Annotated in this window: 54 protein-coding genes and 1 pseudogene (1 of these 55 running past the window's edge); 24 read left to right on the top strand and 31 right to left on the bottom strand. The window is 56.9% G+C overall.

The genetic code is table 11. The features are described 5' to 3' along the window. A pseudogene (locus tag FHC51_RS06015) lies at positions 1–36 on the top strand (IS1 family transposase) (its annotated part extends 63 nt beyond the left edge of the window); the annotation flags it as partial. Positions 37–109: 73 nt separating this feature from the next. Here the strand turns inward: FHC51_RS06015 and FHC51_RS06020 are convergent. Further along, the gene (locus FHC51_RS06020; protein ID WP_220435103.1) at positions 110–973 is read right to left on the bottom strand and encodes a YicC/YloC family endoribonuclease; all 864 of its coding nucleotides are present in this window, start codon (positions 971–973) and stop codon (positions 110–112) included. Positions 974–1,098: 125 nt separating this feature from the next. Between FHC51_RS06020 and rph the strand changes: the two genes are divergently transcribed. Both rph and pyrE read left to right on the top strand, forming a co-directional pair. Further along, complete coding sequence (rph, locus tag FHC51_RS06025) at positions 1,099–1,815, top strand: ribonuclease PH (RefSeq protein WP_103177714.1); 717 nt, start codon at positions 1,099–1,101, stop codon at positions 1,813–1,815. A 67-nt stretch (positions 1,816–1,882) separates the two neighbouring features. Further along, positions 1,883–2,524: an orotate phosphoribosyltransferase gene (pyrE, locus tag FHC51_RS06030; RefSeq protein ID WP_103824306.1), complete on the top strand. Its 642-nt coding sequence runs from the start codon at positions 1,883–1,885 to the stop codon at positions 2,522–2,524. Positions 2,525–2,594: 70 nt separating this feature from the next. Here pyrE and slmA read toward each other — a convergent pair whose 3' ends face one another. From slmA to coaBC, 3 genes are all read right to left on the bottom strand, one after another. After that, complete coding sequence (gene slmA, locus FHC51_RS06035) at positions 2,595–3,191, bottom strand: nucleoid occlusion factor SlmA (protein WP_103824307.1); 597 nt, start codon at positions 3,189–3,191, stop codon at positions 2,595–2,597. A gap of 116 nt (positions 3,192–3,307) precedes the next feature. Then, positions 3,308–3,766, bottom strand: a complete 459-nt coding sequence (dut, locus tag FHC51_RS06040) for a dUTP diphosphatase (RefSeq protein ID WP_168191994.1) — start codon at positions 3,764–3,766, stop codon at positions 3,308–3,310. After that, the gene (gene coaBC / locus FHC51_RS06045; RefSeq protein ID WP_220436656.1) at positions 3,744–4,955 is read right to left on the bottom strand and encodes a bifunctional phosphopantothenoylcysteine decarboxylase/phosphopantothenate--cysteine ligase CoaBC; all 1,212 of its coding nucleotides are present in this window, start codon (positions 4,953–4,955) and stop codon (positions 3,744–3,746) included. The genes dut and coaBC overlap by 23 nt, the downstream gene beginning before the upstream one ends. A gap of 174 nt (positions 4,956–5,129) precedes the next feature. Here coaBC and radC point away from each other — a divergent pair, with 174 nt between their 5' ends. From radC to mutM, 4 genes are all read left to right on the top strand, one after another. Next, positions 5,130–5,795: a DNA repair protein RadC gene (gene radC / locus FHC51_RS06050; RefSeq protein WP_220435104.1), complete on the top strand. Its 666-nt coding sequence runs from the start codon at positions 5,130–5,132 to the stop codon at positions 5,793–5,795. Between the two features lie 216 nt (positions 5,796–6,011). Then, a complete protein-coding gene (gene rpmB / locus FHC51_RS06055) occupies positions 6,012–6,248 on the top strand; it encodes a 50S ribosomal protein L28 (protein WP_002436699.1) in 237 nt (78 codons plus the stop codon). Positions 6,249–6,270: 22 nt separating this feature from the next. Then, complete coding sequence (gene rpmG / locus FHC51_RS06060) at positions 6,271–6,438, top strand: 50S ribosomal protein L33 (RefSeq protein WP_013094893.1); 168 nt, start codon at positions 6,271–6,273, stop codon at positions 6,436–6,438. A 72-nt stretch (positions 6,439–6,510) separates the two neighbouring features. Beyond that, on the top strand, positions 6,511–7,320 hold the full coding sequence (mutM, locus tag FHC51_RS06065) for a bifunctional DNA-formamidopyrimidine glycosylase/DNA-(apurinic or apyrimidinic site) lyase (protein ID WP_103824310.1): 810 nt from the start codon (positions 6,511–6,513) through the stop codon (positions 7,318–7,320). Positions 7,321–7,360: 40 nt separating this feature from the next. Here mutM and coaD read toward each other — a convergent pair whose 3' ends face one another. The 7 genes from coaD to FHC51_RS06100 all read right to left on the bottom strand — a co-directional run bounded on the left by coaD (position 7,361) and on the right by FHC51_RS06100 (position 15,155). Then, positions 7,361–7,840 carry a pantetheine-phosphate adenylyltransferase gene (coaD, locus tag FHC51_RS06070; protein WP_114316234.1) on the bottom strand — a complete coding sequence of 160 codons (480 nt, stop codon included), beginning with the start codon at positions 7,838–7,840 and terminating at the stop codon, positions 7,361–7,363. A 3-nt stretch (positions 7,841–7,843) separates the two neighbouring features. Beyond that, positions 7,844–8,614 (bottom strand): glycosyltransferase family 2 protein, encoded by a 771-nt coding sequence (locus FHC51_RS06075; RefSeq protein ID WP_103824312.1) that lies wholly within the window; start codon positions 8,612–8,614, stop codon positions 7,844–7,846. After that, a complete protein-coding gene (gene waaA, locus FHC51_RS06080; protein WP_220435105.1) occupies positions 8,614–9,888 on the bottom strand; it encodes a lipid IV(A) 3-deoxy-D-manno-octulosonic acid transferase in 1,275 nt (424 codons plus the stop codon). The genes FHC51_RS06075 and waaA overlap by 1 nt, the downstream gene beginning before the upstream one ends. 154 nt (positions 9,889–10,042) lie before the next feature. Then, positions 10,043–11,677 carry a sulfatase-like hydrolase/transferase gene (locus FHC51_RS06085; RefSeq protein WP_220435106.1) on the bottom strand — a complete coding sequence of 545 codons (1,635 nt, stop codon included), beginning with the start codon at positions 11,675–11,677 and terminating at the stop codon, positions 10,043–10,045. Positions 11,678–11,695: 18 nt separating this feature from the next. Beyond that, entirely contained in the window at positions 11,696–12,667 is a 972-nt protein-coding gene (locus FHC51_RS06090) for a glycosyltransferase (RefSeq protein WP_114316231.1), read from the bottom strand. A gap of 8 nt (positions 12,668–12,675) precedes the next feature. Then, positions 12,676–13,659 (bottom strand): glycosyltransferase, encoded by a 984-nt coding sequence (locus FHC51_RS06095; RefSeq protein ID WP_220435107.1) that lies wholly within the window; start codon positions 13,657–13,659, stop codon positions 12,676–12,678. A 125-nt stretch (positions 13,660–13,784) separates the two neighbouring features. Next, positions 13,785–15,155, bottom strand: coding sequence for an O-antigen ligase (locus FHC51_RS06100; protein ID WP_220436657.1), 1,371 nt, complete (start codon positions 15,153–15,155; stop codon positions 13,785–13,787). Between the two features lie 255 nt (positions 15,156–15,410). On the opposite strand from FHC51_RS06100, the gene FHC51_RS06105 reads away from it, so the two are divergent. After that, the gene (locus FHC51_RS06105) at positions 15,411–16,514 is read left to right on the top strand and encodes a glycosyltransferase family 4 protein (RefSeq protein WP_220435108.1); all 1,104 of its coding nucleotides are present in this window, start codon (positions 15,411–15,413) and stop codon (positions 16,512–16,514) included. On the opposite strand, the gene FHC51_RS06110 is transcribed toward FHC51_RS06105, so the two are convergent. Genes FHC51_RS06110 through rfaD form a run of 5 tightly spaced genes read right to left on the bottom strand, consistent with a single transcriptional unit; the run spans position 16,493 to position 21,663 of the window. Next, positions 16,493–17,602: a glycosyltransferase family 4 protein gene (locus tag FHC51_RS06110; protein WP_220435109.1), complete on the bottom strand. Its 1,110-nt coding sequence runs from the start codon at positions 17,600–17,602 to the stop codon at positions 16,493–16,495. The genes FHC51_RS06105 and FHC51_RS06110 overlap by 22 nt on opposite strands. Next, on the bottom strand, positions 17,599–18,702 hold the full coding sequence (gene rfaQ, locus FHC51_RS06115; RefSeq protein WP_220435110.1) for a putative lipopolysaccharide heptosyltransferase III: 1,104 nt from the start codon (positions 18,700–18,702) through the stop codon (positions 17,599–17,601). The genes FHC51_RS06110 and rfaQ overlap by 4 nt, the downstream gene beginning before the upstream one ends. Then, on the bottom strand, positions 18,695–19,678 hold the full coding sequence (rfaC, locus tag FHC51_RS06120; RefSeq protein WP_220435111.1) for a lipopolysaccharide heptosyltransferase RfaC: 984 nt from the start codon (positions 19,676–19,678) through the stop codon (positions 18,695–18,697). Before rfaC ends, rfaQ begins: the two co-directional genes overlap by 8 nt. 3 nt (positions 19,679–19,681) lie before the next feature. Then, positions 19,682–20,728, bottom strand: a complete 1,047-nt coding sequence (rfaF, locus tag FHC51_RS06125; protein WP_103824318.1) for an ADP-heptose--LPS heptosyltransferase RfaF — start codon at positions 20,726–20,728, stop codon at positions 19,682–19,684. A 2-nt stretch (positions 20,729–20,730) separates the two neighbouring features. After that, positions 20,731–21,663 (bottom strand): ADP-glyceromanno-heptose 6-epimerase, encoded by a 933-nt coding sequence (gene rfaD, locus FHC51_RS06130; protein ID WP_103824319.1) that lies wholly within the window; start codon positions 21,661–21,663, stop codon positions 20,731–20,733. Between the two features lie 341 nt (positions 21,664–22,004). Here rfaD and kbl point away from each other — a divergent pair, with 341 nt between their 5' ends. The 3 genes from kbl to FHC51_RS06145 all read left to right on the top strand — a co-directional run bounded on the left by kbl (position 22,005) and on the right by FHC51_RS06145 (position 25,179). Continuing rightward, positions 22,005–23,201, top strand: coding sequence for a glycine C-acetyltransferase (gene kbl, locus FHC51_RS06135; RefSeq protein ID WP_103824320.1), 1,197 nt, complete (start codon positions 22,005–22,007; stop codon positions 23,199–23,201). 9 nt (positions 23,202–23,210) lie between these two features. Further along, positions 23,211–24,236 carry an L-threonine 3-dehydrogenase gene (gene tdh / locus FHC51_RS06140; protein ID WP_220435112.1) on the top strand — a complete coding sequence of 342 codons (1,026 nt, stop codon included), beginning with the start codon at positions 23,211–23,213 and terminating at the stop codon, positions 24,234–24,236. Positions 24,237–24,375: 139 nt separating this feature from the next. After that, positions 24,376–25,179, top strand: coding sequence for a glycosyltransferase family 2 protein (locus FHC51_RS06145; protein ID WP_220435113.1), 804 nt, complete (start codon positions 24,376–24,378; stop codon positions 25,177–25,179). Between the two features lie 21 nt (positions 25,180–25,200). Here the strand turns inward: FHC51_RS06145 and FHC51_RS06150 are convergent, their stop codons facing one another. The 3 genes from FHC51_RS06150 to gpmM are packed head-to-tail and all read right to left on the bottom strand — an operon-like array spanning position 25,201 to position 28,989. Continuing rightward, positions 25,201–26,145: a divergent polysaccharide deacetylase family protein gene (locus FHC51_RS06150; RefSeq protein ID WP_220435114.1), complete on the bottom strand. Its 945-nt coding sequence runs from the start codon at positions 26,143–26,145 to the stop codon at positions 25,201–25,203. A gap of 3 nt (positions 26,146–26,148) precedes the next feature. Beyond that, positions 26,149–27,432, bottom strand: coding sequence for a murein hydrolase activator EnvC (envC, locus tag FHC51_RS06155; protein WP_103177735.1), 1,284 nt, complete (start codon positions 27,430–27,432; stop codon positions 26,149–26,151). A 9-nt stretch (positions 27,433–27,441) separates the two neighbouring features. Next, complete coding sequence (gene gpmM, locus FHC51_RS06160) at positions 27,442–28,989, bottom strand: 2,3-bisphosphoglycerate-independent phosphoglycerate mutase (RefSeq protein ID WP_220435115.1); 1,548 nt, start codon at positions 28,987–28,989, stop codon at positions 27,442–27,444. Between the two features lie 248 nt (positions 28,990–29,237). Here gpmM and FHC51_RS06165 point away from each other — a divergent pair, with 248 nt between their 5' ends. From FHC51_RS06165 to cysE, 5 genes are all read left to right on the top strand, one after another. Next, the gene (locus tag FHC51_RS06165; RefSeq protein ID WP_220435116.1) at positions 29,238–29,669 is read left to right on the top strand and encodes a rhodanese-like domain-containing protein; all 432 of its coding nucleotides are present in this window, start codon (positions 29,238–29,240) and stop codon (positions 29,667–29,669) included. A gap of 14 nt (positions 29,670–29,683) precedes the next feature. Then, on the top strand, positions 29,684–29,935 hold the full coding sequence (gene grxC, locus FHC51_RS06170) for a glutaredoxin 3 (protein ID WP_103177738.1): 252 nt from the start codon (positions 29,684–29,686) through the stop codon (positions 29,933–29,935). A gap of 32 nt (positions 29,936–29,967) precedes the next feature. Continuing rightward, positions 29,968–30,435 (top strand): protein-export chaperone SecB, encoded by a 468-nt coding sequence (gene secB, locus FHC51_RS06175; protein WP_032615746.1) that lies wholly within the window; start codon positions 29,968–29,970, stop codon positions 30,433–30,435. Beyond that, a complete protein-coding gene (gene gpsA, locus FHC51_RS06180; RefSeq protein WP_156237466.1) occupies positions 30,435–31,454 on the top strand; it encodes an NAD(P)H-dependent glycerol-3-phosphate dehydrogenase in 1,020 nt (339 codons plus the stop codon). The genes secB and gpsA overlap by 1 nt, the downstream gene beginning before the upstream one ends. Before the next feature lie 79 nt (positions 31,455–31,533). Continuing rightward, a complete protein-coding gene (cysE, locus tag FHC51_RS06185; RefSeq protein WP_103177740.1) occupies positions 31,534–32,355 on the top strand; it encodes a serine O-acetyltransferase in 822 nt (273 codons plus the stop codon). Between the two features lie 58 nt (positions 32,356–32,413). Here the strand turns inward: cysE and trmL are convergent, their stop codons facing one another. The 8 genes from trmL to FHC51_RS06225 all read right to left on the bottom strand — a co-directional run bounded on the left by trmL (position 32,414) and on the right by FHC51_RS06225 (position 41,036). Further along, positions 32,414–32,893, bottom strand: a complete 480-nt coding sequence (gene trmL / locus FHC51_RS06190) for a tRNA (uridine(34)/cytosine(34)/5-carboxymethylaminomethyluridine(34)-2'-O)-methyltransferase TrmL (protein ID WP_220435117.1) — start codon at positions 32,891–32,893, stop codon at positions 32,414–32,416. 87 nt (positions 32,894–32,980) lie between these two features. After that, positions 32,981–34,168, bottom strand: a complete 1,188-nt coding sequence (lldD, locus tag FHC51_RS06195; protein ID WP_220435118.1) for an FMN-dependent L-lactate dehydrogenase LldD — start codon at positions 34,166–34,168, stop codon at positions 32,981–32,983. Beyond that, complete coding sequence (gene lldR, locus FHC51_RS06200; protein ID WP_114316219.1) at positions 34,168–34,938, bottom strand: transcriptional regulator LldR; 771 nt, start codon at positions 34,936–34,938, stop codon at positions 34,168–34,170. The genes lldD and lldR overlap by 1 nt, the downstream gene beginning before the upstream one ends. Further along, a complete protein-coding gene (gene lldP, locus FHC51_RS06205; protein ID WP_220435119.1) occupies positions 34,935–36,590 on the bottom strand; it encodes an L-lactate permease in 1,656 nt (551 codons plus the stop codon). Before lldP ends, lldR begins: the two co-directional genes overlap by 4 nt. Before the next feature lie 270 nt (positions 36,591–36,860). Further along, on the bottom strand, positions 36,861–37,223 hold the full coding sequence (locus tag FHC51_RS06210) for a YibL family ribosome-associated protein (protein WP_103177745.1): 363 nt from the start codon (positions 37,221–37,223) through the stop codon (positions 36,861–36,863). Positions 37,224–37,282: 59 nt separating this feature from the next. Further along, complete coding sequence (gene mtlR / locus FHC51_RS06215; protein ID WP_114316217.1) at positions 37,283–37,873, bottom strand: mannitol operon repressor MtlR; 591 nt, start codon at positions 37,871–37,873, stop codon at positions 37,283–37,285. Next, entirely contained in the window at positions 37,870–39,018 is a 1,149-nt protein-coding gene (gene mtlD, locus FHC51_RS06220; RefSeq protein WP_220435120.1) for a mannitol-1-phosphate 5-dehydrogenase, read from the bottom strand. Before mtlD ends, mtlR begins: the two co-directional genes overlap by 4 nt. A gap of 110 nt (positions 39,019–39,128) precedes the next feature. Next, positions 39,129–41,036, bottom strand: a complete 1,908-nt coding sequence (locus FHC51_RS06225; protein ID WP_114316215.1) for a PTS mannitol transporter subunit IICBA — start codon at positions 41,034–41,036, stop codon at positions 39,129–39,131. 659 nt (positions 41,037–41,695) lie between these two features. Between FHC51_RS06225 and FHC51_RS06230 the strand changes: the two genes are divergently transcribed. The 5 genes from FHC51_RS06230 (at position 41,696) to selB (ending at position 47,235) form a co-directional block, all read left to right on the top strand. Further along, positions 41,696–42,052 (top strand): DUF3302 domain-containing protein, encoded by a 357-nt coding sequence (locus FHC51_RS06230; protein ID WP_114316214.1) that lies wholly within the window; start codon positions 41,696–41,698, stop codon positions 42,050–42,052. Positions 42,053–42,054: 2 nt separating this feature from the next. Continuing rightward, entirely contained in the window at positions 42,055–43,191 is a 1,137-nt protein-coding gene (locus FHC51_RS06235) for an HlyD family secretion protein (protein ID WP_114316213.1), read from the top strand. 93 nt (positions 43,192–43,284) lie between these two features. Further along, positions 43,285–43,893 carry a glutathione S-transferase gene (locus tag FHC51_RS06240; RefSeq protein ID WP_220435121.1) on the top strand — a complete coding sequence of 203 codons (609 nt, stop codon included), beginning with the start codon at positions 43,285–43,287 and terminating at the stop codon, positions 43,891–43,893. 103 nt (positions 43,894–43,996) lie between these two features. Continuing rightward, complete coding sequence (gene selA / locus FHC51_RS06245) at positions 43,997–45,382, top strand: L-seryl-tRNA(Sec) selenium transferase (protein WP_220435122.1); 1,386 nt, start codon at positions 43,997–43,999, stop codon at positions 45,380–45,382. Next, positions 45,379–47,235 (top strand): selenocysteine-specific translation elongation factor, encoded by a 1,857-nt coding sequence (gene selB, locus FHC51_RS06250; protein ID WP_220435123.1) that lies wholly within the window; start codon positions 45,379–45,381, stop codon positions 47,233–47,235. The genes selA and selB overlap by 4 nt, the downstream gene beginning before the upstream one ends. On the opposite strand, the gene FHC51_RS06255 is transcribed toward selB, so the two are convergent. Further along, positions 47,232–48,119: an ROK family protein gene (locus FHC51_RS06255; RefSeq protein ID WP_220435124.1), complete on the bottom strand. Its 888-nt coding sequence runs from the start codon at positions 48,117–48,119 to the stop codon at positions 47,232–47,234. The genes selB and FHC51_RS06255 overlap by 4 nt on opposite strands. Before the next feature lie 166 nt (positions 48,120–48,285). Here FHC51_RS06255 and aldB point away from each other — a divergent pair, with 166 nt between their 5' ends. Then, positions 48,286–49,824 carry an aldehyde dehydrogenase AldB gene (gene aldB, locus FHC51_RS06260; RefSeq protein WP_103177755.1) on the top strand — a complete coding sequence of 513 codons (1,539 nt, stop codon included), beginning with the start codon at positions 48,286–48,288 and terminating at the stop codon, positions 49,822–49,824. Here the strand turns inward: aldB and FHC51_RS06265 are convergent. Then, positions 49,821–50,783, bottom strand: coding sequence for a LysR family transcriptional regulator (locus FHC51_RS06265; RefSeq protein WP_220435125.1), 963 nt, complete (start codon positions 50,781–50,783; stop codon positions 49,821–49,823). The genes aldB and FHC51_RS06265 overlap by 4 nt on opposite strands. Positions 50,784–50,902: 119 nt before the next feature. Here FHC51_RS06265 and FHC51_RS06270 point away from each other — a divergent pair, with 119 nt between their 5' ends. Beyond that, positions 50,903–51,643, top strand: a complete 741-nt coding sequence (locus FHC51_RS06270) for a MipA/OmpV family protein (protein ID WP_220435126.1) — start codon at positions 50,903–50,905, stop codon at positions 51,641–51,643. Between the two features lie 50 nt (positions 51,644–51,693). On the opposite strand, the gene FHC51_RS06275 is transcribed toward FHC51_RS06270, so the two are convergent. Next, on the bottom strand, positions 51,694–53,661 hold the full coding sequence (locus FHC51_RS06275; RefSeq protein ID WP_220435127.1) for a glycoside hydrolase family 127 protein: 1,968 nt from the start codon (positions 53,659–53,661) through the stop codon (positions 51,694–51,696). 10 nt (positions 53,662–53,671) lie between these two features. Further along, positions 53,672–55,072, bottom strand: coding sequence for an MFS transporter (locus FHC51_RS06280; RefSeq protein WP_220435128.1), 1,401 nt, complete (start codon positions 55,070–55,072; stop codon positions 53,672–53,674). Positions 55,073–55,298: 226 nt separating this feature from the next. On the opposite strand from FHC51_RS06280, the gene FHC51_RS06285 reads away from it, so the two are divergent. Further along, a complete protein-coding gene (locus FHC51_RS06285) occupies positions 55,299–56,117 on the top strand; it encodes a helix-turn-helix domain-containing protein (protein WP_220435129.1) in 819 nt (272 codons plus the stop codon). Positions 56,118–56,222: the final 105 nt, after the last annotated feature.

A 56,222-nucleotide genomic window follows, 5' to 3' on the forward strand; every position in this document is an offset into this window, starting at 1 on the left:
ATCGGGCATTATCTGAACATAAAACACTATCAGTAAGTTGGAGTCATTACCGTTAATTGACAATGGTCCCTTAGCGGGACCATTAATAGTGAAAAACGCGCGCTAATGTTTATTCAATATTCTGAATCTGTTCGCGCATCTGCTCAATAAGCACCTTCAGTTCAATCGCAGAGTTAGTGACTTCGGCGTTGATAGACTTGGATGCCAGCGTGTTCGACTCGCGGTTGAATTCCTGCATCATAAAGTCGAGACGACGGCCCACGGCCTCTTTTTTCTTCAGGATGTTGTAGGTCTCTTTAACGTGCGCTTCCAGACGATCCAGTTCTTCCGCCACGTCAATACGCTGGGCCATTAGCACCAGTTCCTGTTCGAGACGGTTGTTTTCCAGCTGGACTTCGGCATCTTCCAGTTTGGCGACCAGACGCTCACGCTGCCACTGCAGGATCTCTGGCATATGGGTGCGGACTTTCGACACTTCGCCGCTTACGCCTTCCAGGCGTTGCTCGATCAGCGCTTTCAACGCCTGACCTTCGGTTTCACGGGCTAAAATGAAGTCGTCCAGCGTGCTGTCCAGCGCGGTAAGGATCTCAGCGGTAATGGCGTCCAGATCCTGTTCGCCTGCCGCCATCACGCCAGGCCAGCGCAGAATATCCACCGGGTTAATTTCGCCTTCGTCGCTCTGCATTTTGACCCAGTTAGCGGCGTTCACTAGCTGTTTAGCCAGTTTCTCGTTCAGAATCAGCTCACCTTGCGCGCTCGCATCGGGCTCAAAACGCAGGTTGCATTCAATCTTTCCGCGGGTCAGGCGAGCGCGGATACGCTCGCGCACGACAGGCTCAAGGCTGCGGAACTGTTCTGGCATACGGAAATAGGTTTCAAGATAGCGTTGGTTTACCGAGCGCATTTCCCAGGTAGCGCTGCCCCAGCTACCCTTGATTTCACGGCGGGCGTAGGCGGTCATACTGCGGATCATAGACTTTTCCGTTTTCAGAGGAGAGATGGGGGGATTATAGCTTTCGGGGCTTTCTCAGGATAGGAATAAGCGCGTTTAATCCGTATAATGCGCAGCCACATTCGTTTCAAGCCGGAGATATCATCATGCGTCCATCAGGTCGTAGCGCCAACCAGGTGCGCCCCGTCACCCTGACCCGTAACTATACAAAACACGCTGAAGGTTCCGTGCTTGTTGAATTTGGTGACACCAAAGTCCTGTGCACCGCCTCCATTGAAGAGGGCGTACCGCGCTTTCTGAAAGGCCAGGGACAGGGCTGGATCACTGCCGAATATGGCATGCTGCCACGCTCCACCCACACCCGTAACGCCCGCGAAGCGGCGAAGGGCAAGCAGGGCGGTCGCACCATGGAGATCCAGCGTCTGATCGCCCGTGCGCTGCGCGCCGCGGTTGATCTGAAAACCCTGGGCGAGTTCACCATCACCCTGGACTGCGACGTGATCCAGGCGGACGGCGGCACCCGTACTGCCTCTATTACCGGAGCCTGTGTGGCGCTGGCCGATGCCCTGAACAAACTGGTTGCGGCCGGTAAACTGAAAGCGAACCCGCTGAAAGGCATGGTGGCGGCGGTATCAGTAGGTATCGTCAATGGCGAAGCGCTGTGCGATCTGGAGTACGTTGAAGACTCCGCGGCAGAGACCGACATGAACGTGGTGATGACCGAAGACGGTCGCATCATCGAGGTGCAGGGCACGGCAGAAGGCGAGCCGTTTACCCACGAAGAGTTGCTCTCTCTGCTGGCGTTGGCCCGAGAGGGGATCGAATCTATCGTAACGACGCAGAAGGCGGCGTTAGAAAATTGATTTTAAAGGCGACTGATGAGTCGCCTTTTTTTTGCCTGTAAGACAGAAAAGAGAAAGGAGCGAATCCATGAAACCGTATCAGCGCCAGTTTATTGAGTTTGCGCTTAGCAAGCAGGTACTTAAGTTTGGCGAATTTACGCTGAAATCCGGGCGCAAGAGCCCCTATTTCTTTAACGCCGGGCTGTTTAATACCGGGCGCGATCTGGCACTGTTAGGCCGCTTCTATGCTGAAGCGCTGGTGGATTCCGGGATCGAATTCGACCTGCTGTTTGGCCCGGCGTACAAAGGTATTCCGATTGCCACCACCACCGCCGTGGCGCTGGCGGAGCATCACGATCGCGACGTGCCGTACTGCTTTAACCGCAAAGAGGCCAAAACCCATGGCGAAGGCGGTAACCTGGTCGGTAGCGCGTTGCAGGGCCGGGTGATGCTGGTGGACGATGTGATCACCGCAGGCACCGCCATCCGTGAATCGATGGAGATTATCCAGGCGAATAATGCCACGCTTGCGGGCGTGCTGATCTCGCTGGACCGCCAGGAGCGTGGACGTGGCGATATCTCGGCCATTCAGGAAGTGGAGCGTGACTACAACTGCAAAGTGACCTCAATCATCACCCTGAAAGATCTGATTGCCTATCTGGAAGAGAAGCCGGAGATGGCAGAGAGCCTGGCGGCGGTGCGCGCCTATCGCGAAGCGTACGGCGTTTAATGTAAAAGCCCGGTGGCGCTTTGCTTACCGGGCCTACGTAAACCGTAGGCCGGATAAGGCGGCAACAGGGTTACTGCAACTGCGCGGCCACGAGCGGCCAGCGGGCATCAAAATCGTCCGTCGGACGATATTTGAATTCACTGCGCACAAAGCGGGAGAGCATCCCTTCACAGAAAGCCAGAACTTGCCCGGCAAGCAGCGATTCATCCATGGTGAAGCCTTCGCCTTCACGCATTTTCTTTTCGCGTAATACCTGGCGCAGCTGCGCCTCAATACGTTCGAAAAGCTGGTTAATACGCCCCTGCAATCTGTCCTGTTCAAACATCAGCGCGTGGCCGGTCAGGATACGGGTTAACCCCGGATTGCGCTCGCCGAAACCGAGGATCAGCAGGACAATCAGACGCAGCCGTGCGGTGGTGTCTTTTTCATCCTTCAGAATCAGGTTGATACGCGTGATCAGGCTATCTTCGATAAACTCGATCAGGCTGTCGAACATCCGCGTTTTGCTGGGAAAATGACGGTACAGCGCCGCTTCCGACACGCCCACAGAGGCGGCCAGTTTTGCGGTGGTGATGCGTTGACTGCCATCGCTGGATTCAAGCATCAGAGCCAGAGATTGAAGTATTTCTTCGCGACGATTCCTTTTCGCTGTTTGTTTTTCTGCCATGTTACAAAATACCCCTGAAAATAATCACTTGTCAGGCTGACGTCCACACAACGACCGCAAACGGATGTTTGCGGTTTGTTATTACGTTATGCGTTGTGGGATGCGTATAGCCGGGTTTATTTACGCCCGGAATGGCCGAAGCCGCCTTCGCCGCGATCGGTCGCGTCGAAATCTTCTACCAGATTAAATTCAGCCTGTACCACCGGGACGAACACCATCTGGGCGACACGCTCGCCGGGTTGAATGGTGAAGCTCTCCTGGCCACGGTTCCAGACAGAAACCATCAGTTGACCCTGATAGTCAGAATCGATAAGACCCACCAGATTGCCCAGCACAATACCATGCTTATGGCCCAGGCCGGAACGCGGCAGGATCACCGCCGCCAGAGAGGCGTCGGCAATGTGGATCGCAAGGCCGGTCGGCAGCAGCGTGGTAGCGCCGGGTGCCAGTTCTACGGCGTCGTCGAGGCAGGCACGCAGGTCAAGACCGGCAGAGCCGGAAGTGGCATAGGTCGGCAGTGGAAATTGCTGACCAACACGCGGGTCCAGAATCTTAACGTCGATTTTTTTCATCATAACGGGTAACGATCTCGTCCAGTAATTGTTGGCCCAGGAGTTCCTTGCGCTCAAGCGGTAAGACTTTATCTCCATCCTGCCAGAAAAGGTGCAATGCGTTGCTGTCGCTGTTGAATCCTTGTGAGGCCAGCGATACGTCGTTCGCGCAAATCAAATCGAGGTTTTTGCGGGTACGTTTTTGCCGGGCATATTCTTCCACATTATTCGTTTCAGCGGCAAACCCAACGACGTAAGGGCGGCGATCTTTTAATGCCGCGACCCCGGCTACGATATCGGGGTTTTTCACCATTTTTATCGTGATTTCATCGCCTTGCTTTTTGATTTTCTCATCGGCTATGGCTGCAGCACGGTAGTCCGCCACGGCAGCACAGCCGATAAAAATCTGCTGCTGCTGCGCATGGTTCTGAACCGCGGCGTCCATTTCCAGCGCGGTAGTGACGTCGATGCGCTGCACCCCAGGAGGCGTTGGCAGCGAAACCGGGCCGCTCACCAGCGTCACCTTTGCCCCGCGCGACGCGGCGGCGGCGGCAATCGCAAAGCCCATCTTGCCGGAGCTTTGGTTGGTGATATAGCGCACCGGATCCAGCGGTTCACGCGTCGGACCCGCGGTAATCATGATGTTGAGATGTTGCAGATCGTTGACAGGTGAAAAATGGCTCGCGGCCAGATCCACAATCGCCAGCGGATCCAGCATACGGCCCGGACCCACATCGCCACAGGCCTGGCTGCCGCTGTCCGGCCCCCAAATTAACAGCCCGCGAGAGGCGAGGGTCGTCAGGTTATGCTGCGTTGCCGCGTTGCGGTACATCTGCTGGTTCATGGCCGGGACCACGGCGACGGGCGCTGGCGTGGCAAGGCAGATAGTGGTAACCAGGTCGTTAGCCATGCCGGCGGCCACGCGGGCGATGAGATCGGCGGTGGCGGGGGCGAGGATGACTAAATCGGCCCATTTACCCAGCTCGATATGGCCCATTGCGGCTTCTGCCGCCGGATCGAGCAGGCTGTCTGACACCGGGTAGCCTGAAACGGCCTGCAGGCTCAGCGGCGTAATGAACGCTTTGCCCCCTTCGGTTATTGCCACCCGCACGTCCGCTCCGCGCTCGCGTAAACGGCGCACCAGTTCCGGCGTTTTATAGGCTGCAATGCCGCCGCTCACGCCAAGAACGATTTTTTTACCGGCCAGGCTCATCATGATTCTTTCCTGTTGGGTTCAGCTGAAAGGCGGGCATTTTATCACAATCCGAAAAGCATCGTGCTGTTGTCCATCCGCCACTTTGCGAGGCGTTACGCAATACGAAAAACAGAGCCTCGTGAGGCGTCAGGCGCTGTGGCAGCATAGCGGGGTGATGGAGAAGGAGAGGGTATGGAGACACTATCCCCGCTGCTGCCGCGGGAGAAAATGCTACGGGATGGCGCGACGTTACTGACGGACGAAGAGCTGTTGGCGCTGTTCCTGCGTACCGGGACGCGGAGTAAAAACGTGTTCGTGCTTGCCAGAGATCTGTTGCAGCATTTCGGCTCGCTGCATGGTTTGTTATCCGCAGAGATGAAGGATTTCAGGCAGGTCGAGGGAATTGGCCTGGCGACATTCGCCCAGCTGAAAGGGATTGCTGAGCTCGCCCGCCGCTACTACTGCTCGGGGATTCAGGGCATCAACCCGCTGAAAGATCCGCAGATGACCCAAGAGTTTGTGCGTAGCCAGCTGGCGGAGGAGGAGCGCGAGATCTTTATGGTCATCTTCCTCGATAACCAAAACCGGGTGCTGAGCCACAGCCGGTTATTTTCGGGAACCCTGCGCCACGTTGAGGTGCATCCCCGGGAAATTGTGCGCGAAGCGATAAAAGTGAATGCCGCGGGCGTGATCCTCGCGCATAATCACCCCTCAGGGCGCGCCGAACCGAGCAAAGCCGACAGAGACGTGACCGCACGCATCATTAAATGCTGTCAATTCATGGACATTTGTGTTCTTGATCATCTGGTCATTGGCCGCGGAGAGTACGTTTCGTTTGCCGAACGTGGGTGGATTTAAGTCATTTCTCGCGATCCATCGGGATCTTTGTCTGTTCGGGACTTGAGCACATCCGCGAGTCAGCGTATACTACGCCACCTTTGAGAATCTCGGGTTTGGCATTTGGGCCTGGCAATCGATGGTTCACTTAGAATCGCGATGACCGGGCTGTAAAGCCTGACGAGGCGCCGATACCCCATACGAAGCTCGAGCTAATTTGATTTTTGGAGAATAGACATGTCCCGAGTCTGCCAAGTTACTGGCAAGCGTCCGGTGACCGGTAACAACCGTTCCCACGCACTGAACGCGACTAAACGCCGTTTCCTGCCGAACCTGCACTCTCACCGTTTCTGGGTTGAGAGCGAGAAGCGTTTTGTCACCCTGCGCGTATCTGCTAAAGGTATGCGTGTAATTGATAAGAAAGGCATCGATACAGTTCTGTCTGAACTGCGTGCCCGTGGCGAAAAGTACTAAGTACTTAAAGAGGAAATAAATCATGGCTAAAGGTATTCGCGAGAAAATCAAGCTGGTTTCTTCTGCTGGTACAGGTCACTTCTACACCACCACGAAGAACAAACGTACTAAGCCGGAAAAACTGGAACTGAAAAAGTTCGATCCAGTTGTACGCCAGCACGTTATGTACAAAGAAGCTAAAATCAAATAATTTTAGATTCCTTGTATTGAAAAACCCCGCATCTGCGGGGTTTTTTGCATTCTGCATCTCAACGGAGGAACCATGCCTGAATTACCTGAGGTAGAGACCAGCCGCCGTGGCATTGAGCCTCATCTGGTCGGTGCGACCATTCTTCACGCTGTTGTCCGTAACGGTCGTCTTCGCTGGCCGGTCTCTGACGAGATCCATGCGCTGAGCGATAAACCGGTTCTCAGCGTACAGCGCCGCGCAAAGTACCTGCTGCTTGAGTTGCCTGACGGCTGGATCATCATCCACCTGGGGATGTCCGGGAGCCTGCGCATCCTCAGTGAAGAGCTGCCCCCAGAAAAACACGACCACGTAGACCTGGTGATGAGCAACGGCAAAGTGCTGCGCTATACCGATCCGCGTCGTTTTGGCGCCTGGCTGTGGACCAAAGAGCTGGAAGGGCATAACGTGCTGGCGCACCTGGGGCCGGAGCCGCTCTCAGACGCGTTTAACGCGGAGTACCTGAAGGCGAAGTGCGCGAAGAAGAAAACCGCCATTAAACCCTGGCTGATGGATAACAAGCTGGTGGTCGGCGTGGGCAATATCTACGCCAGCGAATCGCTGTTTGCCGCCGGGATCCATCCCGATCGGTTAGCCTCATCGCTGTCGGCGCAGGAGTGTGAGCTGCTGGTGCGGGTGATCAAAGCCGTATTGCTGCGTTCGATTGAGCAGGGCGGAACTACCCTGAAAGACTTCCTGCAAAGCGACGGCAAGCCCGGCTACTTTGCTCAGGAGCTGCAGGTCTATGGCCGTAAAGACGAGCCGTGTCGGGTCTGTGGCACACCGATTGTGGCAACGAAGCATGCCCAGCGGGCAACGTTCTATTGCCGTCAGTGCCAGAAATGATGTGGAGGCCCGGTAAGCGCAGCGCCACCGGGCAAAACACTTATTTCAGCTTGTCCATCAGCGCCTGATGCACGCTGGCGGGTAAGAAATGGGTGACGTCACCTGCATGGCGCGCCACCTCTTTCACCAGGGTAGAAGAGATAAACGACCACTCTTTGGACGGCATCAGAAAGACGCTCTCCAGCTCGGGCATCAGATGGCGGTTCATGTGCGCCAGCTGCATCTCATATTCAAAATCGGCCACCGCGCGCAGCCCACGAATTAAGATATTGGCCTGCTGAGCGCGGGCAAAATTCGCCATCAAATCGCTAAAGCCCACCACGTCAACATTGGGCAGATGCGCCGTTGCGGCTTTCGCCAGCGCAACCCGCTCATCAAGATCGAACAGGGGCTTTTTGCTGGGGCTGGCGGCAATCGCCAGAATCACCGTGTCAAACATGCTTGCGGCACGCGTGACGATATCGATATGGCCGTTGGTGACAGGATCAAAGGTACCCGGATAAATCGCTTTTGTGCTCATGGCTCACGCTTTCTCAGAGTAGCCGCGGCTCAGCGCCCACAGCTCGGTGTATTTATTAAAAGTATACTGGGCGTTAACCACCGCCAGTAACCAGCCCTGCTTACCGTCCAGCACGCCACCACGTAGCACCAGCGTCTTCAGAAACGCGCCGACGGTGTGGCTGAAAATTCCTGCCAGCGAGGTCTTCTTGCCGCGCTGATGACGCTCCTGGGCCCATGCCGTGGCGTAATTAAGCTGTTTACGCTGAAAGCTGGCGAAATCACGGCAGGTCAGATGCAGGAGGTCACCGTCGAGGGCAGTTACCGGCGCACCGTCGCAGGCCAGCGACTCGTGCACCAGGTTATCGTTGTACTGATAGCGCTCGCGCTCGTAGAGGCGCATCACGCGGTCCGGATACCAGCCGCTGTGGCGCATAAAACGGCCGAGGAAGTAGTTGCGGCGCGCAATGCTGTATACCGCACCAGGCTGTGGCGAGGAAAGCACCGCCTGAATGGCCTGCTGAAGTTCTGGCGTGACGCGCTCGTCGGTATCAAGCATCAGGACATAATCGCCTGTGGCGTATCCCTGCGCGCGCTGGCGCTGGATGCCATAGCCTTGCCAGTCGGCGTTGATAAAGACCTTTGCGCCTGCTGCACGGGCAACGTCCACCGTATTGTCCGTACTGCCGGAATCGAGCAGAATGATCTCATCAGCCCACGCAACAGAGGCGAGGCAATCCGGCAGCAGGTCGGCGGCGTTTTTGGCGATCATCACGACCGACAGACGCGTTGACATTAGTGGCTCCGCTGAGGCAGATAAGGTTGCAGCAGTTGCAGCAGGCGGGTCAGCGCCCCCTGGTTCTGATGCAGCACTTCGACAGCGTGACGGCCATACCACAGACGATAATCTTCGTCGGTCAGCAGGTTTGAAACCTCTTTTTCGATGGCGTTCGCATCGGTGACGGTAATCAGCCCATCCGCCTGCTGCAGTTTGGCGCAGATATCTTTGAAGTTAAAGGTATGTGGCCCCATCAGCACCGGGATGGCGTGCGCTGCGGGCTCCAGCGGGTTATGCCCGCCACGCTCCACGAGGCTGCCACCGACAAAGGCGAGATCGGCAATACCGTAAAGCAGCATCAGCTCACCCATGGTATCGCCAATCACCACCTGGGTGCTGGCGGACGGGATTTCACCGCTGCTGCGCATCGTGAAGCTGAATCCGCCCTTTTGCACCATTTCCCGTGCGTCTTTAAACCGTTCAGGATGACGAGGCACAAGGATCAGCAGCAGGTCCGGGAAGCGTTCAAGCAGCTGGCGGTGCGCCTGCAGGATAATCTCTTCTTCACCCTCGTGGGTGCTGGTGGCGATCCACACTTTGCGGCGCGGCGCCCACTGGCGACGCAGGGTGACCGCTCTGGCAGCCAGTTCAGGCGTGACAGAAATATCAAACTTCAGGCTACCGGTGACCGCCAGCTGATTGCGCTTCAGGCCCAGCGACAGGAATCGCGCGCCATCTTCTTCGTTCTGGGCCGCAATCAAGGTGATCTTACTCAGCAGGCGGCGCATAAAGTTGCCCAGCTTGCCGTAGCCCTTCGCGGAGCGTTCTGACAGGCGAGCGTTAGCCACCACCAGGGGAATTTTGCGGGCGTGCAGGGCAGAAATCATGTTCGGCCACAGTTCGGTTTCCATTACGATCACCAGCTTAGGGCGCACGGTGTTAAGGAAACGGTTCATGGCACAGGGTAAATCATACGGCAGATAGACATGATGCACATCTTTGCCAAAAGCGGACATGGCGCGTTCGGAACCGGTAGGCGTCATGGTGGTGACGGTGATCGGCAACGACGGATAGCGGTGGCGCAGGGCGCGGACCAGCGGAATGGCGGCCAGCGTTTCACCCACCGAAACGGAATGGAGCAGGATACCGTCCGGCGCAACTTTGTTGCGGCAATAACCATAGCGTTCAGCCCAGCGTTTACGGTAGGCAGGCGCTTTACGGCTACGCAGCAGCAGTCGTAGCCACACCAGTGGCTGAATAATATAGAGCAGAGCGGTATACAACAATTCCAAGCGATTATCCGTTTTTTCAGTTTCGGCGGGCAAATTCTAAGCATTTAGGCCGTTTAAAGCTATCCCTTTGGCGCGTTTGCTCAGCCATTTGCCTGCGTTACGTGCGTTCACAGATAAAAAAACGGGCATCAGATGCCCGTTTAATGATTTCTGCTTAACGTTCCGCTTCCGGCAACGCGTTCAGGTGGTAGGTGACGCGCTCCGACAGTCCCCGAATATCACCCCCGGTGATGAAGTAGCTGTCGTCTTTCTGGTTCGGGTTACTGACCGCGTATCCCAGCATCTTGTTGATCAGCGTCGCCACCTGGTAATGGTTGAGCGGCATCTGCGGGCTGATGGTGCTCATCGCATACGCCGGATCGTTACTGAAGTAGAGGAACGGCACCTGGGCAATCGGCATCTCGACAATCGAGTGGCCGAACAGACCGCCATCACCCACGCGTTCGCCGTGATCCGAGGTGATAAAGACCAGGACCGGCAGCTTTGATTTCGCCATGGCGGTGCGGATCGCCGAAGCCAGCTCTCTGTCGTACAGGCGAACGGCATCATCGTACTCGTTTTTCTTCTGCGCCACGTCGTCATCGAGGCGTGGGGTAGAGAATTTGGCGAAGCCCTGCGGGATGTTGCGCTCGTAAGGGATGTGCGGCGCACGACTGTTCAGCACCATCAGGAACGGTTTGTTCCAGTCCAGCTTCGCCTGCTCAACGGAAGGGGTCAGTACCACATCGGCACCCACGTCCGGGGCCGGGCGGATCTGGGTATCTTCCCACAGGTCGATATCATGGATGCCAATCCAGTTGCTCAGCCCTTCCAGGCCCTGGGCGGAGATAAACGCCGTCTGATAGCCCTGTTTTTTGGCATTGGTGAAGATGTTGGTCGACTTCGACTTATAGGCGCCGTAGTTATCCGGCTCACGCAGGTTGTTCACCAGCATCGGGATCGCCACGCGGGTTGAAACCGCATTCGAGACGATCAAACGCCCGGTCCCCTGATATTGCTGCATCAGCGCTTTCAGTTCCGGGGTGGTGTCGCGTTCATAGCCCAGGGCGCTGACGTGGTGCGGGTTCAGGCTCTCACCAATCGCCAGGATGATGGAGTATTTCCCGGCCTGACTCCCCTCAACCGGCGTGACCTTATAGGGCGCATAATGCGTGAGGCTCTGGTTTTCGCCGGAAATGGCTTCCGGGATCAGTCGAATGGCGCTGAAGCTCATGGCGGACAGACCGTTACGCAGCAGAGAGTGGCGCAGATCCGGGTTGAATTTATACATCTGCCCGTCGATAGCTTTATAGAACTGGCCGACAAACATCACCACGATAGCCAGCAGGCACGGCATTGCCACCCACTTATGCCACTGCGGCGCCAGGCGGCGGGTAAAGACCAGCGCAAAGATCACCGCGACGGCCATGATGGCAAAGTAGATCCCAAGCGATCCGAGGCTGTCCGTAATACCGCTGGCGATATCTTTGGTTTCGACAAAGGCCAGCCACACTTCGCTCGGGCCGTAAAACTGACCATAGAACTGGTAATAGACCGCTTCCGATATCTGGACGATAAAGGTAACGGCCAGCAATAGCCGGGTCAGGAAGAAGCGGGCACTGATGGCCGCCAGCAGGGAGATAATCAGGTACAGCGACATGTCGCTGGATTTCGGCTGATATACATGGTCTTTCAGCAGGATGATGATTTCACAGAGTGAAAACAGCACCAGGAAAACCAGGGTTAACACCACGGTGCGCAGGATATTGCGGCGCGGCGTGAGGGGCGATAGTAAGGATGCTTTAAACATGAACGGACTCAACGTAACTCAAAACTTTTTAGTCAGCGGGCGAATGGCTTTACCAAAACCAAAACGCAGGGCGCGGATCAGAGTAGGGCGTTTATGCAGTCCTTTACGCCAGATATCCTCAAACAGGCTGAACCAGCGTGCGGCGACCGCTTCGCGGGAGTAAACCTGCAGACGTTTGTCGCCCTGCTCACGCATCTGACGATAGAGTTCAGGGGTATTTTTCAGCCGCATAATGGCCTCGAAGGCTTCATCAGGCGTTTTGGCGATCAGATAATCAAGCTCGCTTTCGCGGATAGCACGGTACGAAGGTTCGTCATCACAGATCATTACTGTTTTGCCGAGCCAGTTGTTAATCAGCTTGCTGGCAGGTTTGCGCGTCAGCTTATGGTCATGTGATTTACGGAAGCTGATACAGACGTCGACATCCTGGTAGTTGGTCCAGTTATCGAAGGAGATACGCAGGTCGATGCCCTGTTCAGCAAGGCGCTGCTTAAATTCGTCGCTACGGAAGGCCTCCGGGAAGCTGTCAACGCGGCCAAAAAAGGCCACGGTTTTGACGGTTTCATCGGTACGTTCGCGCGGTTTCACGCCGGGTTGCGGCCAGTAGGGTACAAAGACGCCATTGCTGCGGTTGCCCGCTTCCGGATTCTGATCCACCACCACGTCGGCGCCAATCACCGGTGGGCGATCGGCACGGGCGACGACGGTGACGCCACGCCAGGGTTTAACGCGCGATCCAAAATCATCGTTATGCATCAGGTTGATGGCATCCGGGCGACACTCTGAGCCAAAAGAACACTCAATATCGTCGCCGTAATAGTGCTTCAGCGCCAGGGTGGTCTGGAACGTCCAGCCGCCGCGCCCACCGCAGTAAAAGCGCTCCGGGATGGTGTCCGGGTTCACGCGATTATCCAGCAGCGTCTGGAAATCTGCGTAGTTTTTAGCGATGAAATCAGCGCGGGAGACTGCGTGTAATTTAAGTTTGCTCATAATATCCGTTAGCCGATGATTTTCTTAAGGCGGAAGTAACGACGTCCCAGACGCCAGTGCTGACGTAAGCCGCGCGCGTTTTGCCAGATCATCGACCAGATGCCGCGATCGAACAGTTCCTGGGTGATTTCGCGTTTCTTCGCGCTGTCTTCGATGTTGTTAATGCTGTGCAAGATACCCAAACCCTCTTTGGCGATTTGCCACTGACAGGCCGGGACACGCTTTACCTGCTCCGGGTAGCGCTTATTGATGGCGTCCAGCATTTCGAGGATCTTCATATAGTGACGTGACGAACGCATGCGTGTGTCGTCGGTGCCTGGCGTATGGGAGACCGATGCGGAGTGGATCAGATAGTCGTAATAGACTTCGTCAATGTACTGCACGCGTTTCGCGGTCAGCAGTACTTCCGTGGTCCAGGGGATATCCTGATGGCGCAGGCCATGTTCGAAGGTAAAACCCTGTGCCTTGATAAAGGCGTGGCGATAAATATTCAGCCAGGTGACATGCAGGAATTTGCGCGAGGCCAGCGCCATCTGCAACCATTCCGGGCCATCCAGTACGCCAGTGGAGGCCAGCTTGTCGGACGGGAAAATCTTTTTCGACGGACGGCCGTCGTCATAAATATAGGTGCCGTTGCAGGTCGCGACGTCCAGCTGGCCCGCAAAGGCGATCTCCAGCAGGCGCGGGTACATGCCAGGGTAAATAACGTCATCAATATCCGGGAATGCAACGTATTCGCCGGTCGCCGCGGCCAGACCGGTGTTGCGCGCGGCTGATACGCCGCCATTAGCCTGGTCGATAACCTTAAAATGGGTAAATTCGTTGGCGTAGCGGGAAATAATTTCAGCTGAGCGATCCGTCGATCCGTCATTAACAATAATCAGTTCCAGACTGGATAAATTCTGCTGTTTAATGCTGTCAAAAAAAGCGCTCAGGAATTTTTCGCCATTATAGACGGCAACGATGAGGCTTAATTGAGGCGTTTCAGACATGCTTTCTCCGTAAAAATACGCAGCAATAAAAAGGGTATAACCATCACATGCAACGGCATTTCGACAGCCGGCAGGCTAAAGCGTTCCACGCCTGGGTGTTAAACACCGCTGGCGTGGGGCCTTCATCAGGATGTTAACTTCTCGGTCGGTGCAGGTCGTAGGGCGCACATACCAACCAGCAGGCCGGTTAGTAGCATATACTGCTCAAGATAGTGATCTTTAAGGTTGTGATCGACCATGGTTCGGCAGAAGAAGCCGACGGTAAAGAGCAGCAGGAACATCCCCACCATCACGTTGCCGCGACGAAACTCCCGCCAGCCGATATACCAGCAGCCCACCAGCAGGATCAGCCAGCCGGCGATACCTACCACGCCATTCTGAATACCAAACTCGATCAGGCCGTAGTGGCTATGGGGGATATTAATACGGTTATCCTGGGTATCCCGGCGTAATACATAACGGAAGGCCTCTTTTCTGGCCCCCATGCCTGCCGGGTGTTCGACAATCAGTTTCCAGCCCTGATGGAAAAAGCTGGCCCGACAACCATTGGAATGGTTCATAGGTACACCGAGACTGTTAACCGGTACCGTTCCGTCTGTTTTATTGTAACAAAAGCTAGTAAAGGGAGCGTTCCAGCCCGCTATGGCATCACTTTCCAGATTTTGCCAGCGTGGGTCTGTTTTCCAGGAAGCGTAACCAAGTAACACCGAGGCAATAGTAATGCCCACAAGAATGCCGCCTGTAACGATGACCCGGCTGCGCCGCATATTGTGCATGCTCAGCAGGATAAAGGTAGAGAAAATGCTGCCAACCAGACCAATTGTGCCCCAGCGGGTATCGACCAACGCGGTACAAAGCAAGTTACTTAATAGCATTAACGCCAGCACCGGTGTGTTCAGCCGCAGGAAGCGTTGGTGCAACAGACCACGCGCCAGCAACTCGGCCATCAAAAAACCGGTGATCATGTTGACCTGGAAGCTCATGCGGGTGCGGTTATAGACGATCCGCGTTTCGCCCCAGTGTATATAGCCGTCGCGCCAGTAGAGCCAGAGTGAATCCAGCAAATGGACGCAGACCACGCCCCAGAAAAAGAGGATTACTAAAGTAAAGAAACGGGCAGCGGAGATGGCGGGAAATGTTCGCTGGATCGCCGGTAATAGTATCAGGCCAGCACAGAACAGTAATACTGGGCGTAGCCACTGACCGCTCCAGGCAGAAACCATCTCTTTAATATCTGGTGCGACAAAAAAACCATTAATCACAATAAAGAAAGTTAACGCCCATACCACAATAAGAACGAACTTAATTTTGCTTAAATCCAGCCGTTGTCTGGTTGCGCTATTGCTAAAAAAGAGACCAAGAGCGACCGCGACAATGGGATAAATCAAACCATTACGATGAAACGGCAGCTGATCGTTAGGAATAGGCCAGACAAAACATAAAGCCAGTACAGCAAGGACTAACAGGCCTGTCAGAATGTTACGAGTATTTGTCATATTTTTTGGGCTGGTTAAGGATTTTTCGGTTCTTGACCGGCTGGTTAACAAGGCAGTGAGTGATTTCCACGGTTTTTTAGTGGGAAATAAAAAGTCAGAGAAAATTATCACAAATACCTGACCTACAGAAGGACAATGTTTGTAAGCAAGAATAATCCATAACGTGTTTTCCGGCGCCAGGCTTTATGTATTACCCGGACCGTAACGTATATAATTTGTTGTTATGCCAGCTAATGCACAATAACCAGGAAAAGTATGCATATTGTTCACACTGAAGCAGACGGGGGTAAGGGCGGCCAGCCATTACGCATTATTAATGAATCCCTTGGGATGATTCAGCGTGGCCATCAGGTGACCATACTTTGCCCGGAGAGTGCGCCGCTGCACGGCCTGGCGCGCGATGCCGGGTTAACTGTGGTCACCATGCCGCTTCGGCGCAAGAATCTTCAGAACCTGCAACAGCTGCGTGGCTGGCTGAAAGAGAACCGTTCATCCATTGATGTCATCAACAGCCATAATTCTGCCGATACCTGGCTGGTGGCGCTGGCCAATCTTACCCTCTCAAACCCGGTGCCGCTGGTGCGTACCCGCCATGCCTCCGGCGTGCCGCGTAACAACTGGACTACCCGCTGGCTGTTTCGCAAAGCCTGTTCGCATATCGTGACCACCGGGGAAGCGCTGCGCCAGCAGATGGCAGATATCGGCGTACCGATGGCCCAAAGCACCTCTGTGCCGAGCGGCGTGGATACGCAGCGTTTTCACCCGGCGGATAAACAACAGGCCCGTGAGAACTGCGGCCTGTCGCAGACCGATTTCTGGCTGGGGGTGGTGTCACATCTGCGGCCTAACAAAGGCCATAGCGTGTTGCTGCGCGCGTTAGCCGCTATTGATAACCCGCAGATCAAACTGGCGATAGTGGGTGAAGGGCCGCATAAAGCGACGCTGGAGCAGGAGATTATCGACCTGGGATTGCAGCAGCGGGTAGTGATGGCGGGGCATCGCAGCGATCCTGAGCGCTGGTTCCCGGCCTTTGATGTTGCGCTCAGCCCGTCGCACGATATGGAAGGTGTCCCGCAGGGAGTGCTGCAGTCGCTGGCCTCGCGGATCGCCACCATCGCCACCGATGCGGGCGGCACGGCAGATGCCGTGATCGACGGCAAAACCGGTATTTTGATCGCGCAGCGCGATGAAACGGCGCTGCGCGAGGCGATTGTAAAACTGTATGAGGATGCTTTACTGCGCGAAACACTGGCGCAGCAGGGCTATGATTACTTGTGCAGCCATTTCACTCGTGAATGCATGCTTGCGTCGATGGAAAAGGTCTTTTCCAACGCGGCTCAACGCAGCAGTTCGCGATAGAGCGCCTGCAGCTCTTTCGCCATCCGTTCCAGGGTATATGGCTCAGCAGTGGCGCGTGCCGCTGCTGAGTAATCCACGCCCCGTTCACGGCCATTCAGCCATTCGCCGATCGCCTGCTGATAGCCAGCGTCGTCGAGCGCGTCGCGCACCCAGCCATTAACACCCTCTTCAATCCACTCCGCCGCGCCGCAGCCATGACTGGTAAGCAGCGGCAGTCCGCAGGCCAGCGCTTCGACACAGACATTCGGGAAGGGATCGTAGAGCGTCGGCAGGATAAGCGCGTCAGCGGTGCCGTAGACCTGGCGCACATCGGCGACCGGCCCCAGAAAACGCACCCGGGAAGCGACGCCGAGCGTCTGCGCCAGCTTTTCGAATTTGCGGGCGTGCTTGTCCCGCCCGGCAACCAGCAGCCAGACATCAGGGTGAGGCACGATGGCGCGCAGTGCCGTCGCCACCCCTTTACGGCTAAAGCCGGAGCCGACATAGGCCAGAACCGGTGCATGCTGCGGAATACCCAGAGCGTCCCGCTGGGAGAGCGTGCGCACGTCCGGGCTGAAGTGGGCAGTATCCACACCGTTGTAGATCACCGTCAGCTTGTCTTCGGCCAGGCCAAAACGGCGGGCGATCTCGTCCCGCACCATTTTCGAGTTGCAAATCACTTTGCGCAGCGCAGGATGGGTAAACATCTGCGCTTCCGCCTGCAGAATATAGCGATGGTAGCGGCTCAGGGACTGCGCCCAGCGCGCCAGCGGCGACTGGATACGGTTGTACTGCTCAAGCCAGGTGGCGTGAACGCCGTCCCCGGCGCGGAAGATGGTCGCCCCGGGAATACGTTCGTGGCTCTGCACGATATCAAACTGCGTAAACTGCGCTGCCGCGGCGTCGGCAAAACCCGACTCGCGATCGAGACGGTTACGGAATGATGGATTAACCGTCAGCGTTTTCCAGCCGGCGGCATCCTCCCACTGGCGGGCGATCAGCGTGACGTCGAGAGCCGTATCCTGCGCCAGCACGTTCAGCGCGCGGGAGACGAAGCGCTCCGCGCCGCCGTTGGGGTTATAGGTCTGTCGGACGATAGCCAGCTTCATGCCGGGTTTTCCAGTAGCAGCGTATCAATAGCGCTCAGCACCATTTGCGGGGTGATCGCCGTAATACAGTCGGAGACGCCGCTGTCGCCACAGCCCGCTTTACCGCAGGGCTGGCAGGTAAAGCCAGCAACAATCACGCGGTAGTTCACTCCCCACGGCGCCCACTTAATCGCTCCGGTCGGGCCGAAGATGGCGACAGTCGGCGTGCCCACCGCGCTGGCGAGGTGCATCGGCATGGAGTCGACGCCAAAGTAGATCCGCGCGTGCTTCATCAGCGCGCCCAGCTCTTTCAGGTTTAGCTGGCCGCTTAAATCAAACACCGGCTGGGTGAGCGCCGCACGCAGCGCATCCATGTAGGCGGTCTCTTCTTTTGACGGCGCGGCAGAGAGGATAACTGGCAGGCCGCGGACCGCCAGGTTATCAATGGTCGCCGCCAGCTTTTGGATATCCCAGGCCTTAAACATCCAGCGCGACGTGGGGTGGACCAGAATGTAAGAGCCGCTGCTCAGCCCAAAGCCGGCCAGTTTTTCGGCAATCGACGCTTCCGCCGCATCGCCCGGTACGAACAGGGTGTGCTTGTCTGCATCGGTCTGGGGATGGATGCCGATCCGTCGCAGTGCATCGAGATTCACCTCCACCATATGGCGGCTGTTATCCTGGATCGCCGGGTAGAGGGTGGTGAAGGATTTCACCCAGCGGCGACGCGCCAGTCCGCCGCGTTTATCGGGCTTAAAGCCGACGGAGACGCGCGGCTTCAGACGGCGCGCCAGACGCGCGCCATGCCAGTGTTCGGTGAGGTTGATCAGCACGTCATACTGACGCGCTTTCAGGGTGTTCAGCAACGCACGGTACAGACGGAACTGTGCGAACCAGCCCTTTTTACGCCAGTTACGCCCGATGGTATGCACCTGGTCGATAAACGGATGGCTGGTGAGCATCGCCTGGGTGTCGTCATACACCAGGGCATCCACTTCCACATCGGGATAGTTCGTTTTCAACACCGTAAAGACCGGCGAGGTCAGCAGAACGTCGCCGTGGTGACGTAGCTTAACAATCAGCACGCGCTTCGGTGGGCGCTCCGCTGAGAAAAAATCAGACATAGGCTCTCTCTGCTGCCAGCAACGGCTCTAATTGCGCAAATACCGCAGCGGCGCTGAGGTCGCTCAGCTGCGATGAATGTTCCGGGCGGCAGATATATTGATTTTTGCCATAGCCGCCAATCAGACCCGGGTCCGTCGGGCCGTAAAGCGTAATATTAGGACGATCTAGCGCCGCCGTCAGGTGGCTGAGACCGGTATCCACCGACACCACCGCCGTAGCGCCTGCCAGCTCTTGCGCCACGCCATCCAGCTTCATCCGGGGCAGCACGTCCACGTAATCAAAGCCTTCCGCCAGACGCTTCGCCCGCGCCTCTTCGTGCGGGGCGCCCCACGGCAGCCTGATGCGCAGGCCCGCATGGCTCAGCAGGCCGATAAGCTCGCGCCAGTGGGCTTCCGGCCAGTGTTTGTCATCCCGGGTGGTAGCGTGCAGGAAGATGAGATAAGGCGCGTGTGGCTTTGCATCGTGCAGGAAATGCTGTGAAATGGCGTAATCCCCCTGCAGTTGCGGTTTCGCATAGCCAAGGCTCTTCGCGAACAGCTCCCGGGTGCGCTCCACGGCATGCTGCTGCTTCGCGATCGCGTGGCGACGATTGTAGAACAGGCTCGCCAGCGGTTCGCGGGCGCTCTGCCAGTCCATACCGTGCTTTACGCCGTGGGCCAATCGGGTGACCAGCGCCGCGCTTTTTACCAGCCCCTGGGCATCGATGATCGCATCGTAATGCTGGGCCTGCAGCGCGTCGCGAAAGGCCTTACGTTCGGCCTTAATCGGTGCGGAAAACCACGCCTTGCGCCAGCGGCGGATCGCCACTGGTATAACGCGGTCTACGGCAGCATGCCAGGTGGGGATCTGGGCGAAGCCCTCTTCCACCACCCAGTCAAAACGGATACCCGGAATAGCCTGCATGGCATCAGTGAGCGAAGGCAGGGTGTGGAGCACATCGCCCATTGAGGAGGTTTTAACGATCAATACCCGCATCCGTTATCCTTCTTCGCTCAACAGCAGTTCGTTAAGCTCGTCGAGGACACGCTGCGGAGTGATGTCGATCAGGCTCTGATGATAGCCTTCAGCGGCGTCACCTTTACGGACTTTATGGTAGCCGGTGATCAGGCGGATCACGCGCGCTTTATGTGACAGCGGCGGCGTGAAGTCCGGGCTGCTCGGGCCGTACAGCGCCACCAGCGGGCGGTTCAGCGCCGCGGCAACGTGCATCAGGCCGGAGTCATTCGTCACGACCGCCTTACAGGCGGCCAGCAGAATCACCGCCTGCTCCAGCTGGGTCTCCCCGGCCAGATTGCGGCACCAGGCCTGCTGCTCGACGCTCAGTGCGGCGAGGATTTCATTGCCCGCCTCGTGATCTTTCGCCGAGCCGAACAGCACGATCTGATAGCCTTCGTCGATCAGCTGCTTCGCCAGCTCAGCATAGTGATAGTGCGGCCAGCGCTTCGCCGGGCCGAACTCCGCGCCGGGGCAGAAGCCGATGATCGGGCGTTCGGCCAACAGACCAAAGGTGTTGCAGATCTGGGATTTCTCACCCTCGTTCACCTGAAGCTGCGGCCACAGCAGCGGCTGCGGCAGGTCTTTCGCGCTGCGCATCACCCCTTTGTCGTAGGCCAGCGCCACGTAGCGCTCTACCATCAGCGGCCACGCCTCTTTATCCAGCACCCGCGCGTCATTCAGCAGGCCGTAGCGCATTTCGCCGCGCCAGCCGGTGCGGTGCGGAACGCCCGCAAAGAAGGGAACCAGGGCAGATTTAAAGGAATTCGGCAGTACATAAGCGCGATCGTAGCGCTTGTCGCGAAGGCTATGGCCGAGCTTGCGGCGTTCGCCAATTTCCAGCGCCCCGTGGCCGAGCGGCATCGGGATCGCTTCATTCACTTCCGGCATCCGCGATAACAGCGGACGGCACCACGCGGGTGCCATCACGTCAATTATCGCCTGGGGATAGCGCGCCTTGAGCGTGCGATAGAGACTTTGCGACATCATCATGTCGCCCACCCATGACGGGCCTACCACCAAAATTTTCATACTTACGCGTCGCGGTTCAGCCAGGCCATATATTCCGTTACCCCTTCGGCAACGGTCTTGAACGGCTTGTCATAGCCAGCGGCACGCAGGTTGGTCAGATCCGCCTGGGTGAATGCCTGATAGCGGCCTTTCAGCTTGTCCGGGAACGGGATGTACTCGATGCTGCCTTTCTGATGATATGCCAGCGCAGCATCGGCGACCGCCTGGAAGGATTCCGCCCGGCCGGTGCCCAGGTTGAAGATCCCGGAGACGCCGTTTTCCCAGAACCACAGGTTTACCGCCGCCACGTCGCCCACGTAGACGAAGTCACGCTTGAAGCCATCGCTGCCTTCAAACAGTTTCGGGCTTTCGCCGTTGTTCAGCTGGGTGTTGAGGTGGAAGGCCACGCTTGCCATGCTGCCTTTATGGCCTTCGCGCGGTCCGTAGACGTTGAAGTAGCGGAAGCCGACAATCTGGGAGTTCGCTTCTGGCAGTACCTGGCGTACATATTCGTCAAACAGGAACTTGGAGTAGCCGTAGACGTTCAGCGGCTGCTCGTACTCGCGGGACTCGATAAAGTCGGAGGTACGCCCGCCGTAGGTCGCCGCGGAAGAGGCGTACAGGAACGGAATTTCGCGCTCCAGGCAGTAGTGCAGCAGCTCTTTAGAATACTGATAGTTGTTATCCATCATATACTTGCCGTCCCACTCGGTGGTGGAGGAGCAAGCACCTTCATGGAAGATTGCGTCGATATCGCCGAACTCTTCGCCCGCCATAATCTGGATCAGAAAATCTTCTTTATCCATGTAGTCGGCAATGTTCAGATCCACCAGGTTAACGAACTTGGTGCCGTCTTTCAGGTTATCCACCACCAGGATGTCGGTGATGCCTTTGTCATTGAGAGCTTTAACAATATTGCTGCCGATAAAGCCCGCGCCGCCGGTAACGATGATCATAACTGTAACCTTTGAAGTGTGGAGCCCGGGGACAATCCCGGGCACTGATATTCATATCATATCATTAGTATGACCACCCTTCAGCCATTCACCGATATACACTTCATCCTTCAAGCCGCCTCGGCGTTGGCTGCGCTCAGAAACCCCGGTCACATAGTTATCTATGCTCCCGGGGATTTCTTCGCTTGCCGCCTTGATGCATCTTGAATGATTTTGTGTATATGCGACAAATGCTACACGTGATTTATGCTGCAAAAACGATAACTGTTAAAGCGTCATCTCGTATAGAGGTATAGCTTTGGGTAATATGTGCCGAAATTTGCCGAGTCTGGAGAATTGCAATGCGTGGTGATTTTTACAAACAGTTAAACAGTGACCTGGAAACCGCGCGGGCGGAAGGGTTGTTCAAAGAAGAGCGAATCATTACCTCCGCTCAGCAGGCAGATATCACCGTTGCCGACGGCAGCCAGGTGATTAACTTCTGTGCCAACAACTACCTGGGTCTTGCGAATCACCCTGAGCTGATTGCCGCGGCGAAGGCGGGCATGGACACCCACGGTTTTGGCATGGCCTCCGTGCGTTTCATCTGCGGTACCCAGGACAGCCATAAGGCGCTGGAGAGCAAGCTGGCCGCCTTCCTCGGAATGGAAGATGCCATTCTGTACTCCTCCTGCTTTGACGCCAACGGCGGTCTGTTTGAGACCCTGCTCGGCGCGGAAGATGCCATTATCTCCGACGCCCTGAACCACGCTTCCATCATCGACGGCGTGCGTCTGTGCAAAGCGAAGCGTTTCCGCTACGCCAACAACGACATGGTTGAGCTGGAAGCCCGTCTGAAAGAGGCCCGCGAGGCTGGCGCGCGTCATGTGCTGATCGCCACCGACGGCGTCTTCTCGATGGACGGCGTGATCGCCAACCTGAAAGGCGTCTGCGACTTGGCGGACAAATACGATGCGCTGGTGATGGTCGACGACTCCCACGCCGTCGGCTTTGTCGGCGAAAACGGTCGCGGCTCCCACGAATACTGCGACGTCATGGGCCGCGTGGACATCATCACCGGTACGCTGGGTAAAGCGCTCGGTGGTGCCTCCGGCGGCTACACCGCCGCGCGTAAAGAGGTGGTGGAGTGGCTGCGTCAGCGTTCCCGTCCGTACCTGTTCTCTAACTCCCTGGCGCCAGCCATCGTTTCCGCCTCCATTAAAGTGCTGGAGATGGTGGAGTCCGGCGCCGATCTGCGCGACAAACTGTGGGCCAACGCCCGTCTGTTCCGCGAAAAAATGACCGCCGCAGGCTTTACCCTGGCCGGTGCCGATCACGCCATTATCCCGGTGATGTTGGGCGATGCCGTCGTGGCGCAGAACTTTGCCCGTGAGCTGCAGAAAGAGGGGATTTACGTCACCGGTTTCTTCTTCCCGGTGGTGCCAAAAGGTCAGGCGCGTATCCGCACCCAGATGTCTGCGGCGCATTCCCCTGAACAAATTGAGCGTGCGGTGGAAGCCTTTACCCGCATCGGCAAACAACTGGGCGTGATTGCCTGAGGACGCATAATGAAAGCATTATCCAAACTGAAAGCGGAAGAAGGCATCTGGATGACCGACGTTCCAGAGCCGGAAGTCGGTCATAACGATCTGCTGATTAAAATCCGTAAAACCGCCATCTGCGGTACTGACGTGCACATCTACAACTGGGACCAGTGGTCGCAGAAGACCATCCCTGTGCCGATGGTCGTCGGTCATGAATATGTTGGCGAAGTGGTAGGCATTGGCCAGGAAGTAAAAGGCTTCAAAATTGGCGATCGCGTCTCTGGCGAAGGCCATATCACCTGCGGCCACTGCCGTAACTGCCGCGGTGGCCGTACCCACCTGTGCCGCAACACCGTGGGCGTGGGCGTCAACCGTCCGGGCTGCTTCGCAGAATACCTGGTGATCCCGGCGTTCAACGCCTTCAAAATCCCGGACAACATCTCTGACGATCTCGCCTCCATCTTCGACCCGTTCGGTAATGCGGTACACACCGCGCTCTCCTTCGACCTGGTAGGCGAAGACGTGCTGGTGTCTGGTGCAGGTCCAATCGGCATCATGGCAGCAGCCGTGGCGAAGCACGTCGGTGCGCGTAACGTGGTGATCACCGACGTGAACGAATACCGTCTGTCGCTGGCGCGTAAAATGGGCGTTACCCGTGCGGTGGATGTCTCTAAAGAGAGCCTGAACGACGTGATGGAAGAGCTGGGCATGACCGAAGGCTTTGACGTCGGTCTGGAGATGTCCGGTGCGCCACCGGCGTTCCGCACCATGCTCGACACCATGAACCACGGTGGCCGAATCGCGATGCTGGGTATTCCGCCGTCGGATATGTCCATCGACTGGAACAAAGTGATCTTCAAGGGGCTATTCATCAAAGGTATTTATGGCCGTGAGATGTTCGAAACCTGGTACAAGATGGCGGCACTGATCCAGTCGGGTCTGGATCTCTCTCCGATTATTACCCATCGTTTCTCCATCGATGAGTTCCAGCAGGGCTTTGACGCGATGCGTTCAGGTCAGTCCGGGAAAGTTATCCTGAGCTGGAATTAAGTAAAAAAGCGCCTGCGGGCGCTTTTTTTCGCTGGTCTCACGTTTTTACGTCCACAAACGGATTGATACTAACTTTTCTTCGCTTTTTTCGCCCTGCGCTTATAGAGTTGGCTAAGGTTTACTTAACTTTACAGCGCATATGTTCAAGCTCACCGTTTGTTTGTTGACCTGTAATTCCGCCCGGTTGCTGCGTGAAGTGCTGCCTCCGTTGATCGTCGTCGCCGATGAAATCATTGTTCTCGACTCAGGCAGTCACGACGCCACATTAGCGATTTGCCAGGAGTATGGCATCACCCCTCATCACCACCCCTATGCCATGCATGGCGTACAGATGAATCACGCCATCGATCTGGCGAGCAATGACTGGGTGTTATGCATGGATAGCGATGAAATTCTGGATGCGGAGACCGTGGATTTTATCCTGCGTCTGAAGGCGGGTGATGAACCCCACCCACAGCTGGCATGGCGTATCGCCCGCTACTGGCATGTGCTGGGGGAAGAGGTGCGCACCATTTACCCTGTCTCCTCGCCTGATTTCCCGGTGCGGCTGTTTAACCGAACCCAGGCGCGTTTCAATCAGCGTCCGGTGGATGACAAAGTGGAAGGGGTGATCCAGTCGGCGAAAATTCCGGGCCGCGTTCGCCACGATACCTTCTATTCCCTGCATGAAGTATTCAACAAGCTCAACAGCTACACCAGCCGGCTGGTGAAGTACCAGCCCGTAAGGCCGTCGATAGCCCGTGGCGTCATCAGCGCCATCGGCGCGTTCTTTAAGTGGTATCTGTTTAGCGGCGCGTGGCGTCAGGGGAGAGTGGGGGTGGTGACCGGTCTCTACGCTACCTTTTACAGCTTTCTGAAATATTTCAAAGCCTGGTACCAACACCAGGAGCAAAAAGCGTCCGCGGACAAAAAAAAGCCCGCGGACTCTCGTGTCATTGAGTAGGCCATCCCGCCTGAGGCGGGATTAGCTTTTCTTACCCCAGCCCTGCCACTGCAACTGAACATATTTCACCAGCGTGCTCTGGCTGATGCTTTCGCCAATCACCGAGAAGTACCGGGTGACGTAAACCGGCTCAGGCGGCTGCTTAGGCGCACAGAGCGTCACGCCCCGGAAAGGGTTACGCGGTTTTGTGCCAGGCGCAGCGCCAGCGGGCGGCGGACTGACCGGTCGGGAAGTATCCACCTGCGGCTCATTGAGCAGGCTGCTCGCGGGTACCAGGGTAATATCCGCAGGCAGGTTGGGCAGCATCTGCTGCAAGACGCGAACGGTGGACGGGTGAGGGTGTCCGATGGCGATAGCTGAACCCGATCGGCGGGCCACCTGCACGGCACGGTTAAACTGGAAGCGGATATCGGCTTCGTTTTGCGTGTCATCGAGAAACACTTTGCGCTTAATCACCTTCACGCCGGTGCCCTGCGCGGCGCGCATCGCCTGGCTGTTGCCAATGGTCATGCTGTCCAGGAAATAGAGGTTATAGCGCGCCAGCGACTGCATCACTTTCTGCATGCCAAACAGGCTGGAGGTCATGGCGCTGCCCATATGGTTATTCAGTCCTACGGCGTAGGGGACTTTGCCATAGGCTTCGCGGATGATGCGCTCGATCTCGTCGCTGGTCATCTCCGGGCGCAGCGTATCTTTTTCCAGCGGCTGTTTACTGAGCGGCGCCATGGGCAGGTGGATCAGCACTTCATGCCCGCTGTTATGGGCTTTGGTGGCCATTTCATGCGCATGAGGCGCGTTCGGCAGGACGGCGACAGAGATGGCGGAGGGCATCGCCAGGACCTGATTTTCTGTGTGTGGACGATAACCGAAGTCATCGATAACGATAGCGAGTTTACCTGCGTAAACCGGCATCGCCAGCGCCAGTGCGCTGACGAGGGGAAAAACCATACGACGAAATTGAAGCAAAACTTATCTTCCCAACCACGGCTGTGGATTGACCGCCTGACCCTGGCGACGAATCTCGAAATAGAGTGACGGGCGGCCCTGACCGCCACTGCTGCCCACAAGGGCGATAGCCTGACCGGCCCGCACCTGGGTACCAACGCTGACCAGCGCGCTCTGGTTGTAGCCGTAAAGACTCATGTCGCCTTTACCGTGCTCTACCACCACCACCAGGCCGTAGCCCTGTAGCCAGTCGGCGAGGATCACCCGGCCATCGGCGATAGCTTTGACTTCGCTGCCTTCCGATGCGCCGATCACAATCCCCTTCCAACGTAGCTCACCCTGCAGCTGTTCGCCATAGCGATGCAGAATAGAACCGCGTACCGGCCAGTAGGCCTGGCCGCGCGGTGAGCCTAAGCCGCCGGTGCGGGACATCAGCGAACGTTCGTTTTCGGTCGGTTTATAGGTGGTGCCTTTGCGGGAGGCTTCCTGCTGCTTGTCACGCACGGCCTGCGCTTCGCGGGCCTCTCTTTCGGCGCGCGCTTTCGCTGCCGCCTCTGCACGGGCGATGCTGTTGCGCAATTTCGATTCGTTAGCGCGCATTTCGCTCAGCTGGCTCTGACCTTCCTGAATGGAGGATTCGAGACCGGCAAGGGTTTTCTTACGTTCGTTGCGCGCCTGCTCCAGCTTGGCTTGCTGCGCCTGCTGATCGTAGAGCAGGGTCTGCTGCTGGCTCTGTTTCTCTTCCAGCTCCGCTTTCTGCGTGGTGACCTCTTCGCGCGTCTGCTTCAGCTGGGCGATGGTCTCCTGACGGGACTGGTTGAGGTAACCGAAATAGGCCTGCAGGCGCTGCCCGCGCTGGCTCTCTTCGCCGCTGAGGATCAGCTGAACGCCGGTGTGTTCACCCTGGCGAAAAGCTGCATCTAACTGCGCCGCAAGGTTGCGCTCCTGAGCCGCGCGCTGGCGCTCAAGTTTGGCGATAGACGCATTCATCTCGTCTATTTGTTTATTGAGCTGGGCGAGGGTGTTCTGGGTTTCACGTAGCTGACGTGCGGCCGCGGAGATGGCCTCTTCCTGCTTTTTGAGTTGCGCAAGCAGCGACGAGCGTTGCTGCTGCTGTTGGCGTACCGCCCGCTCTTTAGCGGCGATATCCGCCTGAATGCTTTTGAGCTGATCGCGCTCGTCCGCCTGGGCGGATGCCGCGCACAACAATACGCCAGCGCTGAGTGCGCTGGCGTACAGTAAAGGCCTGACTGATAACCGTAACGGCTTCACGACCCATGTGAATGAAACAATCGCCTTTCCCCTCATGGGGAGGGATTATTCCACGATGAACAGCGGCTTGCCAGTCATCTCTTGCGGGATTTCCATGCCCATCAGGGTCAGCATGGTCGGGGCGATGTCCGAAAGCTTACCGCCATCAACGGATTTCACGGTTTTATCACCGACATAAATCAGTGGTACCGGCAGGTTAGTATGCGCGGTATGCGCCTGGCCGGTGGCCGGATCGCGCATCTGCTCGGCGTTACCGTGGTCAGCGGTGATCAGCATCTGGCCGCCTGCGGCTTCCACCGCTTTGGTAACCTGTTCAATGCACAGATCCAGCGCTTCAATGGCTTTGATTGCCGCTTCCATTACGCCGGTATGGCCCACCATGTCGCCGTTCGGGTAGTTACAGATGATGGCGTCGTATTTACCGCTTTCGATAGCAGCAACCAGCTTCTCGGTCAGCTCGGCGGAGCTCATCTCTGGCTGCAGATCGTAGGTCGCCACTTTCGGGGAGTTGATCAGAATGCGGTCTTCGCCTTTGAAGGACTCTTCCACGCCGCCGTTAAAGAAGAAGGTAACGTGGGCATATTTTTCGGTTTCGGAGATGCGCAGCTGAGTCTTGTCGTGCTTCGCCATCCACTCGCCGAAGGTATTCGCCAGGGAAGAGGGCGGATAAGCGCATGGTGCTTTAATGTCGGCGGCATATTCGGTCAGCATCACAAAATCGCCGAGCTTAACCTCTTTTTTACGGGCGAAGCCGTCGAAGTCAGCGTTGACGAAGGCACGGGTGATTTCGCGGGCGCGGTCAGCGCGGAAGTTCATGAAAATCAGCGCATCGCCATCTTCCATTGCGGCATCGGCCTGGCCTTCAGCACGGATCACGGTCGCTTTCACGAATTCGTCGTTTTCATCGCGGGCATATGCGGCTGCCAGTGCGGCAACGGCGGTATCTGCCTGGAACTCGCCTTTGGCTTCTACCAGCAGATTGTAGGCCTGCTCTACGCGATCCCAACGGTTGTCGCGGTCCATGGCGTAGTAGCGGCCAATGATAGAGGCTACGCGGCCTTTGCCCAGCGCGGCAAACTTCTCTTCAAAGGCTTTCAGGGAGGATTCAGCGCTGCGTGGTGGGGTATCGCGGCCATCCAGGAAGGCGTGCAGATAGATTTTGTCTGCCCCTTTCTCTGCTGCCAGCTCCACCATCGCCATGATGTGATCTTCATGGCTGTGAACGCCGCCCGCGGAGAGCAGACCCATAATATGCACCGCTTTGCCTGCGGCGGCTGCTTTCTCAACCGCACCAGTCAGCACCGGGTTAGCAAAGAAGGTACGTTCTTTAATTTCAACATCCAGGCGGGTCAGGTCCTGATAAACAATGCGGCCTGCGCCCAGGTTGACGTGTCCAACTTCGGAGTTGCCCATCTGGCGATCGGGCAGACCCACTTCCAGGCCGGACGCATCAATCAGGGTGTGTGGACGTTTTGCCCACAGCGCATCCATGACCGGGGTTTTAGCGTTGAAAATGGCGTTATCCTGCTGATCTTCGCGATAGCCATAGCCGTCAAGAATCACCAGTACCATAGGTTTTTTAGAAACCGACATTGCGACAACCTCTTTGCTCAAAAGACAAAAAATTTGCGTAATTTTACTACAGCTGAATCGATCAAATAGCCGCAGAAGATCAAAGAAACCGCAGGGGTAGGGCTAAGGTTAGGCCATTTTTGGTCTTTTTTTTCGTGGCAGTACGCAGAAAATGGATTAGCTTATTGTCGCTGGCTGTATTTGCCACAACGCACAGGTATACTCCTGTCCTGGTTTTTTATTCACTCAGTCGGGAGTCGTTACCCCCCATGCAAGAAATTATGCAATTTGTCAGCCGCCACCCCATACTTTGTATCGCGTGGATTGGTCTACTGGCGGCAGTACTTTTCACCACGTTCAAAGGCCTTACCTCGAAAGTGAAGGTGATCAACCGCGGCGAAGCAACGCGTCTTATCAACAAAGAAGATGCAGTGGTTGTCGATCTGCGTCAGCGCGATGATTTCCGCAAAGGCCATATTGCAGGGGCGATTAACCTGCTGCCGACCGACATTAAAGCTAATAACCTTGGCGAACTGGAAAAGCACAAAGATAAACCGATTATCGTCGTTGACGGCACCGGTATGCAGGCTCAGGAGCCCGCAAACACGCTCGTCAAAGCTGGCTTTGAGAAAGTCACTATCCTGAAGGACGGTATCTCTGGCTGGAGCGGCGAGAATCTGCCTCTGGTTCGCGGTAAGTAAACAGGAGTCTGAACATGGCCAATATCGAGATCTACACCAAAGCGACCTGTCCGTTCTGCCATCGTGCAAAAGCGCTGCTGGACAGCAAAGGCGTTACCTTCCAGGAACTGCCGATTGATGGCGACGCTGCAAAGCGTGAAGAGATGATTAAACGTAGTGGCCGTACGACGGTTCCGCAGATTTTTATCGATGCGCAGCACATTGGTGGCTGTGATGACTTGTATGCGCTTGACGCGCGTGGTGGACTCGATCCGCTGCTGCGCTAAGGCGTTTTAGGACAATTAAAAAGGGCTTTTCCATGTCAGAACAAAATAATACCGAGATGACTTTCCAGATCCAGCGCATCTACACCAAAGATGTCTCCTACGAAGCACCTAATGCGCCGCACGTTTTCCAGAAAGACTGGCAGCCAGAGGTTAAACTTGATCTGGATACCGCTTCCACCCAGCTGGCGGAAGATGTGTATGAAGTCGTGCTGCGTGTTACCGTAACCGCCTCTCTGGGCGAAGAGACTGCATTCCTGTGCGAAGTACAGCAGGGCGGCATCTTCTCCATCGGCGGCATCGAAGGTAATCAGATGGCGCATTGCCTGGGTGCATACTGCCCGAACATCCTGTTCCCGTATGCCCGTGAATGCATCACCAGCCTGGTTTCCCGTGGTACGTTCCCGCAACTGAACCTTGCGCCGGTGAACTTCGATGCGCTGTTCATGAACTATCTGCAGCAGCAAGCTGGCGAAGGTACTGAACAACATCAGGATGCCTGATGAGTACTGTCAATGCGTCAATGACTGTGATCGGTGCCGGCTCTTACGGCACCGCTCTTGCTATTACTCTGGCAAGAAATGGACACGAAGTGGTCCTCTGGGGCCACGATCCCAAACATATCGCGACGTTAGAAGCCGATCGCTGCAACGTTGCGTTCCTCCCCGATGTGCCTTTCCCTGACTCACTGCATCTTGAAAGCGATCTGGCGACGGCGCTTGCCGCCAGCCGTAATATTCTGATCGTGGTGCCGAGCCACGTGTTTGGCCAGGTGCTGCGACAGATTAAACCGCTGATGCGTGACGATGCGCGCGTGGTCTGGGCGACTAAAGGGCTGGAAGCCGAAACCGGACGCCTGTTACAGGATGTCGCCCGCGAAGCGCTGGGCGATGCCATTCCGCTGGCGGTGATCTCCGGCCCGACCTTTGCAAAAGAGCTGGCGGCAGGGCTGCCGACGGCCATTTCACTGGCCTCGACCGATGAGACCTTCGCTGACGATCTGCAGCAGCTGCTGCACTGCGGTAAGAGCTTCCGCGTTTACAGCAACCCCGATTTTATCGGCGTACAGCTGGGCGGCGCGGTGAAGAACGTTATCGCTATCGGTGCGGGCATGTCCGACGGCATCGGCTTTGGCGCCAACGCACGTACCGCTCTGATCACCCGTGGTTTAACTGAAATGTCCCGTCTTGGCGCGGCGCTCGGTGCCGATCCGGCCACCTTTATGGGGATGGCAGGGTTAGGCGATCTGGTGCTGACCTGTACCGACAACCAGTCCCGTAACCGTCGTTTTGGCATGATGCTCGGTCAGGGAATGGATGTGATCGGCGCGCAGGAGAAGATCGGCCAGGTGGTGGAAGGCTACCGCAATACCAAAGAAGTCCGCGAGCTGGCACACCGCTTTGGTGTCGAAATGCCAATAACCGAGGAAATTTATCAGGTATTGTATTGCGGAAAAAATGCGCGCGAGGCAGCATTGACCTTATTAGGTCGCGCACGCAAGGACGAGCGTAGCAGCCGTTAACCGCAGGAAAGCGTTATCACCTGAATGACCCGGCCGGCAAAGAACTGGCCGGTCATTATTATTACGTCTGGAGTAAGCAATGCCGTGTGAAGAACTGGATATCGTCTGGAACAATATTAAAGCCGAAGCCCGGGCTCTGGCTGACTGTGAGCCCATGCTGGCCAGTTTCTACCACGCGACGCTACTCAAGCACGAAAATCTCGGCAGTGCCCTGAGCTATATGCTCGCCAACAAACTGGCTTCACCGATCATGCCGGCTATCGCCATCCGTGAAGTGGTGGAAGAGGCCTACGCGGCTGACCCGGAGATGATCGCCTCCGCCGCCTGCGATATACAGGCGGTACGCAACCGCGACCCGGCGGTGGATAAATACTCCACGCCATTACTCTATCTGAAAGGTTTCCACGCCCTGCAGTCCTACCGTATTGGCCACTGGCTGTGGAACGAAGGCCGCCGCGCGCTGGCCATCTTCCTGCAAAATCAGGTTTCGGTGAGTTTCCAGGTGGATATTCACCCGGCGGCGAAGATTGGCCGCGGCATCATGCTCGACCACGCGACAGGTATTGTAGTGGGTGAAACGGCGGTGATTGAAAACGACGTCTCAATCCTGCAATCCGTGACTCTGGGCGGTACCGGGAAAACCAGCGGCGACCGTCACCCGAAAATCCGTGAAGGGGTGATGATTGGCGCAGGCGCGAAGATCCTCGGCAATATCGAAGTCGGGCGCGGCGCGAAAATTGGCGCCGGTTCCGTAGTGCTGCAACCTGTGCCTCCGCATACCACTGCGGCTGGCGTTCCGGCGCGTATCGTCGGCAAGCCAGACAGCGACAAGCCAGCGATGGATATGGATCAGTTCTTCAACGGCATCCACCATACCTTTGAGTATGGCGACGGGATTTAACCTGTTGGTCCGGTAGCGCTGCGCTTACCGGGCATTACCGGATGGCGACTCAAGCCTCTTATCCGGCCTGGCGTAATATCGCGCCAGGGTATTCCAGCTGGCGCCAGGCCTCATACACCACGACCGACACCGCGTTCGACAGGTTCATGCTGCGGCTGTCCGGCATCATCGGAATACGAATTTTTTGTTCAGCGGGCAGGGCATCAAGAATGGTGGCCGGCAGGCCGCGCGTTTCCGGGCCAAAAAGCAGATAATCCCCTTTCTGATAGCTCACGGCGCTGTGGGCAGGCGTGCCTTTTGTCGTCAGGGCAAAGATCCGCTCCGGCTTTTCCGCGTCCATAAATGCAGCCAGGTCCTTATGGCGCACCACGGCGGTGAATTCGTGGTAATCCAGCCCGGCGCGGCGCAGGCGCTTGTCGTCCCACGTAAAGCCCATTGGCTCGATGATGTGCAGACGGAACCCGGTATTGGCGCACAGGCGGATGATGTTGCCGGTATTAGGTGGAATTTCTGGTTCGAATAGAACGATGTTAAGCATGCTGCCCCCTTAAATAGCGCGGGCAGAATATCATCCCCTCTCCCCTTTGGGGAGAGGGTCAGGGTGAGGGGATCAGACCGCACTCATCTAAGCTGCGTTCCCCTGCGCCAGCGGCGCCAGCCCGGCAGGGAGCTTACTCAACTCCTGCACCAGCATCTCCTTGCTGATTTCCGGGATGGTTTTCGCGCCGGTCAGCGTCATCGCCACCTTCATCTCTTTCTCGATCAGGTTGAGCAGATTGGCGACGCCTGCCTGGCCGTGGGTCGCCAGCGCATACAGATAGGCGCGGCCCAGCAGGACGGTGTCGGCCCCGAGGGCAATCATACGTACCACGTCCAGGCCGTTGCGGATGCCGGAGTCCGCCAGAATCGCGATATCGCCCTTAACCGCATCGGCAATGGCGGGCAGGGCGCGGGCGGAGGAGAGCACGCCGTCGAGCTGGCGGCCGCCGTGGTTCGACACCACAATCCCGTCGGCGCCGAAACGCACCGCATCGCGGGCATCTTCCGGATCAAGGATCCCTTTGATCACCATCGGGCCATCCCAGAACTCGCGGATCCACTCCAGGTCTTTCCACGAGATGGACGGATCGAAGTTATTAGCCAGCCAGCCAATGTAATCTTCCAGCCCCGTCGGTTTACCCAGATAGGTGGAGATATTCCCCAGATCGTGCGGGCGACCGTTAAGCCCCACATCCCACGCCCATTGCGGATGCGTTACCGCCTGCCAGTAGCGGCGTATCGCCGCATTGGCGCCGCTCATCCCGGAGTGCGCATCGCGATAGCGTGCGCCGGGGGTCGGCATGTCTACGGTAAAGACCAGGGTGGAACAGCCCGCCGCTTTCGCGCGCTCCAGGGCGTTACGCATAAAGCCGCGATCGCGCAGGACGTAGAGCTGGAACCACATCGGGCGCTTGATGGTCGGAGCGACTTCTTCAATCGGGCAGACGGAGACGGTTGAAAGCGTAAACGGAATGCCTTTCGCATCGGCGGCGGCGGCGGCCTGCACTTCACCCCGGCGGGCGTACATGCCGCACAGCCCGACCGGGGCGAGGGCGACCGGCATGGAGAGCGTTTCATTGAACAGCTTCGTCTCAAGACTCAGGTCGGACATATTCTTCAGCACGCGCTGGCGCAGGGCCACTTCCGACAGGTCTTCCACGTTGCGACGCAGGGTGTACTCGGAATAGGCCCCTCCATCGATATAGTGAAACAGGAACGGTGGCAGGATGCGCTGGGCGGCGGCGCGATAGTCACTGGCTGCGGAAATGATCATCAGTTCTTCTCCCTGGAAATAACGGTATCGCCCGGCAGACGGGTGATACGCGCCTGCCGGGCCTGATCTTCATCAAATTGTTTAATGGTGGTGTGGACGAAGCCCAGATGCGCCATCATCGCGGCGCGTGCGGCTTCGGCATCACCTGCCAGAATGGCGTTGAGGACCGCTTCGTGCTGCTCGGTCAGCCGGGCAAAAACCGGCGGCACCAGATACATGCGCTGGCGGCTCTGCTTTACGGACGATTGCAGCAGGTCGAAGAAGCCGCGCATGGTCTGGAGCAACACGACGTTGTGTGAGGCCTCGGCAATGGCCAGATGAAACCGGACGTCTGCCTGCGAGGCGATATCCGGATCGCTGCTTTGCGTGGCCTCGAAACAGGCTTTGAGCTTCTCTTTATCCGCTTCGGTTGCCCGCATAGCCGCATGCCAGGCGGTGCTGGTTTCTATGGCGTGGCGGGCTTCGAGGATGTCAAAGCTGTAGTCCGGGTCGTTCTCCATCAGAGTTTTCAATGGCTGAACAATGTTCTGCCCGGACCAGTCATCGTCCTGCCAGCGCACAAAGGTGCCGCCACCGCGACGGCTCACCAGCACCCCTTCGCTGACCAGGGTCGCCAGGGCTTCGCGCAGCGAGTTACGCGATACGCCAAGCCGGGCAGCAAGCTGGCGTTCGGCGGGCAACTTCATGCCCGCTTCCAGCTGCATCTCTTCAATCAGCGCCCGCACGCGAGTAGCAATCTCGTCGGACAGGCGTCTGGGCATCACTATCATGGGATCATCCAGGTTAAGACATAGGCCTGCAGGGTGGTGATGACCCCGACCATGCAGGTAAATATCAGGCTGTGTTTAACGGTAAAGCGGAACAGATCCGACTCTTTCCCCACCAGGCCTACCGCCGCACAGGCAATGGCAATGGACTGCGGGGAGATCATCTTGCCGGTGACGCCGCCGGTGGTGTTGGCCGCCACCAGCAGAACATCCGACACGCCAATCTGCTGCGCGGCGGTCGCCTGCAGGGCCGCGAACAGGGCGTTCGATGAAGTATCTGACCCGGTCAGGAACACTCCCAGCCAGCCGAGGAACGGCGAGAAGAAGGTGAAGGCTGAACCGGTATGGGCCAGCGCCAGGGCCAGCGTTGATGACAGGCCGGAGTAGTTCGAGATAAAGGCGAACGCCAGCACCATGCCGATGGAGTAGATCGGCAGCATCAGCTCTTTGATGGTTGCGGCAAAAGTCTGCACCGCGGCAACAGGCTTCATGCGCAGCCACACCACGGAAAGGAGGGCGGCAAACAGAATGGCGGTACCGGTGGCCGAGAACCAGTCGAACTTGAACACCGCGGCATACGGCGTGGCGTCATGTACCACCGGCGGCATACGGGCAACCATCTTGTCGAGGAACGGCACGGAGATATTGACCACCATGTCATACAGCGCGCCGTTCGGAGCGAACAGGGCTTTAAACGGTGGGATACTCCACAGCGTCACGGTCGCGGTCAGGAACAGGAACGGCGACCACGCGCGGACGATTTGTCCTGCGGTATAGCCCGTGCGGGCCAGGGTCTGATCCACGTGCGATGCGCCCATGTCGGCAAAGCGGAAGATACGCACCGGCTGCCAGCGTTTCAGGAACAGCGTCAGACAGACGAGAGAGACCAGGGAAGAGATAATGTCCGGCAGTTCCGGGCCAAGGAAGTTAGAGCTCAGGTACTGGGCGATGGCGAACGAGCCACCCGCGACCATCACCGCAGGCCAGGTCTCTTTAATGCCGCGCCAGCCGTCCATAATCGCCATGATCCAGAACAGCACGATAATGGTCAGGAACGGCAGCTGACGGCCCACCATCTGACCGATCTCGAAGCTGTCCAGCCCGGTTACCTGCCCGGCCACCAGAATCGGAATACCCATCGCACCAAACGCCACCGGCGCGGTGTTGACGATCAGGCACAGACCCGCGGCATAGAGCGGATTGAAGCCAAGACCGACCAGCAGCGCGGCGGTGATCGCCACCGGCGCACCGAATCCGGCAGCCCCTTCCAGGAACGCGCCGAAAGAGAAGCCGACAATCAGCATCTGCAGGCGCTGGTCCGGGGTGATGGAGAGGATCGACGAGCGGATAATGTCGAACTGCCCGGTCTTCACCGAGATTTTATAGACAAAGACCGCCGCAATGATGATCCAGGCGATGGGCCACAGACCGTAGAAGAAGCCATACACCACCGAGGCCAGGGCGCGATCCACCGGCATTTTGTAGAAGAACAGCGCTACCAGCAGGGCGATGGCAACGGTGTACGTCGCGGCAAGGTAGCCCTTCAGCTTGAGCTTAATCAGCGCGAAGAAGAAGAACAGAATAGGTAGCGAGGCGATCAGGCTTGATAGCCAGATATTTCCTGCCGGATCGTAGTTTTGTTGCCAGAGGCTCATTGCAGGTCTCCTGAGGACCACACCTTCTGCGAGGCGGTGAGTCTGTGCTCATCTCTGCGTCACATTATGTGTAAAAGTGGTCCTGCCAATAGTGTGATGTAGGGTTAATGACAATAAATGGTTAACCAAATGTTATTGGTCGGCAATGTGTTTGTGAGCGAAGTTTATAGAAATGTGAACCGGGGAAGGGTTGCTTAGTGAATTGGTAGGGCCAATATGGAGAGGGAGAAAGCGGTAGGCCGGGTCAGCATCGCGCCACCCGGCAAAAAATCAGAATTCGGTCTTACTGAAACCCGTCATCTCTTTCAGACCCATTTCACGGCCCAGCTCGGTCATCGGATGGACAACCACCAGGCCGCGCACGCTTTTCTTCAGCTTGCCCATATCGGCCTGTTCTTTCTTGGTGATCGCACGGCGGAACGGCAGCTTAGTGAGCTTTTGCGCCTCTTTGCTCAGCTTCTGGCTGTGCACGCTGCGCAGACGTTCGATCTCGGTTTCCAGCGTCGCTTTCTCTTTTTCCAGTTCGGCGTACTTCTCTGCGGCATCAACCAGAGAGAGGCTGGCCTGCTGGTGGCGGATCAGATCCAGACGATCGCTCAGACGTTTAATTTCACTCTTTTCGACTTCTTTCATAACAAATGGCTCTAAAAACAGGGGGAATTACCACAAAGGATACACGAATGTGCGCAGGCTTACTTCTGAAACGCTTTTTTTAAGCTGATTCGGGAAATCAGCTCGGTCAGGGAGAGTACCATGGTAGAGCGAACAATCTGCTGATAACGCTGTTTCTGCATGGCGTACAGTTCAGGATCGCTGGTATCAAAATGCGGGGCCGGGGGCAGGGCTGTAACGCAATGCAGCTCGCCCAGCGGGCCGAGGATCTCGTCGTCGGTAAACGAATAGTCGTTGCCGTCGTGATTGAGCTCCTCGCGCAACGCCATCAGCAGTTCCGCATCTTCATACTCGTGACGGCTGATGACGCCCAGGCCATAGATCAGTTTCAGACGTACAGATAAATCGCCCAAGGGGCCGTCACCGTCGAGCAACGGTTCAACTGCGTATTTCACTGCGTAGTCGTCTTTGCGAAACACCTGAAGCACCAGGATATTCACCGCCTCGGTTAATAACTCGACGGCGGATATCAGGAAACTTCGAACGGTTTTGCCAGCATTCAGACGCTCCAGCACACGGTTTTCAAAGGCCTGGGTTTGTTCCATTATTGCCTGCATATCTGACAAACTATATTCCGGGCGCAGGATGACCTGCGCCAGTTCCTGCATCATTTGGTTGTGTTATATACGTTCACCGCCTCCACAACCACGTCGCTGTTGGCATCCAGACCGGATACCTGCGCCAGCGCGGCCTGTGGACCTTTCTCAGCAATCAACTGCGCCAGCTCCTGCGCCTGCGGATCTTCTTCGCTGCGGTAGTGCATCGCGGCAGCAATGCCTTTGACCAGGTTGGCGTGCGGCAGACCATATTCCAGGGTGCCGAGCAGCGGCTTAATCAGGCGATCGCCCGCACTCAGTTTGCGCAGCGGCTGACGGCCAACGCGCTCAACGTCATCTTTCAGATACGGGTTTTCAAAACGACCGAGGATTTTCTGAATGTATGCCGCATGCTTATCGGCATCAAAACCGTAGCGTTTAATCAATACCGCGCCGCTCTCATCCATTGCACCTTTTACCACGGCGCGGACCTTCTCATCGAGAATGGCGTCACGAATGGTCTGATGACCGGCTAATTTACCGAGGTAGGCGGTTATAGCATGCCCGGTGTTCAGCGTGAAGAGCTTACGTTCGACAAATGCCATCAGGTTATCAGTTAATTCCATGCCAGCAATGTCAGGCAGTGGGCCTTTAAACTGGGTTTTATCGACAATCCATTCGCTGAAGGTCTCGACGGTCACTTCCAGCGGATCGTGAGTGGCAGAGGCGGACGGTGGCACAATACGGTCTACGGCGGAATCAACAAAGCCAACGTGCTCTTCAACCCAGGCTTTATCTTCATCGGCTACCGCGGCCATCACGTGGCCTTTCAGCTGGCTGGTACCGCGCACCATGTTTTCACAGGCGATGATGTTCAGCGGGGCGTCGTTACCCTGGACCTTACGTTTGGCCAGACCTTTCGCCACCGCTGGCGCGATGCGCTCCAGCACCACCGGACCGACGGCGGTCGTCACCAGGTCAACCCCGGCAATCAGGTCGATAACGTCGTCGCCAATGCTGCTGACCGCGTTGACGCCGGTCACGGTTTCAACCTGCTCGTTTTCGCCAACTACATGCACCTGATAGCTATGACGTGCATTCAGGGCATCAAGTACCGTCTGATTGACATCGGCGAATGTCAGCGTAATGCCCGCGTCTGCCAGCAGTTTGCCGATAAAGCCACGACCGATGTTACCTGCGCCAAAATGTAATGCTTTCATAGTATTAACCTTCATCAATGTTTTTACCCGAGAGGGCTGGGGTGAGGAACCACGCGAATTTCCCCTCACCCTAGCCCTCTCCCCAACGGGGAGAGGGAGGTTTGCTTAACTTACTTGTTCAGCAGCGCCAGAACTTCTTCTACGCTGGTGGTGTTAGCCAGACGTTCGATAACACTCTCATCGTCCAGGGCATTGGTCAGGCTGGTAATCACCTGAATGTGCTCGTTGTTACGGGCCGCGATACCAATTACCAGACGGGCGATGTCATCTTCTTCTTCACCGAAGCGCACGCCTGCCGGGTACTGACAGAACACCACGCCGGTTTTCAGAACGCGATCTTTCGCTTCAACCGTACCGTGCGGTACCGCAATGGATTCGCCCAGGTAGGTCGGGGTCAGTTTTTCACGTTCCAGCATCGCATCAACATATTCTGGCTGAACGTAGCCGCCTTTCACCAGCTGCTCACCGGCAAAGCGAATCGCTTCTTCTTTATTGCTCGCGGTACGGCCAAGGAAGATGTTCTCTGCACCCAGACGGAACAGGTGGCTGTTGCTCTCATCGAAGCTGTCCTGCAGGCTGGTACGCACTTTCACTTCGTTTTCTTCGTGACGCTGTGCCGCCACCAGGCGTTCGGTCAGGCTGGTATAGAGGCCGCTGTCGAGGAAGTTGGTCAGCGAAATGTGCTGCGCCTGCGGTACCTGGCGCATCGCACGCTCGGTCAGGTCACGGTGGGTGATGACCAGGTCAACATCCGGCGGCAGGCTGTTAATGGCGCTGTTGGTAACGGAGATCTGAGACAGACCGGCATCCGCCACTTTCTTACGCAGTACGCCTGCACCCATGGCGCTGGAGCCCATACCGGCGTCGCAGGCAACGATGATTTTACGTACGTGGCTCAGGTCGTTAGAGACATCGCCCGCAGCCAGCGGCGTTGCGCCTTTAGACTGGGCTTTCATGTCCTGCATACGACGGGTTGCCGCTTCGATATCGTCTTCTTCTTTCACTTTGCTGGTTTTCAGCAGGATAGACGCCACGATGAAGGAGACCGCCATAGCTGCAAAGATTGCCGCGAGGTTAGCGAAGTAAGCACCTTTCGGGGTCATCGCCAGTACTGCCAGGATAGAACCCGGAGAGGCTGGAGAAACCAGACCGCCACCCAGCACGCTCAGGGTGAACACACCGGTCATACCGCCGAGGATAACGGCGAGGATCAGACGTGGGTTCATCAGCACGTACGGGAAGTAAATTTCGTGGATACCGCCCAGGAAGTGGATGATTGCCGCACCGCCCGCAGACTGTTTCGCACTGCCACGACCGAAGAAGATGTACGCCAGCAGGATACCCATACCTGGACCCGGGTTCGCTTCAATCAGGAAGAAGATAGACTTGCCGAGGTCATGAGACTGCTGAATACCCAGCGGTGAGAAGATACCGTGGTTGATGGCGTTGTTAAGGAACAGGATTTTCGCCGGTTCAACAAAGATGGACGCCAACGGCAGCATGTCGTGGGCAACCATGAAGTTCACGCCCGCCGCCAGCAGTTTGGAGAGCACTTCAACAGCCGGACCAATGCCGAGGAACGCCAGAATCGCCAGGATCATACCGATGATGCCGGCAGAGAAGTTGTTCACCAGCATTTCGAAGCCGGATTTGATCTTGCCATCAACCCAGACGTCAAATTTCTTAATTGCCCAGCCGCCCAGTGGACCGGCAATCATTGCGCCGAGGAACATCGGCATATCCGCACCGACAATAACACCCATGGTGGTGATAGCACCGACCACGCCGCCACGGTCACCGCCAACCAGACGACCACCGGTATAACCGATGAGCAGCGGCAGCAGATAGGTGATCATTGGGCCTACAAGTTTCGCCAGCGTTTCGTTAGGCAACCACCCTGTCGGAATAAATAACGCGGTGATAATACCCCACGCGATAAACGCGCCGATATTTGGCATCACCATGTTGCTGAGGAAACGACCAAAGCTTTGAACTTTGATCTTGAAATCGGATGACATAAAACACCCCTTCTTTTTGTTTACGCAGGCCTTCGGCCCGAGGTTTGTTGTGAATGCGGCGGCAGAGGTAGCCTGCACTGTTCTGATGTCGTGAAATCTGGCACTTAATTGTTTCACTGTCCAGATGGGCAAAATTTATGTGATCTAAGTCACGTAAATGTAGGGGGTGTGGTGAAGAATGACGTGATGGATATCACAAAATTGACGTGTAAGAAAAATACAATGGACATGAAAGCGGCAATTTAGCCCCTTAAATGTGAAGCAAATCACATTTCGAAGTCGCGAGTTTGTTTCTGGAGTGTGATCAAAACCACAAAATATTTTTATGCGGATTTCTCTGGATGTGATCGCAGACAACTTCTGCTTTGGCGAAGAGCGCCAGGATGTAAGTCAACAACACTTATAGCTAAAATTAAATGTTTGTAATGTGGTATGGCGAAAAGTTCTAAGCTAAAGTAAACAGGTACTGTAAATTTAAGTCTATTATTATTCAGGATATATTTTGTCACGCTTATAAACTTGCATGGAGATATAACAAAAAACCATACTCCCCGGCTCTGAAATATTAAGTTCACGATCGTGTACTTAACAGTGAATTAATATGCTTGCTTACCATTTAATTATTTAAATGAGTTGTTGATTTATTTAGCGAGGCAAATATGTTTCTCAACTATTTTGCGCTGGGTGTGTTGATTTTTGTTTTTCTGGTTCTTTTTTATGGAATCATCGCTATCCATGACATTCCTTATAATATTGCCAAAAAGCGCAACCATCCTCATGCCGATGCGATCCATACGGCGGGATGGATTAGCCTGTTTACGCTCCATGCCATCTGGCCGTTTCTGTGGATTTGGGCCACGCTCTACCAGCCAGAGCGCGGTTGGGGGATGCAGAACCACATTCAGCCGCCAGAACGTAGCCCCGACGTAGATGCGCTGGCGAAGCGCGTAGCCGAGCTGGAACAAAAACTGGCCGCCGTGCCGCCCGTTGCTGACAAGAATACGCCGGAGCAATAATCATGGATCTGTTGATCATATTGACCTATGTCGCGTTTGCATGGGCCATCTTTAAAATATTCCGTATCCCGGTAAACCAGTGGACGCTGGCGACCGCAACATTAGGCGGCGTATTTATCGTGGCCGGCCTTATTTTATTAATGAACTATAACCACCCCTATACGTTTACGGCGCAGAAAGCGGTTATCTCAATTCCGATTACGCCGCAGGTTACAGGGGTGGTAACTGAAGTGACCGATAAAAATAACCAGCTCATTAAAAAGGGCGAAGTGTTATTTAAAATCGATCCGGGCAGGTATAAAGCCCGCGTCGATCGTCTGCAGGCCGACCTGGTGACGGCGACACACAATATTGATGTCCTGAAAGCCCAGCTTGCGGAAGCACAATCGAATACTACCCGCGTCTCCGCCGAGCGTGACCGTCTGTTCAAAGACTATCAGCGTTATGTAAAAGGCAGCCAGGCGAAGGTGAATCCGTTCTCTGAAAGCGACATCGACAACGCGCGGCAAAATTACCTGGCGCAGGACGCCATGGTGAAAGCGTCGGTGGCGGAACAGGTGCAGATCCAGAGCCAGTTAGAAAGCATGTCTAACGGTGAGCAGTCGCAGATTGCCTCCCTGCGCGCGCAGCTGGCCGAAGCCACCTACAACCTGGATCAGACCATCATCCGGGCGCCGAGCAACGGCTACATCACTCAGGTGCTGATTCGTCCGGGAACCTATGCGGCTTCACTGCCGCTGCGTCCGGTGATGGTGTTTATCCCTGAGCAGAAACGGCAGATTGTGGCGCAGTTCCGCCAGAACTCGTTGCTGCGTCTGAAACCGGGCGATGAAGCCGAAGTGGTATTCAACGCCCTGCCAGGCCAGGTCTTCTCTGGCAAGCTCACCAGCATCCTGCCGGTGGTGCCGGGCGGTTCTTACCAGGCGCAGGGCTCGCTGCAATCCCTGACGGTGGTGCCAGGTACCGATGGCGTGTTGGGCACCATTGAACTGGAGCCGAACGCCGACGTGGATGCCCTGCCTGACGGTATCTATGCCCAGGTGGCGGTTTACTCTGACCACTTCTCGCATGTTTCCGTGATGCGTAAGGTCCTGCTGCGTATGACCAGCTGGATGCACTACCTCTATCTCGACCATTAATTCCCTGAAAGGCAGGCATGCGCGACGCATCGCCTGCCTTTTTTCTTTGCCTGAGCCATACTTATGCTTTTGTTGGCGGATAAGGAGCAGGCAATGAAACTCATCGGCAGTTATACCAGTCCCTTTGTACGTAAAATCTTCATTCTCCTGCTGGAGAAAGGCATCACTTTTGAATTTGTTAATGAGCAGCCCTATCAGGCTGAAAGCGGTGTCGCGCAGTACAATCCCCTGGGCAAAGTCCCGGCGCTGGTAACCGATGACGGTGAACACTGGTTCGATTCCCCCATCATTGCCAGCTATATCGAACTGCTGGATATCGCCCCGGCGATGATCCCCCGTGAACCGAAAGCGGCGCTGGCTATCCGGCAAATCGAGGCGCTGGCGGACGGGATCATGGATGCGGCGTTAGCCTCCGTGCGTGAACAGGCCCGCCCGGCGGCGCAGCAATCTGAGACCGAGCTGCTGCGCCAGCGGGAGAAAATCGCTCGCAGTCTCGATCATTGTGAGCAGCTGATCCGCGACGGGAAAATTGCCACCGACAGCGTCAATCTGGCGACCATCACCATCGCCTGCGCCATCGGCTACCTCAATTTCCGCCGGGTTTCACCGGGCTGGTGCGTCGATCGTCCGCTGCTGGTTAAGCTGGCGGAAACCCTCTTCCAGCGTGAAAGTTTCGCCCGTACCGAACCGCCAAAGGCTTGATGTCGTCGATAACACTTCCTTGCCGGACGCGGTACAATTGCTCCTGACATTGACTCCCTCTCCCGTCGGGAGGGGGGAAAATACCTAACCGTCAGGCATATTCATGACTACTCAGCACGCTCTCTACAGCCAACTCCCCGCGACCGATCGTCTGCTTCGCGATGCCCGTCTTACTGCCATTATTGCCCGATTTGGTCACAGCCGAACGGTGGAAACCTTGCGTCTGTTGCAGGACGAAGCCCGCGCCGGGATCCGCGCCGACAACCGTCTGCCAGCGTGGTGCGACGACTGGGCCCAGGAGACCGAAAAGCGGCTGACGCAGGATGACGAACAGGGGCTGCGGCAGGTGCTGAACCTGACGGGCACCGTGCTGCATACCAATCTGGGACGCGCGCTGCTGGCAGAGGAAGCGGTTGCCGCGGTCACCCAGGCGATGCAGGTGCCAGTAACCCTGGAGTACGATCTCGACGGTGCCGGACGCGGCCACCGCGACCGCGCGCTGGCGGCGCTGCTGTGCCAGCTCACCGGGGCGGAAGATGCCTGCATTGTGAATAACAACGCCGCCGCAGTGCTGCTGATGCTGGCCGCGACGGCGAGCGGCAAAGAGGTGGTGGTCTCCCGCGGTGAGCTGGTGGAGATTGGCGGCGCGTTTCGCATCCCGGATGTGATGACCCAAGCCGGGTGCCAGCTTCGCGAGGTGGGCACCACCAACCGTACCCACGACCGGGATTACGCCGCAGCCATTAATGAAAACACCGCTCTGCTGATGAAGGTGCATACCAGTAACTACCACATCGAAGGCTTTACCCATGCCGTCGACGAAGCCGAGCTGGTGCGCATCGGGCAGGAGAAAGAGGTGCCGGTGGTCGTCGATCTGGGCAGCGGTTCGCTGGTGGATCTCAGCCGCTATGGCCTGCCGAAAGAGCCGATGCCCCAGGCGCTGATTGCCGCCGGTGTCAGCCTGGTGAGCTTCTCGGGGGATAAGCTGTTAGGCGGTCCGCAGGCGGGGATTATTGTCGGCAAGCGCGATCTGATTGCCAGATTGCAACAGCATCCACTGAAACGCGCCCTGCGGGCGGATAAAATGACCCTCGCCGCGCTGGAGGCGACCTTGCGACTCTATCTTCACCCGGAGACGCTGGCCGAACGGCTGCCGACGCTGCGCCTGTTGAGCCGCGATGCCGCCTCCATTCACCGTCAGGGAGAGCGGCTGCTGACAGACATTGCTGCACACTATCCTGACTTCGAGGTGCGGGTGGAAGATTGCCTGTCGCAGCCGGGCAGCGGGTCGCTGCCGGTGGATCGTCTGCCCGGCGCGGCACTGACCTTTACCCCGCGCGACGGGCGCGGCGGCCAGCTGGATGCGCTGGCATTGCGCTGGCGCTCGCTGCCCGTGCCGGTGCTCGGAAGGATCAAGGACGGGCGCCTGTGGCTGGATTTACGTTGCCTGGAAGATGAAGCACTGTTTCTGGAGATGTTGTTGAAATGATTATTGCCACTGCCGGTCATGTTGACCATGGCAAAACGACGTTGTTGCAGGCGATCACCGGCGTCAACGCCGACCGACTGCCGGAAGAGAAAAAGCGCGGCATGACCATCGATCTGGGTTATGCCTACTGGCCGCAGCCGGATGGCCGGGTGCTGGGGTTTATCGACGTGCCGGGGCACGAAAAGTTTTTATCCAACATGCTGGCGGGGGTGGGCGGTATCGATCACGCCCTGCTGGTGGTGGCCTGTGATGACGGGGTGATGGCGCAGACGCGCGAGCATCTGCAGATCCTCAGTCTGACCGGTAACCCGCAGCTGACGGTGGCGCTGACCAAAGCCGATCGCGTCGATGAGGCCCGGGTGGAGGCGGTGCGCGAGGAGGTGCTGGCGACCCTGCGCGATTATGGCTTCGCGGATGCCACGCTGTTTGTTACCGTCGCCACCGAAGGGCGGGGAATCGATGCCCTGCGCGATCATCTGCAACAGCTCCCTGAGCGCGCCCATGCTGACCATCACCGTTTTCGGCTGGCAATCGACCGCGCCTTTACCGTGAAAGGGGCGGGGCTGGTGGTGACCGGCACGGCGCTGTCTGGCGAAGTGCGGGTGGGTGACAACCTGTGGCTGACCGGGGTCAACAAGCCGGTACGTATTCGCGGGTTGCACGCGCAGAATCAGCCTGTCGAACAGGCGCACGCCGGACAGCGTATTGCCCTGAACCTGGTGGGCGATACGGAAAAAGCTGAGCTGAACCGCGGCGACTGGCTGCTGGCCGAAGCGCCGCCGGAGCCTGCCACGCGGGTGATTGTCTCCCTGCAGAGCGACGTACCGCTCGCGCAGTGGCAGCCGCTGCATATTCACCATGCCGCCAGCCACGTGACGGGGCGTGTCTCGCTGCTGGAGGGGGCGCTGGCGGAGCTGGTCTTTGACACCCCTCTGTGGCTGGCCGACAACGATCGGCTGGTGCTGCGCGATATTTCTGCCCGCGTCACCCTGGCCGGGGCGCGGGTCGTGACGCTTAACCCCCCGCGTCGCGGTAAGCGTAAGCCGGAGTACCTGCACTGGCTGGCGACGCTTGAGACGGCAACGGATGACCGCAGCGCCCTGCTGGCGCACCTGGAGCGTGGGGCGGTGAATCTGGATGACTTTGGCTGGGCACGCCAGCTCAGCGGAGAAGGGCTGCGTCAGCTGACGCAGCAGCCGACGTTCATCCAGGCCGGAAACAGCCTGTTAAACACCCCGGTTGCCGCCCGCTGGCAGCGTAAAATTCTCGATGTGCTGGCAACCTATCATCAGCAGCATCAGGATGAACCAGGCCCCGGGCGCGAGCGCCTGCGCCGTATGGCGCTGCCGATGGAGGATGAAGCTCTGGTGCTGCTGCTGATCGAGCGGATGCGCGAGAGCGGGGAGCTACACAGCTACCACGGCTGGCTGCATCTGCCGGATCATAAAGCGGGCTTTACCCCGGAGCAGCAGGCCGTCTGGCAAAAAGCGCAGGCGCTGTTCCGCGACGAGCCGTGGTGGGTACGCGACCTGGCGCGTGAAACCGCCACTGAGGAACAGACCATGCGTCAGGTGCTGAAGCATGCGGCGCAGCAGGGGCTGATCACCGCGATCGTCAAAGACCGTTACTATCGCCACGATCGCATCGTCACCTTTGCGAATCTGATCCGGGCGCTGGATAGCGAGCGCGGCTCGACCTGCGCGGCGGATTTCCGCGATCGGCTGAACGTCGGGCGTAAACTGGCGATCCAGATCCTGGAGTATTTCAACCGCATTGGCTTTACCCGCCGCCGCGGTAACGATCATCTCCTGCGTGACGCGCAGCTCTTTACCGGCGAGTCGCCGCAGCCTTAAGCCTCGCTTCTGGCAAGTTTCTGTTTTGCCAGCCATACGGCGCCCAGCCTGCCCGCCTGGTTACCCAACTGGCAGGGCAGGATGGGCACCTGCAACGATTCCCACTCTTCAAAGGTCTGCAGGTGCCTGTCGAGCAGCTTATAAATTTTCTCCTGCTCGCTGATGCCGCCGCCAATCAGCACCACCTGCGGATCAAACATGGAGATGACGCTGTAGACCCCGCGGGCCAGAAACAGCGCCCACTCTTCGACGGCTTCGCGCAGGTGCAGGTCGTTCTCCATGCGCTCGAACAGCTCTTCGCCTTTCGGCATCTCCTCTTCGGAGACCGCCAGCGCCCGGCGGCAGGTCTCCATCAGCCCTTTGGCCGAGGCGACTTCATGCATCCCTTCGCCGTTCTTGCCGACCGGGATCACCCCGAACTCCCCGGCGCGGTGGTGCGAGCCGCGCCAGAGATCGCCCTCCACCACAATACCGCCGCCGATGCCGGTGCCGAGCGTAATGCAGACAAAATTTTCATATTCACGCCCCGCGCCGCGCCAGCGTTCGCCCAGTGCAGCGCAGTTGGCGTCATTCTCGGCGATAACCGGCAGGTCCGTCAGCTCTGAGAAAAGCGCATACAGGTTGACGTTATCCAGATAGTCGAGCGCGCCCGCCTTTGCGGCTTCGCCGGTATGGGTATTGATGTGGCCAGGAAAACTCACGCCGATAGCCGCGATCTCCTGTTCATTCTGGTAAGCCTCGACCACTTCGCGCCACTGTTGCTTAAAGCTCTCCTCATCCTCTGGGGTATCAAACTGATCGGTGGCGATTTCGTTGCCGTTCTCGTCGATCACGCCATGTTTAATGTGGGTTCCGCCCACGTCAAAGCCGATAAAAAGCCGCATTTATCCTTACCTCCGCCCGGGTTGTGCGCTTTAAGTATGGCTCAGCGCCGGAAACCAAACGTAAAGTAAGGTAATGCGTGAAGGGGCTCGCAAAGCAGGCGACGACTGGCGATATTTTCACCGCCGCGGTCTACCTTTGAAAGACACTACACACAAGGAGACAGTCATGACGAATAACCCTCCATCAGCACGTATCCTGCCTGGCGAATATGGTTTTCCTCTCAAACTTAAAGCCCGTTATGACAACTTTATCGGCGGCGACTGGGTTCCTCCGGCCGACGGCGATTATTATCAGAACCTCACCCCGGTGACCGGCCAGCCGCTGTGCGAGATCGCCAGCTCCGGGAAACGCGATATCGATCTGGCGCTGGATGCCGCCCATAAAGCGAAAGAGAAGTGGGCGCATACCTCGGTGCAGGATCGCGCGGCGATCCTGTTCAAAATCGCGGATCGCATGGAGCAGAATCTGGAGCTTTTAGCCACGGCGGAGACCTGGGACAACGGTAAACCGATCCGCGAAACCATGGCCGCCGACGTGCCGCTGGCTATCGACCATTTCCGCTACTTCGCCTCCTGTATTCGTGCGCAGGAAGGGGGGATCAGCGAGGTGGACAAAGATACCGTGGCCTATCACTTCCATGAGCCGCTGGGCGTGGTCGGACAGATCATTCCGTGGAACTTCCCGCTGCTGATGGCTGCCTGGAAAATGGCGCCCGCGCTGGCGGCAGGCAACTGTGTGGTGTTGAAACCGGCGCGCTTAACTCCGCTGTCGATCCTGCTGCTGATGGAAGTGGTGGGCGACCTGCTCCCGCCGGGTGTCGTGAACGTGGTCAACGGTGCGGGCGGGGAGATTGGTGAATATCTGGCGACCTCCAAACGGATCGCCAAGGTGGCCTTTACCGGCTCCACCGAAGTGGGCCAGCAGATCATGCAGTACGCCACCCAGAACATCATCCCGGTCACGCTGGAGCTGGGCGGAAAATCCCCGAACATCTTCTTCGCCGATGTGATGGACGAAGAGGATGCTTTCTTTGACAAGGCGCTGGAAGGATTTGCGCTTTTTGCCTTCAACCAGGGTGAAGTCTGTACCTGTCCAAGCCGGGCGCTGGTGCAGGAGTCCATTTACGAACGCTTTATGGAGCGCGCCATCCGCCGCGTGGAGTCGATCCGCAGCGGCAACCCGCTGGACAACGGTACCCAGATGGGGGCTCAGGTTTCCCACGGGCAGCTGGAGACGATCCTCAACTACATTGATATCGGTAAGAAAGAGGGGGCGGACATCTTAACCGGCGGGCGGCGCAAGATGCTGGACGGGGAGCTGAAAGAGGGTTACTACCTGGAGCCGACCATCCTGTCCGGTAAAAACAACATGCGTGTCTTCCAGGAGGAGATCTTTGGCCCGGTGCTGGCGGTGACCACCTTCAAAACCATGGAGGAGGCGCTGGAGCTGGCCAACGATACACAGTATGGCCTGGGCGCAGGTGTCTGGAGCCGCAACGGCAATCTGGCCTATCAGATGGGACGCGGGATCCAGGCAGGACGCGTATGGACCAACTGCTATCACGCCTATCCGGCCCATGCCGCGTTTGGCGGATATAAACAGTCGGGTATTGGCCGCGAAACGCACAAGATGATGCTGGAACATTACCAGCAGACCAAGTGCCTGCTGGTGAGCTACTCCGACAAGCCGCTCGGGCTGTTCTAACCCTTCAGCGCAGGCCGCCGCTGGGTGGCCTGCGCAATCTGTTTACGCAGGGTATTCAGCACGCCGTCGAGCACATACTGCACCCGCCACGGCTGATAGTCACGTTTACGGAAGATAGCCACCAGATCCAGCCACCACTCCTCCTGATGCGCGAAGCAGGGCACCAGAACACCCTGTTCGATCTCTTTCTGCAGGCTCTGTTTGGGCGCAAAAACGATCCCCAGATGATTGCGCGCCAGCTCCAGCGCCGTCTGGGTATTGTCGCAAATATAGTTCCCGGTGACTTTATAGTCATGTATCTGATTGCTGTGATTCGAGCGGAAACGCCAGATATTGGCATCGTCGATAACCATTGAATCAATAAGAATACAGGAGTGGTTAATTAAATCTTCAGGATAACTAATAGGGTGCTTTTTAATATATTCCGGGGTAGCGAACGCGGTAACCGAATATTTGGTTAAGGTCGTGGCGACCAGACTTTCATCTTTGGGTTGGGCATAGGTAATTAAAATATCGCAATCGTCGGGGAACACGACGCCTTCGAGAAACTCGCTGCCGCTCAGGTTATAGGTTTTCAGGCTAATGCGAATATCGCCAATATTGTCGATCTCATGAATCACATTACGGGCCAGCCAGGTAATGATACCCGTTGGCCCGTAAATAGTCACTTTACCGCGTTTTTCATGCTTATAATCTGCAATAAAATTAACCAGTTGTTCGTTCTTTTCCAGCGAGGCGTTGATAAAGGGCAGCAGCGACTGGCCAAACTGGGTCAGCGCCAGGTGACGGGTGGTGCGTTCAAAAATCTTCAGCCCGACGCGAGTTTCGAAATCCGAGAGATATTTACTGACGTTGGCCTGGGCCATACCCAACAACGCGGCAGCATCTCCAATGCTGTGAGTGGCGGCAATGACGGAAATAATTTTTAATTCGCGCGGTTTGATTTGCAGCTTGTTCATTGCCTGATGCTCATCTATATGAATTTATATATAATATTATACAAATATCAAAATTGCATTGCGATTTTTGTAATCATTATTATGCGCCGGGTCGCAGGAAATTTAATGGATTACAAACAATGACGTTTAAAAAGAGTTTACTCATCGCCACGGTTTTATTTGCGGCTGCTCCCGCAATGGCCGATGAATTTTCAATTGGCGCGGGCGCCGTTTTTAATGAATCACCGTATAAAGGTTATAACGAGAATGTTTTTGCTGTTCCATTAATGCACTACGAAGGGGAACATTTTTACGTGCGTCAGGCTACCGGCGGCTGGATTATCTGGAAAGATGCCAAAAACGAACTCAGCCTGACCGCCTCCTGGATGCCGCTGCACTTTGATCCGGACGATAACGACGACTCTGCGATGAAGCAGTTGGACGAGCGCAAAGCTTCCGCGATGCTGGGCGGGGCGTACTATCGCCACGAAAGCTGGGGTAGCCTGAAGTTGGCGATTGCCGCCGATGCGATGGATGAGAGCGGTGGGGGGGTGGGCGAAATGTCTTATTTCCGCCCATTCCGCATGGCGCGCCTGACCCTGACGCCATCGGTGGGGGTCTTTTACTACGATGAAAGCTTCAACGATTACTACTACGGTGTGTCGCAGAAAGAGTCCCGTCGCAGCGGTTTAAAGCAGTACAACGCAGGCGAAACCGTGACCCCTTATGTGGGTGTGGCAGCTAAATACCCGCTGACACAGAATCTCTCTCTGAATGCCAGCGCCGTCTATAACGTGCTGCCTGACGATGCGAAAAACAGCCCGATGATCGACCGTGACGACAGCTTCGCGCTGATGACCGGTCTCTCCTGGACATTTTAAGGAAGTAAAAATCAGCCCTCAGAGATGAGGGCTGATTCTGTTTTCCGGCTTTAGCGTGCGGCGTTCGCCTCATCCACCCAGATCCGCATCTCCCCTTCGCCCCGGTTAGCCCAGCTAAACCACGGAATAAAGGTCAGCGTCTGCGCCTGTTGCGTGGCGGGGGCACGATCGTACTGCCACAGCGGTTGGTGTTCAGCGTCCGCGGCGTGGCGGGCATACCCTTGCGTCTGGATCAGTATCTTATGGGCAAAAATCCCTTTGCCTTCAACGAGCCTGAATTCGCTGTCTGCTGGCAGGGTAAGGTTGTGCAGCCCCGCGCCGTTATCCGCCTCTTCAAGACAGTAGACCAGCGGTCCGCGCTGCACAGCCACTTTTCCGGCCTGCTGGCGCACCTGCGGATTACCGTAAACCCGGCGGACCGGCATCGGCAGGGTTAACACCAGCTTATCGCCTTTCTGCCAGCGGCGGGTCAGGTAGATATAGCCCTGACGCATCTCACCCGTGATGGGTTTGCCATTCAGCGTGAGCTGTGGATTGTCGCACCAGTCCGGCACACGTAAGGCCAGGGTATAGTCGACGTCCACCGAGGAGGCGATCTCAATGACGACCTGCTCCTGCCACGGGTAGTTGCCGCTGATCCGCAACTGCAACTCCTGCTCACCCACCGGGAAAGCCATGCTGTTGCCGATGTAGAGGTTGATAAACAGGGCATCGTCGCGAACGGTATAAATGTAGTGACCAATCGAGGCCAGAACGCGGGCGATGTTTGGCGGGCAGCAGGCGCAGCCGAACCAGCGCTGGCGAACCGGCTTCACGTGATCGTAGATATGGTTAAATTTCAGCGACTTCGGATGCACTTCCAACGGGTTGACGTAGAAGAAGTGTTTTCCGTCCAGCGCCATGCCGCCAAGCACGGTGTTGTACAGCGCCCGCTCCATCACGTCGGCGTACTGGCTGTTGGCTTCCATTTCCAACATGCGACGGGCAAACATCATCAGGCCGATGGAGGCGCAGCTCTCGGCATAGACGGTGTCGTTCGGCAGATCGTAATCGCTGCTGAAGGCTTCGCCGCTGCTCTGGGAACCAATCCCGCCGGTAATATAGAGCTGGCGCTGGGCCATGTTGTTCCACAGGCGCAGGCAGTCCTGGCGTTTACTCTCGTCCTGGCTCAGACGGGCCAGGTGCGCGACGCCGGTCATCAGATAGACGAAGCGCACCGCATGACCAATCGCCGTTTGCTGTTCCGCCAGCGGCTGATGCGCCTGGCTGTAGGCTTTATCCTGCACCATCCACGCCGGGCCGTAGGTGTTCCAGTACGAGGTTTTGCCCCGCTTTTCATATTCGATGTCGTAGTAGTGCGGCTGGGTGCCACGCGCTTCGACGAAATATTTCGCCAGCGCCAGGTAGCGCGGCTCCTGGGTGACATCAAACAGGCGCATCAGCGCCAGCTCGATCTCCGGGTGGCCGGGATAGCCGTGTAGCTGCTGCTCGCCCGGACCAAAGACGTTGTCGATATGGTCGGCCAGCTTACAGACCACCTCCAGCAGACGGCGTTTGCCGGTGCCCTGAAACCAGGCCACGCCCGCTTCAATCATATGCCCGGCGCAGTAAAGCTCGTGGCACTCCGCCAGGTTTGTCCAGCGCTCCTCCGGCGCTTTCACCGTGAAGTAGGTATTGAGATAGCCATCGTCGCACTGCGCGGCGGCTACCAGCTCAATCACCTCATCGGCGGTTTTTTCCAGCTCCGCGTCGGGCTTCTGGCACAGCGACCAGGCGACCGCCTCGAGCCATTTCGCCACGTCGCTGTCCTGAAAGACCATTCCGTAGAATTCACCATTTTGCTGACCCGCCGCGATGCGAAAGTTGGCGATCGCATGGCTCGGTTCCGCCTCCTCAATGCGATCGTTCAGGGCATCCCACTGGTAGGGGATAACCACATCGCGCACCAGCTGTTGATACTGACCCAGAAACGGGTCGCTGATTTTCAGTTTATGCAGGTCGGGTTCCATTATGGACATCATGTTCTCCTCAGGCGTGAGCGTGACGCTGGCGCAGGTCGGTGGCAATGCGCGTCATCATCGGGTTATTGAGTCGGCACTTGCGGATCGCCAGCGCCAGCAGCAGATGGAAAAGGGCGGGCAGCAGGGTCTCCATGGCGGTAATGCCCTGTAATGAGGCGGGCGTCTGGTTGCCCGCGCCCGGCTGGTAGGCGACGAAAATAAACACCAGGCTGATGATCCCGGCGCTGGAAGCCCAGGCCAGCTTGATGAAAAAGAGGTTAAAGGCGAAGTTCATGCCGGAGGAGCGTACGCGAGTTTTCCACTCGCCGTAGTCGTCAGCAAAGGCCATCAGCGCGAAGTGCAGCGGCAGGGTAAAGCCGAGGATCACGCCGTTCGCCAGTATGACCACCAGCCACAGGGTCTGGTAAGCCGGACCGCCGGGCAGGAACCACATCCCCACCGCCAGGGCTGCCAGCACCAGGTTGGTGTAGTAGTAAAGTTTGACGGTGTCGCTGCGGCGCGACAGCAGGTTAACGATCACCGCGCCCAGAATGGAGGCAAAGGTCACCATAGTGAAGAAGAGCGAGGTGTAGGCGGTGCTCCCTTCCAGCACGTAAGTGATGAAATACATGTAGCCGCCGCCACGAATGTTGAAGACGTTAATCAGTAGGAAAGACATCACCAGCATCAGCAGCAGCTGGTCGTTTTTACGCAGACCGGCGAAGTGCTCCTTAAGGGTAAATTTCCCCATCATCGCCAGCGGTACGCGCTCGCGAACCCAGAAGAAGCAGCACAGGAACATCACCACTGCAATGGCGCACAGCACACCTACGCCGAACTGATATCCCTGCGCCACGTTGCCCTGGCCGAGAAGTTCAACCAGCCAAGGCAGGCCAACGGAGACCAGAAAACCGGCCACGCCGCACAATACAAAACGCCATGACTGGCAGGAGATCACTTCGCTGTGGCGGGTGGTCATGGTGTTGATCAGCGCGCAGTAGGGCACGTTGATGGCGGTATAGCCCACCGAAAGCAGCAGATAGGTGCCGAAGGCCCAGGCGATTTTGACCCCCATGCCCGCGTCCGGCACGGTGAAGGTCAGTACGCCGATAATGCCAATCGGCAGAGCGACCCACAGCTGCCAGGGGCGAAAGCGTCCCCAGCGGCTCTGGGTACGGTCGGCGATGATCCCCATCACCGGGTCGGATATCGCGTCGAAGATGCGCAGGGCAATAAACAGGGTGCCGACCAGCGCCGGGGTTAAGCCAAAGACATCGGTATAGAAAAAAGTGAGAAAGTTCATGATCAAACAGGTGATCACCGTGCCGCCGGCATCACCCAGGCCGTAGCCAATTTTTTCGCGCACCGTCAGGCGATCGTTGATGGCCTGCTGGGCGATCTCTGTCTGTGTAATCGGGGTGGAAGTCATGAGGTAACTCCTCGGGTTATTGGATTTTTTATGTTGTTTTGCAGAGTACCTGACTAATTTTGCACTGTTCCCTGGGGGCAACAAGGGAAGGGAAAAGTATAAAAAGGTGAGGATTCCGACCTTGTTCGTAAAATGTGATTTTGATCGGGACGAATGACAAATAGCTGTTAATAATCAGTGGTAAAGAGAAAGAATCTGCTCATAAATAGCGAGAAATTGAATAATCATGCTCGAATTATCCATAACGCTTCCGATCAGAGTGCAGAATGGCGGCTATTTTATCTCCCGGGGTGTCGGGCGACATCCGGCGCGCAGGCTCGACTCCTGGGAGGTCATCTTTGTGGAAAAGGGGACATTAACGATCCAGGAGGATACGACGCTGTTTGAGGTCCATGCCGGAGAAAGTCTGCTCCTCTGGCCCCACCGCCGACACAAGGGGATTGAAGATTTTCCTGCCGATTTACGCTTTTACTGGCTGCATTTTGAAGTTCACGAGCAGGCCGCGCCGTCATCCCTGAGTACACTGCTGTCGGTGCAGCAGCACGGCAAAACCGGCGATCCGCAGGCGATGATTGCCCTGTTCCGGCAATTTCTGACCGAACAGGAGAAGCTCCAGCGCAGCCCGGCGCTGGAATTTATTCTGCTGCTGATTTTGCAACAGCTCTCAGTCATGCCCGGGCAGGAGCTCGCCTCGGACGAAGCGGGCGTCAGCCTGGCATGGAAGGCACGGCAGCTGATCAGCACGCAGTTTCACCGGCCGCTCTCTACGTCGCAGCTTGCCCGGGAGCTGCACTGCAACGCCGATTATCTGGGGCGGGTGTTTCGTCGGGTCTTTCATCTGACGCTCACCGAGGCTATCCACCGTCAGCGCGTCAGGGCCGCGGAGAAGTTACTGCTTAATGATGCCGTGTCGCTGAAGGAGGTGGCGGTGCGCTGCGGGTTTAACGACACCGGATATTTCCGGCAAATTTTTCGTAAGCATACCGGGTTAACGCCCGGCGTCTGGAAGCGCCGCTACTGCAAGGAGCATATCAATTCCGCCTGAGCGCTGTGGCAAATGGCCAGTATTCGCGGCAGGACGCACAAAAGTGACTTTTTGCCCCGTCTGATCAAAGCGCGTGCCCTGAACACTCTGGCAACCTGACTTTTT

It is taken from the genome of Leclercia sp. EC_58 (assembly GCF_019584355.1).
GTDB lineage: Bacteria > Pseudomonadota > Gammaproteobacteria > Enterobacterales > Enterobacteriaceae > Enterobacter.

Bases quoted from the DNA above. Each gene is read 5' to 3' on its own strand.
- FHC51_RS06020 (WP_220435103.1), bottom strand. From the start codon at position 973: ATGATCCGCAGTATGACCGCCTACGCCCGCCGTGAAATCAAGGGTAGC.
- rph (WP_103177714.1), top strand. From the start codon at position 1,099: ATGCGTCCATCAGGTCGTAGCGCCAACCAGGTGCGCCCCGTCACCCTG.
- pyrE (WP_103824306.1), top strand. From the start codon at position 1,883: ATGAAACCGTATCAGCGCCAGTTTATTGAGTTTGCGCTTAGCAAGCAG.
- slmA (WP_103824307.1), bottom strand. From the start codon at position 3,191: ATGGCAGAAAAACAAACAGCGAAAAGGAATCGTCGCGAAGAAATACTT.
- dut (WP_168191994.1), bottom strand. From the start codon at position 3,766: ATGATGAAAAAAATCGACGTTAAGATTCTGGACCCGCGTGTTGGTCAG.
- coaBC (WP_220436656.1), bottom strand. From the start codon at position 4,955: ATGAGCCTGGCCGGTAAAAAAATCGTTCTTGGCGTGAGCGGCGGCATT.
- radC (WP_220435104.1), top strand. From the start codon at position 5,130: ATGGAGACACTATCCCCGCTGCTGCCGCGGGAGAAAATGCTACGGGAT.
- rpmB (WP_002436699.1), top strand. From the start codon at position 6,012: ATGTCCCGAGTCTGCCAAGTTACTGGCAAGCGTCCGGTGACCGGTAAC.
- rpmG (WP_013094893.1), top strand. From the start codon at position 6,271: ATGGCTAAAGGTATTCGCGAGAAAATCAAGCTGGTTTCTTCTGCTGGT.
- mutM (WP_103824310.1), top strand. From the start codon at position 6,511: ATGCCTGAATTACCTGAGGTAGAGACCAGCCGCCGTGGCATTGAGCCT.
- coaD (WP_114316234.1), bottom strand. From the start codon at position 7,840: ATGAGCACAAAAGCGATTTATCCGGGTACCTTTGATCCTGTCACCAAC.
- FHC51_RS06075 (WP_103824312.1), bottom strand. From the start codon at position 8,614: ATGTCAACGCGTCTGTCGGTCGTGATGATCGCCAAAAACGCCGCCGAC.
- FHC51_RS06085 (WP_220435106.1), bottom strand. From the start codon at position 11,677: ATGTTTAAAGCATCCTTACTATCGCCCCTCACGCCGCGCCGCAATATC.
- FHC51_RS06090 (WP_114316231.1), bottom strand. From the start codon at position 12,667: ATGAGCAAACTTAAATTACACGCAGTCTCCCGCGCTGATTTCATCGCT.
- FHC51_RS06095 (WP_220435107.1), bottom strand. From the start codon at position 13,659: ATGTCTGAAACGCCTCAATTAAGCCTCATCGTTGCCGTCTATAATGGC.
- FHC51_RS06100 (WP_220436657.1), bottom strand. From the start codon at position 15,155: ATGACAAATACTCGTAACATTCTGACAGGCCTGTTAGTCCTTGCTGTA.
- FHC51_RS06105 (WP_220435108.1), top strand. From the start codon at position 15,411: ATGCATATTGTTCACACTGAAGCAGACGGGGGTAAGGGCGGCCAGCCA.
- FHC51_RS06110 (WP_220435109.1), bottom strand. From the start codon at position 17,602: ATGAAGCTGGCTATCGTCCGACAGACCTATAACCCCAACGGCGGCGCG.
- rfaQ (WP_220435110.1), bottom strand. From the start codon at position 18,702: ATGTCTGATTTTTTCTCAGCGGAGCGCCCACCGAAGCGCGTGCTGATT.
- rfaC (WP_220435111.1), bottom strand. From the start codon at position 19,678: ATGCGGGTATTGATCGTTAAAACCTCCTCAATGGGCGATGTGCTCCAC.
- rfaF (WP_103824318.1), bottom strand. From the start codon at position 20,728: ATGAAAATTTTGGTGGTAGGCCCGTCATGGGTGGGCGACATGATGATG.
- rfaD (WP_103824319.1), bottom strand. From the start codon at position 21,663: ATGATCATCGTTACCGGCGGCGCGGGCTTTATCGGCAGCAATATTGTT.
- kbl (WP_103824320.1), top strand. From the start codon at position 22,005: ATGCGTGGTGATTTTTACAAACAGTTAAACAGTGACCTGGAAACCGCG.
- tdh (WP_220435112.1), top strand. From the start codon at position 23,211: ATGAAAGCATTATCCAAACTGAAAGCGGAAGAAGGCATCTGGATGACC.
- FHC51_RS06145 (WP_220435113.1), top strand. From the start codon at position 24,376: ATGTTCAAGCTCACCGTTTGTTTGTTGACCTGTAATTCCGCCCGGTTG.
- envC (WP_103177735.1), bottom strand. From the start codon at position 27,432: ATGAGGGGAAAGGCGATTGTTTCATTCACATGGGTCGTGAAGCCGTTA.
- gpmM (WP_220435115.1), bottom strand. From the start codon at position 28,989: ATGTCGGTTTCTAAAAAACCTATGGTACTGGTGATTCTTGACGGCTAT.
- FHC51_RS06165 (WP_220435116.1), top strand. From the start codon at position 29,238: ATGCAAGAAATTATGCAATTTGTCAGCCGCCACCCCATACTTTGTATC.
- grxC (WP_103177738.1), top strand. From the start codon at position 29,684: ATGGCCAATATCGAGATCTACACCAAAGCGACCTGTCCGTTCTGCCAT.
- secB (WP_032615746.1), top strand. From the start codon at position 29,968: ATGTCAGAACAAAATAATACCGAGATGACTTTCCAGATCCAGCGCATC.
- gpsA (WP_156237466.1), top strand. From the start codon at position 30,435: ATGAGTACTGTCAATGCGTCAATGACTGTGATCGGTGCCGGCTCTTAC.
- cysE (WP_103177740.1), top strand. From the start codon at position 31,534: ATGCCGTGTGAAGAACTGGATATCGTCTGGAACAATATTAAAGCCGAA.
- trmL (WP_220435117.1), bottom strand. From the start codon at position 32,893: ATGCTTAACATCGTTCTATTCGAACCAGAAATTCCACCTAATACCGGC.
- lldD (WP_220435118.1), bottom strand. From the start codon at position 34,168: ATGATCATTTCCGCAGCCAGTGACTATCGCGCCGCCGCCCAGCGCATC.
- lldR (WP_114316219.1), bottom strand. From the start codon at position 34,938: ATGATAGTGATGCCCAGACGCCTGTCCGACGAGATTGCTACTCGCGTG.
- lldP (WP_220435119.1), bottom strand. From the start codon at position 36,590: ATGAGCCTCTGGCAACAAAACTACGATCCGGCAGGAAATATCTGGCTA.
- FHC51_RS06210 (WP_103177745.1), bottom strand. From the start codon at position 37,223: ATGAAAGAAGTCGAAAAGAGTGAAATTAAACGTCTGAGCGATCGTCTG.
- mtlR (WP_114316217.1), bottom strand. From the start codon at position 37,873: ATGATGCAGGAACTGGCGCAGGTCATCCTGCGCCCGGAATATAGTTTG.
- mtlD (WP_220435120.1), bottom strand. From the start codon at position 39,018: ATGAAAGCATTACATTTTGGCGCAGGTAACATCGGTCGTGGCTTTATC.
- FHC51_RS06225 (WP_114316215.1), bottom strand. From the start codon at position 41,036: ATGTCATCCGATTTCAAGATCAAAGTTCAAAGCTTTGGTCGTTTCCTC.
- FHC51_RS06230 (WP_114316214.1), top strand. From the start codon at position 41,696: ATGTTTCTCAACTATTTTGCGCTGGGTGTGTTGATTTTTGTTTTTCTG.
- FHC51_RS06235 (WP_114316213.1), top strand. From the start codon at position 42,055: ATGGATCTGTTGATCATATTGACCTATGTCGCGTTTGCATGGGCCATC.
- FHC51_RS06240 (WP_220435121.1), top strand. From the start codon at position 43,285: ATGAAACTCATCGGCAGTTATACCAGTCCCTTTGTACGTAAAATCTTC.
- selA (WP_220435122.1), top strand. From the start codon at position 43,997: ATGACTACTCAGCACGCTCTCTACAGCCAACTCCCCGCGACCGATCGT.
- selB (WP_220435123.1), top strand. From the start codon at position 45,379: ATGATTATTGCCACTGCCGGTCATGTTGACCATGGCAAAACGACGTTG.
- FHC51_RS06255 (WP_220435124.1), bottom strand. From the start codon at position 48,119: ATGCGGCTTTTTATCGGCTTTGACGTGGGCGGAACCCACATTAAACAT.
- aldB (WP_103177755.1), top strand. From the start codon at position 48,286: ATGACGAATAACCCTCCATCAGCACGTATCCTGCCTGGCGAATATGGT.
- FHC51_RS06265 (WP_220435125.1), bottom strand. From the start codon at position 50,783: ATGAACAAGCTGCAAATCAAACCGCGCGAATTAAAAATTATTTCCGTC.
- FHC51_RS06270 (WP_220435126.1), top strand. From the start codon at position 50,903: ATGACGTTTAAAAAGAGTTTACTCATCGCCACGGTTTTATTTGCGGCT.
- FHC51_RS06275 (WP_220435127.1), bottom strand. From the start codon at position 53,661: ATGTCCATAATGGAACCCGACCTGCATAAACTGAAAATCAGCGACCCG.
- FHC51_RS06280 (WP_220435128.1), bottom strand. From the start codon at position 55,072: ATGACTTCCACCCCGATTACACAGACAGAGATCGCCCAGCAGGCCATC.
- FHC51_RS06285 (WP_220435129.1), top strand. From the start codon at position 55,299: ATGCTCGAATTATCCATAACGCTTCCGATCAGAGTGCAGAATGGCGGC.